The sequence below is a fragment of the Pseudomonas sp. SF2 genome, from assembly GCF_036858055.1.
Taxonomy (GTDB): domain Bacteria; phylum Pseudomonadota; class Gammaproteobacteria; order Pseudomonadales; family Pseudomonadaceae; genus Aquipseudomonas.
Genome location: NZ_JAMBDI010000008.1, coordinates 11,388 through 67,283, shown reverse-complemented (window position 1 = coordinate 67,283; position 55,896 = coordinate 11,388). Strand labels below are relative to the sequence as shown.

At 63.2% G+C, this 55,896-nt stretch carries 50 protein-coding genes and 2 pseudogenes (1 of these 52 cut by a window edge); 31 read left to right on the top strand and 21 right to left on the bottom strand.

Annotated elements, in window-relative coordinates; all coding sequences use genetic code 11:
- Positions 1–819, top strand: the 3' portion of a protein-coding gene (locus M2S36_RS05760) for a UvrD-helicase domain-containing protein (RefSeq protein WP_333956833.1). The gene continues 1,698 nt to the left of window position 1, outside the view; only the last 819 of its 2,517 coding nucleotides appear in the window; its start codon lies beyond the left edge, outside the window; its stop codon occupies positions 817–819.
- 7 nt (positions 820–826) lie between these two features.
- On the opposite strand, the gene M2S36_RS05755 is transcribed toward M2S36_RS05760, so the two are convergent.
- Positions 827–5,704, bottom strand: coding sequence for an NEL-type E3 ubiquitin ligase domain-containing protein (locus M2S36_RS05755; RefSeq protein ID WP_333956832.1), 4,878 nt, complete (start codon positions 5,702–5,704; stop codon positions 827–829).
- Positions 5,705–5,955: 251 nt separating this feature from the next.
- On the opposite strand from M2S36_RS05755, the gene M2S36_RS05750 reads away from it, so the two are divergent.
- The 4 genes from M2S36_RS05750 to M2S36_RS05735 all read left to right on the top strand — a co-directional run bounded on the left by M2S36_RS05750 (position 5,956) and on the right by M2S36_RS05735 (position 9,237).
- Positions 5,956–6,882, top strand: a complete 927-nt coding sequence (locus M2S36_RS05750) for an alpha/beta fold hydrolase (RefSeq protein WP_207836139.1) — start codon at positions 5,956–5,958, stop codon at positions 6,880–6,882.
- Between the two features lie 148 nt (positions 6,883–7,030).
- Entirely contained in the window at positions 7,031–7,456 is a 426-nt protein-coding gene (locus M2S36_RS05745) for a VOC family protein (protein WP_207836130.1), read from the top strand.
- A complete protein-coding gene (locus M2S36_RS05740) occupies positions 7,453–8,232 on the top strand; it encodes an alpha/beta fold hydrolase (protein WP_233693537.1) in 780 nt (259 codons plus the stop codon). Before M2S36_RS05745 ends, M2S36_RS05740 begins: the two co-directional genes overlap by 4 nt.
- A gap of 123 nt (positions 8,233–8,355) precedes the next feature.
- Positions 8,356–9,237 carry a sterol desaturase family protein gene (locus M2S36_RS05735; protein ID WP_233693536.1) on the top strand — a complete coding sequence of 294 codons (882 nt, stop codon included), beginning with the start codon at positions 8,356–8,358 and terminating at the stop codon, positions 9,235–9,237.
- Here M2S36_RS05735 and M2S36_RS05730 read toward each other — a convergent pair.
- Entirely contained in the window at positions 9,220–9,906 is a 687-nt protein-coding gene (locus M2S36_RS05730; RefSeq protein WP_207836122.1) for an AraC family transcriptional regulator, read from the bottom strand. The genes M2S36_RS05735 and M2S36_RS05730 overlap by 18 nt on opposite strands.
- A 198-nt stretch (positions 9,907–10,104) precedes the next feature.
- Between M2S36_RS05730 and M2S36_RS05725 the strand changes: the two genes are divergently transcribed.
- Positions 10,105–11,781, top strand: coding sequence for an MFS transporter (locus tag M2S36_RS05725; protein WP_233693534.1), 1,677 nt, complete (start codon positions 10,105–10,107; stop codon positions 11,779–11,781).
- A 129-nt stretch (positions 11,782–11,910) separates the two neighbouring features.
- Here M2S36_RS05725 and M2S36_RS05720 read toward each other — a convergent pair whose 3' ends face one another.
- On the bottom strand, positions 11,911–12,480 hold the full coding sequence (locus M2S36_RS05720) for a hypothetical protein (RefSeq protein WP_233687981.1): 570 nt from the start codon (positions 12,478–12,480) through the stop codon (positions 11,911–11,913).
- 111 nt (positions 12,481–12,591) lie between these two features.
- Here M2S36_RS05720 and M2S36_RS05715 point away from each other — a divergent pair, with 111 nt between their 5' ends.
- From M2S36_RS05715 to M2S36_RS05685, 7 genes are read left to right on the top strand one after another with little or no spacing between them, the layout of a single operon-like run.
- A complete protein-coding gene (locus tag M2S36_RS05715; protein WP_207836113.1) occupies positions 12,592–13,269 on the top strand; it encodes a thermostable hemolysin in 678 nt (225 codons plus the stop codon).
- Positions 13,259–14,719: an AMP-binding protein gene (locus tag M2S36_RS05710; RefSeq protein ID WP_233687980.1), complete on the top strand. Its 1,461-nt coding sequence runs from the start codon at positions 13,259–13,261 to the stop codon at positions 14,717–14,719. Before M2S36_RS05715 ends, M2S36_RS05710 begins: the two co-directional genes overlap by 11 nt.
- A gap of 14 nt (positions 14,720–14,733) precedes the next feature.
- Positions 14,734–15,414, top strand: a complete 681-nt coding sequence (locus M2S36_RS05705; RefSeq protein WP_333956831.1) for a TenA family transcriptional regulator — start codon at positions 14,734–14,736, stop codon at positions 15,412–15,414.
- Complete coding sequence (locus M2S36_RS05700) at positions 15,401–16,207, top strand: SDR family oxidoreductase (protein WP_207836103.1); 807 nt, start codon at positions 15,401–15,403, stop codon at positions 16,205–16,207. The genes M2S36_RS05705 and M2S36_RS05700 overlap by 14 nt, the downstream gene beginning before the upstream one ends.
- Positions 16,204–16,845 carry a hypothetical protein gene (locus M2S36_RS05695; protein ID WP_333956830.1) on the top strand — a complete coding sequence of 214 codons (642 nt, stop codon included), beginning with the start codon at positions 16,204–16,206 and terminating at the stop codon, positions 16,843–16,845. The genes M2S36_RS05700 and M2S36_RS05695 overlap by 4 nt, the downstream gene beginning before the upstream one ends.
- A gap of 2 nt (positions 16,846–16,847) precedes the next feature.
- On the top strand, positions 16,848–17,510 hold the full coding sequence (locus tag M2S36_RS05690) for a response regulator (RefSeq protein ID WP_207836097.1): 663 nt from the start codon (positions 16,848–16,850) through the stop codon (positions 17,508–17,510).
- Positions 17,507–18,874, top strand: coding sequence for a sensor histidine kinase (locus M2S36_RS05685; RefSeq protein ID WP_207836095.1), 1,368 nt, complete (start codon positions 17,507–17,509; stop codon positions 18,872–18,874). The genes M2S36_RS05690 and M2S36_RS05685 overlap by 4 nt, the downstream gene beginning before the upstream one ends.
- A gap of 8 nt (positions 18,875–18,882) precedes the next feature.
- On the opposite strand, the gene M2S36_RS05680 is transcribed toward M2S36_RS05685, so the two are convergent.
- Positions 18,883–19,269 carry a VOC family protein gene (locus tag M2S36_RS05680; RefSeq protein ID WP_207836092.1) on the bottom strand — a complete coding sequence of 129 codons (387 nt, stop codon included), beginning with the start codon at positions 19,267–19,269 and terminating at the stop codon, positions 18,883–18,885.
- Between the two features lie 223 nt (positions 19,270–19,492).
- Here M2S36_RS05680 and M2S36_RS05675 point away from each other — a divergent pair, with 223 nt between their 5' ends.
- The gene (locus M2S36_RS05675) at positions 19,493–19,678 is read left to right on the top strand and encodes a hypothetical protein (protein ID WP_207836089.1); all 186 of its coding nucleotides are present in this window, start codon (positions 19,493–19,495) and stop codon (positions 19,676–19,678) included.
- Between the two features lie 151 nt (positions 19,679–19,829).
- Positions 19,830–20,735 (top strand): LysR family transcriptional regulator, encoded by a 906-nt coding sequence (locus tag M2S36_RS05670; RefSeq protein ID WP_207837896.1) that lies wholly within the window; start codon positions 19,830–19,832, stop codon positions 20,733–20,735.
- A 48-nt stretch (positions 20,736–20,783) separates the two neighbouring features.
- Here M2S36_RS05670 and M2S36_RS05665 read toward each other — a convergent pair whose 3' ends face one another.
- Complete coding sequence (locus M2S36_RS05665) at positions 20,784–21,257, bottom strand: YMGG-like glycine zipper-containing protein (RefSeq protein ID WP_233687978.1); 474 nt, start codon at positions 21,255–21,257, stop codon at positions 20,784–20,786.
- A gap of 151 nt (positions 21,258–21,408) precedes the next feature.
- On the opposite strand from M2S36_RS05665, the gene M2S36_RS05660 reads away from it, so the two are divergent.
- Genes M2S36_RS05660 through M2S36_RS05645 form a run of 4 tightly spaced genes read left to right on the top strand, consistent with a single transcriptional unit; the run spans position 21,409 to position 24,818 of the window.
- Positions 21,409–22,005 carry a paraquat-inducible protein A gene (locus M2S36_RS05660; protein WP_207837901.1) on the top strand — a complete coding sequence of 199 codons (597 nt, stop codon included), beginning with the start codon at positions 21,409–21,411 and terminating at the stop codon, positions 22,003–22,005.
- Positions 22,002–22,646, top strand: a complete 645-nt coding sequence (locus tag M2S36_RS05655; protein ID WP_207837904.1) for a paraquat-inducible protein A — start codon at positions 22,002–22,004, stop codon at positions 22,644–22,646. Before M2S36_RS05660 ends, M2S36_RS05655 begins: the two co-directional genes overlap by 4 nt.
- Complete coding sequence (locus M2S36_RS05650; RefSeq protein WP_207837907.1) at positions 22,630–24,270, top strand: PqiB family protein; 1,641 nt, start codon at positions 22,630–22,632, stop codon at positions 24,268–24,270. The genes M2S36_RS05655 and M2S36_RS05650 overlap by 17 nt, the downstream gene beginning before the upstream one ends.
- Positions 24,271–24,281: 11 nt before the next feature.
- A complete protein-coding gene (locus tag M2S36_RS05645; RefSeq protein WP_207837910.1) occupies positions 24,282–24,818 on the top strand; it encodes a PqiC family protein in 537 nt (178 codons plus the stop codon).
- Between the two features lie 88 nt (positions 24,819–24,906).
- On the opposite strand, the gene M2S36_RS05640 is transcribed toward M2S36_RS05645, so the two are convergent.
- The gene (locus M2S36_RS05640) at positions 24,907–26,670 is read right to left on the bottom strand and encodes a phosphoethanolamine transferase CptA (protein WP_207837914.1); all 1,764 of its coding nucleotides are present in this window, start codon (positions 26,668–26,670) and stop codon (positions 24,907–24,909) included.
- A gap of 154 nt (positions 26,671–26,824) precedes the next feature.
- Between M2S36_RS05640 and M2S36_RS05635 the strand changes: the two genes are divergently transcribed.
- On the top strand, positions 26,825–26,983 hold the full coding sequence (locus M2S36_RS05635; protein ID WP_333956829.1) for a DUF2986 domain-containing protein: 159 nt from the start codon (positions 26,825–26,827) through the stop codon (positions 26,981–26,983).
- A gap of 78 nt (positions 26,984–27,061) precedes the next feature.
- On the opposite strand, the gene M2S36_RS05630 is transcribed toward M2S36_RS05635, so the two are convergent.
- From M2S36_RS05630 to M2S36_RS05620, 3 genes are all read right to left on the bottom strand, one after another.
- Positions 27,062–27,412 carry a hypothetical protein gene (locus M2S36_RS05630; protein WP_233693785.1) on the bottom strand — a complete coding sequence of 117 codons (351 nt, stop codon included), beginning with the start codon at positions 27,410–27,412 and terminating at the stop codon, positions 27,062–27,064.
- 206 nt (positions 27,413–27,618) lie between these two features.
- The gene (locus tag M2S36_RS05625; RefSeq protein WP_233687976.1) at positions 27,619–27,810 is read right to left on the bottom strand and encodes a hypothetical protein; all 192 of its coding nucleotides are present in this window, start codon (positions 27,808–27,810) and stop codon (positions 27,619–27,621) included.
- Between the two features lies 1 nt (position 27,811).
- Complete coding sequence (locus tag M2S36_RS05620; protein ID WP_233687975.1) at positions 27,812–28,672, bottom strand: hypothetical protein; 861 nt, start codon at positions 28,670–28,672, stop codon at positions 27,812–27,814.
- 96 nt (positions 28,673–28,768) lie between these two features.
- On the opposite strand from M2S36_RS05620, the gene M2S36_RS05615 reads away from it, so the two are divergent.
- From M2S36_RS05615 to M2S36_RS05600, 4 genes are all read left to right on the top strand, one after another.
- Positions 28,769–29,872: a helix-turn-helix transcriptional regulator gene (locus tag M2S36_RS05615; protein ID WP_333956828.1), complete on the top strand. Its 1,104-nt coding sequence runs from the start codon at positions 28,769–28,771 to the stop codon at positions 29,870–29,872.
- Between the two features lie 118 nt (positions 29,873–29,990).
- Complete coding sequence (gene pssA / locus M2S36_RS05610; protein WP_207837918.1) at positions 29,991–31,319, top strand: CDP-diacylglycerol--serine O-phosphatidyltransferase; 1,329 nt, start codon at positions 29,991–29,993, stop codon at positions 31,317–31,319.
- A 165-nt stretch (positions 31,320–31,484) separates the two neighbouring features.
- Complete coding sequence (locus M2S36_RS05605; RefSeq protein WP_333956827.1) at positions 31,485–34,034, top strand: bifunctional diguanylate cyclase/phosphodiesterase; 2,550 nt, start codon at positions 31,485–31,487, stop codon at positions 34,032–34,034.
- A 123-nt stretch (positions 34,035–34,157) separates the two neighbouring features.
- On the top strand, positions 34,158–35,300 hold the full coding sequence (locus M2S36_RS05600; protein WP_207837922.1) for a GGDEF domain-containing protein: 1,143 nt from the start codon (positions 34,158–34,160) through the stop codon (positions 35,298–35,300).
- A gap of 88 nt (positions 35,301–35,388) precedes the next feature.
- Here M2S36_RS05600 and ppnN read toward each other — a convergent pair whose 3' ends face one another.
- The gene (gene ppnN / locus M2S36_RS05595; protein ID WP_207837924.1) at positions 35,389–36,762 is read right to left on the bottom strand and encodes a nucleotide 5'-monophosphate nucleosidase PpnN; all 1,374 of its coding nucleotides are present in this window, start codon (positions 36,760–36,762) and stop codon (positions 35,389–35,391) included.
- A 210-nt stretch (positions 36,763–36,972) separates the two neighbouring features.
- The gene (locus M2S36_RS05590) at positions 36,973–38,034 is read right to left on the bottom strand and encodes a YeiH family protein (RefSeq protein ID WP_207837926.1); all 1,062 of its coding nucleotides are present in this window, start codon (positions 38,032–38,034) and stop codon (positions 36,973–36,975) included.
- A gap of 111 nt (positions 38,035–38,145) precedes the next feature.
- Here M2S36_RS05590 and M2S36_RS05585 point away from each other — a divergent pair, with 111 nt between their 5' ends.
- Positions 38,146–39,033: a LysR family transcriptional regulator gene (locus tag M2S36_RS05585; protein ID WP_333956826.1), complete on the top strand. Its 888-nt coding sequence runs from the start codon at positions 38,146–38,148 to the stop codon at positions 39,031–39,033.
- 58 nt (positions 39,034–39,091) lie between these two features.
- Here the strand turns inward: M2S36_RS05585 and M2S36_RS25060 are convergent.
- The 9 genes and pseudogenes from M2S36_RS25060 to oxdA form a co-directional block, all read right to left on the bottom strand.
- Positions 39,092–39,346: pseudogene (locus M2S36_RS25060) on the bottom strand (methyl-accepting chemotaxis protein); the annotation flags it as partial.
- A 30-nt stretch (positions 39,347–39,376) separates the two neighbouring features.
- A pseudogene (locus M2S36_RS25055) lies at positions 39,377–40,039 on the bottom strand (PAS domain-containing protein); the annotation flags it as partial.
- 337 nt (positions 40,040–40,376) lie between these two features.
- Positions 40,377–41,651 carry a GTP-binding protein gene (locus M2S36_RS05575; RefSeq protein ID WP_333956825.1) on the bottom strand — a complete coding sequence of 425 codons (1,275 nt, stop codon included), beginning with the start codon at positions 41,649–41,651 and terminating at the stop codon, positions 40,377–40,379.
- An 11-nt stretch (positions 41,652–41,662) separates the two neighbouring features.
- Positions 41,663–42,310, bottom strand: a complete 648-nt coding sequence (gene nthB, locus M2S36_RS05570) for a nitrile hydratase subunit beta (protein WP_207837936.1) — start codon at positions 42,308–42,310, stop codon at positions 41,663–41,665.
- Positions 42,311–42,346: 36 nt separating this feature from the next.
- Positions 42,347–42,928 carry a nitrile hydratase subunit alpha gene (gene nthA, locus M2S36_RS05565; protein ID WP_207837938.1) on the bottom strand — a complete coding sequence of 194 codons (582 nt, stop codon included), beginning with the start codon at positions 42,926–42,928 and terminating at the stop codon, positions 42,347–42,349.
- Positions 42,929–43,016: 88 nt separating this feature from the next.
- A complete protein-coding gene (locus M2S36_RS05560; RefSeq protein ID WP_207837940.1) occupies positions 43,017–44,531 on the bottom strand; it encodes an amidase in 1,515 nt (504 codons plus the stop codon).
- Positions 44,532–44,718: 187 nt separating this feature from the next.
- Positions 44,719–45,243 (bottom strand): group I truncated hemoglobin, encoded by a 525-nt coding sequence (locus tag M2S36_RS05555; protein ID WP_207837942.1) that lies wholly within the window; start codon positions 45,241–45,243, stop codon positions 44,719–44,721.
- A gap of 38 nt (positions 45,244–45,281) precedes the next feature.
- A complete protein-coding gene (locus M2S36_RS05550; RefSeq protein ID WP_207837944.1) occupies positions 45,282–46,148 on the bottom strand; it encodes a transporter in 867 nt (288 codons plus the stop codon).
- Positions 46,149–46,239: 91 nt separating this feature from the next.
- Positions 46,240–47,298: an aliphatic aldoxime dehydratase gene (gene oxdA, locus M2S36_RS05545; protein WP_333956824.1), complete on the bottom strand. Its 1,059-nt coding sequence runs from the start codon at positions 47,296–47,298 to the stop codon at positions 46,240–46,242.
- Between the two features lie 525 nt (positions 47,299–47,823).
- Here oxdA and M2S36_RS05540 point away from each other — a divergent pair.
- Positions 47,824–48,765: a helix-turn-helix domain-containing protein gene (locus M2S36_RS05540; protein ID WP_207837948.1), complete on the top strand. Its 942-nt coding sequence runs from the start codon at positions 47,824–47,826 to the stop codon at positions 48,763–48,765.
- A 336-nt stretch (positions 48,766–49,101) separates the two neighbouring features.
- Here the strand turns inward: M2S36_RS05540 and M2S36_RS05535 are convergent, their stop codons facing one another.
- A complete protein-coding gene (locus tag M2S36_RS05535) occupies positions 49,102–49,695 on the bottom strand; it encodes a helix-turn-helix domain-containing protein (protein WP_025338781.1) in 594 nt (197 codons plus the stop codon).
- Positions 49,696–50,041: 346 nt separating this feature from the next.
- On the opposite strand from M2S36_RS05535, the gene glnT reads away from it, so the two are divergent.
- From glnT to M2S36_RS05510, 5 genes are all read left to right on the top strand, one after another.
- Positions 50,042–51,376, top strand: coding sequence for a type III glutamate--ammonia ligase (gene glnT / locus M2S36_RS05530; RefSeq protein WP_207837950.1), 1,335 nt, complete (start codon positions 50,042–50,044; stop codon positions 51,374–51,376).
- 67 nt (positions 51,377–51,443) lie between these two features.
- Positions 51,444–52,349, top strand: coding sequence for a class II glutamine amidotransferase (locus tag M2S36_RS05525; protein ID WP_233693526.1), 906 nt, complete (start codon positions 51,444–51,446; stop codon positions 52,347–52,349).
- 27 nt (positions 52,350–52,376) lie between these two features.
- Positions 52,377–53,051 carry a protein glxC gene (locus M2S36_RS05520; protein WP_102689157.1) on the top strand — a complete coding sequence of 225 codons (675 nt, stop codon included), beginning with the start codon at positions 52,377–52,379 and terminating at the stop codon, positions 53,049–53,051.
- Positions 53,052–53,066: 15 nt separating this feature from the next.
- Positions 53,067–54,392, top strand: a complete 1,326-nt coding sequence (locus M2S36_RS05515; protein WP_207837953.1) for an FMN-binding glutamate synthase family protein — start codon at positions 53,067–53,069, stop codon at positions 54,390–54,392.
- A gap of 151 nt (positions 54,393–54,543) precedes the next feature.
- Positions 54,544–55,848: an ammonium transporter gene (locus M2S36_RS05510; RefSeq protein ID WP_333956823.1), complete on the top strand. Its 1,305-nt coding sequence runs from the start codon at positions 54,544–54,546 to the stop codon at positions 55,846–55,848.
- Positions 55,849–55,896 lie beyond the last annotated feature (48 nt).

The following is a 55,896-nucleotide window of genomic DNA, read 5'->3' as shown; positions in this document are numbered from 1 at the left end:
TGGCTGCGCGCCAGCCTTGCCGAGATCCGCCGGCGCGGCCCGGCGATGCACACCGGGCGCAATGCCCGGCATTCGTCACTGCTGTGCGTGGGCGACGACTGGCAGTCGATCTACGGCTGGCGCGGCAGTTCGCCCAAGTACTTCATGGAGTTCACCAAGGCCTTCCCGTCGCCGGCCAACACGCGGGTGATGCTGGTCGACAACTACCGTTGCCAGCAGCAAGTGATCGACGCGGCCGAACACTTGGTCAAGGGCACCCCGGCGATTGCCGGCAAGAAAGCCCGCGCCAGTGGCCCGGCGGCCGAGGTGCCAGGCTCGCCGGTCAAGGTGTTCGACCGAGACGAGGCCGCCTTGGGTGAAACGCTGATCGAGCACTACCAGCGTGGCGAGACGGTGATGATGCTGTACCGCAAGGGCAGCGACAGGGCGCTGATGAACGACCACCTGCAAAGCGTGCTGCAAGCCGAGGCCGCGTTGCCCGCCGAGCAACGCCGGCTGCGCCAGTTGACCTACCACAGTGCCAAGGGCTTGCAGGCCGATGCAGTGTTCATGCTGGGCGACTGCCAGTACCTGACCAGCTCGCCCTACAAGAACCAGGTGTATCGCCAGGCCGGGCTGGGCAAGGCCGGTGATGCTCAACCCTTCGATACTGCGCAGAAAGAAGAGGTGCAGCGCCTGGCCTACGTGGCGGTAACCCGCGCGGTCAGGCACTGCTATTGGCATGTGGAGGCGGCCAACGCAGAGGCGGCGGCCGCGCCTCGTGCGTCTAGCCAGGTGGATGGGCGGCAGGCCTTCTTCGAAGACCTGCGGGGTCATTGATCAGCGTTCAGGTACCGAGGACTTCCACTTGCCGGGTAAGGCTCAACAACAGCCCGGCTTCCACCTGTTGCTGTTCGTGGGTCAAGGCGTTCGTGGCCTTGACATAGGCGGCCTCATTGAGAGGAACCCGACGTAGCGTGCCGTTTTCGTCCAGCGCAGGGGTAGGCATTTCCGGGGCCAATGCACGCAATATCGCGTTGTCCAGGTGAGTGATCGGCTCCTGGCTTTCATCCAGGCAATAAAAGAGGTAATCGAGGCCCGGGCGCCAGAAGTCGGTAATGGCTTCGAACTGGCTGGCATATTGGCGCTTGAGGTAGTCAACCCAGACCGGCTGTTCGGTCATCCACTGCTGGCGGGCGGTGGTGTCGGCATCGAGTTCGAGCACGGCATCGCGCACGTTGTCGATGATCTGCTGGTTGATCCTTGCGGTATTCCGATAGAGCATGCCGCTGCTTGGTTCGGGAAAATCAAGCTCAGCGGTCAAGGACTGGCGCAGTGCCAGGCGGACTTCGATATCGTCGACCAGGCCCGTGGCAAGGTCCGTATCGGGGAACGCCGCCGGGACATCCAGCACGTCATGAGCCGGTAACTGTTCGTCCGTGGCATTTCTCTGCAGCGCCTGCTTGCGCAAGGCGCGTTGCAGGCTGATGCGATCGGCCAGTTCGTTGACTTTCTCGCGACGATACAGCTTGCGGTAAAGGTCGAACAGCGGCTTGGCCGTGTTTCGTGCCTGCCTTGACGCCTGATTGGCCAGCAGTTCCACTTCCAGGGCGCTGAATGCATCGGCGCCGGCATCACCGCAGGTAGGGGGGAAGGCTTGCGCCACCTCGTTCAGCCGCTCGCGCAGCACTGTATCCTGGTGGGCCTGCTCCAACAGTGCCCATACACGCACCTGCAAGCCTTCCGGATCTCTTCGCGCTTCCACCGAACTGGCCAGGCGTTCCAGCACCGCTTGCAGGTCGCCATGGTCGTTCTGATCGAACAGGTCGGACCACAGCTGGTTCTGATGGTCGGTCGCAGAATCGCGCCAGAGCCCTTGCCACCCTGGCCGTTCGAATGTGTGCTCGTAGATATTGACGCCGCTGGCTCGTAGACGCCTGGCCGACTCGGCTTCGAGATTGTTGTAGTTGAACAGCCAGCGGCGTTGGGGCAAGCGGGCGGCGACGTCCCGGGCATAGGGGCTGCGCAGGATGCTTGCCAGGTCCGGAACATGGTGAATGCGGTTGGATGAGAGCTCCAGGTAGCGCAACTGGTACTGTGACTGGCTCATCAGGGTGGTCAGGCCAGTGGGCAATGCCTGCAGATCGCAGTTGTACAGGTCCAGGTGTTGCAGCCGCGCCATGTAGCTCACATCAGGCGCGATCTGTAGCGGGTTGAAGCCCAGGTCCAGTCGCTGCAGATGGATCATGTCCTGAAAGCGCGTGGCGAGGTTTTCATCGAGCGTGATGCGATTGCTCCGCAGCGTCAGGACCTCCAGCGGCCGGCGGCACAGGAACGCCAATGTCGCCTGATCCAGTGTCAGCTGGTTGCGGTTCAGATTCAGCTGGCGCAGGTCTGGCATCGCAGCCAGCACTCGCCGTGCGGTCGGTGAGAGAGTAGCAAGGGTGTTGCCGACCAGTTCCAGCGTGCGCAGCCTGGGCACCGATTCAAGTGCCTGGAACAGCGCTTCTGCCTCGATTTCCGGGTTGCCGGTCACTTCCAGTACTTGCAGGTTGGGGAAGCAGGACAGGAATGTGGTGTCCAGTCGCTGCAGCCCCAGCCCCCTCAGCCTGAGTTCACGGATATGGGGCAAGCGGGCCGTGATCGCTGGCAACTCGGACAAATGTATTCGCTCCAGGACGAGCGTGCCCTGGTTGCCGGGCCCCTCCCGCCGCCAGGCATTCTTGAGGTATTCGGCGCATTGCTGTCGCTCCATCAGATCAATGAGGCTGTCCGTGTTCCTGTACCATTCATACAGGTAGCGTTCCAGACCGTGCCAATCTGACTGCAGTTGCCGGATAGCCGAGCCCAGGTCACCGGTCTGGCTCAGTTCGAGCTGCAGCGCGCTGATCTGGCTGCGGCTCAGTGAGGGGAAAAGCAATCTGAGTCGACGTGTCGCGGCACTCGCGCTGAGCGGGCCTGCCCCTCGACCACTGAGCGGGTAACCGATTTGCCCATGTGCCAGGCGCATGGGCGAGCGAAAGCCTGGCTTGATGGGTTGCTGCCCAAGCAGCGTGGCGCAGCCCGGGCGGTCGGCGAGGGCGCTGGCCAGCAGTTCGGCGTCACTGGCTTGCGGCTGCCTGGCTGCCAATGCGTCACGCAGCAGTTGGCTGTCGGCGCTGCTCAGGCCTGGTCGATAGAGGCCAAGCAAGGCCCGATCAAGGCGGGCTCGGGCTTGCAGGTAGCGGGCTTCTTCAGCCACGCGCAAGGGCACACGCCCACTCTTCATGCGTTCGCGCTCGGTGCTGCCGGCAAGCTTGACGAGTTCCTCCAGGGCATTGTCAGGCAAACCGGGAAACTGGCGGCCCAGGGTCTGCGCTTCGTCGCCAAGCGACGGTCGATGGCTTTCCAGCATGCTCGCCAATACTTCGCTACGACGCGCTGTCAGGCGGTTGGCCAATCGCTCGTTCAGGGCGCTCGGGCGCTGCTCTGCTGGCGTATCTGGCAGCAACTGTTGTATGGCGTCTTCGGCCAACCCTGCCAGGACAACCTCGCTCAGTTTGCCTTCGTCGAGTTCCGAGCGGCTGATCTCGATCTGCAACGTGTCGGTTTTTGGCTGTGTGCCGAAGTAGACTGCGTCCCCCCATTTTTCGGCACCGGTGAACACCTTCAGTCTGTAGCGCGCTGGCCAGCCTGGCAGGCTTACCAGTTCTGGCAGCGCGAAGTTCATGTGTGCAGCCAAGGGCATGCCATGACGCACCCGGGTGATGATGCTCTGGACGTCGTTATCCAGTTTCAGCCGCAGCATGGCATCGGCCAGCAAAACCGGCGGCCGGGAGCTGGTGACCTGGCTACGGCGCAAGATGGATGCATCGACTTCGGTAATACGCAAGGCGGTAAGACGCTCCGAGGCATCCAGCCCTTGGCTGAACCGGCCCAGCGCCTCAAGCAACTGCGTATCGTCCCATTCCAGCGGGTTGTCGTGGGCCAGTTGCCAGCGCTGGTCACCCAGGTAGTGCAAGACAGGGGAGTAGGCATCGGGGTCGTTCGGGTGGCGCACACGCCACTGTCCGTCGGTTTCGAACGCTTCATACAGTTTGCCTTGAAGCCGGACATGGGGTTTGTCATCGATGATGTAATGCCCTTGGGAATCAGGCAGTGCATCCTCTGGCAACGCCTTCAAGGTGCTGTAAGGGCTCATGTCGGGATGCCAAAGCCGTTCGCGGCCATCTTTCCAGACACTGTTCAAGGCATCGACGAACCCCGATGCCTTGACGGCCTGACTGCCGACGGCGAAACCGGCAACCACGGCGGCATTGATGGCCAGCGACTCCAGTTGCTGCAGCGCTTCCTGGGTATCGCCGTCTTCCCAGGCCTCGAACCCGGTGAACACCGAATCCATGAGATCGTAGGCAAATACCCCAAGCATCGCGGCATCCAGCCCAGGCACAAAGAAGGCGGCCACGTTCAGCAGGTTCATGCCTGCGTCCAGCCATTGCTGCAGCCGTTCCTTGCGTGCCTTGGCATTGGCATCGGCGGTCGGCACCGCGATCGCTCTGGCATCTGCCTTGAGACGGCGCTTGTGGTCCTTGTAAAGCACTTGCCAGACGGGATGGGGCAGGCTCGTTCGATTGAAGTGCAGTTCAGGTTTTTTCTTGGGTTTGCGCGTTGAAGCGCTTTGCTCGAACAGGGCATTTTCGAGCTTGCGGCCAAGGTCGACCTGGCTGTCCTTGTAAGCGAAGCTGATCAAGTGGTGGCGATAGGTGGTTTGCAGCAGGCGTTGACGTACGTGGGTGCCGGCTTCCCGCAAGGAAGTGAATTCCCTTACCGGGTGTTGGGTATCCTGGGGAATGTAGAGCATGCAGGGATTGCTCTGGTCGGCTTCATCGGGGCCAATCAGCAGTACCTCATGAATCGGGATGCCGAACAGGCTGAAGCGCCAGCAGTGAAGCTTTTGATCGCCGTACCGCGGTGTATTTTCGTTGTTGCACAGCTGTACCAAAGCATCGCGACCTTTGAGCGTCAACAGGCCTTTGAGATAAGCGATCATTGCCTCGGTTTTCAGTGCCTGCCGGCTTGCATCGATCCATAGCTGCTCGATCGTGGCCTGTCCGGGGCCTTCATAAATGCTCTGCAGGTGGTCCTGGTACTGCCGACCCAGGTCCAGGCTTCGGCAAAGGCTGACGAACGCTTCGGGTTCGAGGCCGGGACGTGATGCGTTGTCGTTCGGGCCAAGGGTCAGGGCATCGAACGGCCCCACTTCGTCTGGCCCTTCGAAGTTGTGCAGTGCGGCCTCCAGCAGCGAGCGCTTCTGTGGCGGCCCTTCGGGGCGCTCAATGTACGCGTCGTCGCCGCCGAGTGAAATATCGAGGCCGGGGGGATTCACCAGCGTGGTGTACACCTTGAACGGTTGGTGCAGATATTGGGCTTTGTCCACGTTGATATTCGGGCCCAACCGGCTCTCTAGCAAAGGCTTGCAGAATTCGCTGATCTGCCTGAAGTCCTTGAGCGCGACTCGCAGTGCCTTGAAGCCGGCATCGCGAGTGTCAATCAGCTGTCGTACATGTGCTTGATCTTCAGCGCTGGCCGCAGCGTACCAGGCGTAAGGCGAGCCGTTTTCGTCGAGGTAGTCCTTGCGCACGCTCTGCACGACGCGGCGGGTATGGTCGGGGTGCATTGTTCGGGCCCAGGCAGGCAGGCTACGAACGATCTGGGCCTGATGGAAAGGCACGGGAGGGGTGGACATGTTGAATGCTCCAAGGTCAGTGGAGGCATCAGTCGAAAGGATTCGGCTCGGCATGCGGTGGTATTTAGTTGAATGCACAGGTCGGTCCTGTGCACGAGAGCGTCGGTAGGGGAGCAGCGCGGGCAGGGCTGGTGGGAGATGGTGGACTACGGCATGGCGTAGGCATGCTGTGTGGGGACGCCGGCGCATTGCAGTGGAGCCGGCGCCATGATGCCTGGCCTTAGGTCGGCACTCTGTCAGGGAGAACTACGATGCATTCGCTATGCAGTCCCAAGGATTACCTGCTGGACCTCGACGGTATTGAGATTGCGGTACGGACTTGGGGGCCGGAAGACGGCATTCCTGTGCTGGCCGTGCATGGCTGGCTGGATAATGCGGCCTCGTTCGAACGCCTGGGGCCATTGCTGGAGGGCTGCTTCGTCGTGGCCCCCGACCTGGTCGGCCACGGCCGTTCGGACCATCGTCGCCACGACAGTGGCTACTACCTGTGGGAACATGCCGAGGACATGCTGGCGGTGACCGACAGCCTGGGGCTGGCGCAATTCCATGTGTTGGCGCATGGCATGGGTACCGGGGTGGCGTCGCTGCTGGCGGCCATGACCAGCGGTATCGCCAGCATGACCTTCCTCGACGGCATGGGTGCACCGTTCACGGTGGCCGAGGATGATCGCGTGCAACACCTGGCCCGGGCCTACCGGCTCAAGCGCATGGTGCAGCGCAGTCAGTTGCAGGGCTTTGCCGAGCCGGCCGTCGACCGTTTCGAGGACCTTGAAACGGCCCTGGAGCAACGCCGCGAGCGCCTGGACACCGAGCTGTCGGAAGGAGCTGCACGGCTGCTGGCGCTGCGTGACCTGCTGCAGTTGGGCGAGGGTTATTGCTGGCGCCACGACCCGCGCCTGGTACTGCCTGAGCCCATGCCGCTGACCGAGCGCGAAGCCTGCGACCTGCTCAGCCAGATCCGTTGCCCGTTGTACCTGCTGTTCGGCCGCCAGGGGGCATTCACCGGTGAGGCCTTTACCCGGCGCCAGGCGGCCTTGCCCAGCCAGGCGAAGATCTCCTGGCATCCGGGCGGGCACCACTTCCATCTGGATGCGCCGGACCGGGCGCTGGTCGACCAATTGTTGCGCATCCTGGCCCGTCATGAAGGGGACGTGCTGCAACGGTTGGTGAACGAGTAGGTGAGTCTGGTCATGCCGTGCGGACCTGGGCTATGGTGGCTGTGGGAGCGGCTTTAGCCGCGAACACCGGCGCAGCCGGTGCCATACACCGCGCTGATTCTTCGCAGCGATCCTCTACAGGAATCCAGCAGCCACAAGGAGCCCCGGCATGCGACCATTCGCCATCAAGCACATCGACCACCTCGTTCTGCGGGTCAGCGACCTGGAGCGCAGCGTTGCCTTCTACACCGAGCTGCTCGGCTGCACGGTCAGCCGCGTGCGCGAAGACCTGGGTATGGTCCACCTGGCCACCGGCACGGCGATGATCGACCTGGTGACCCTGGACGGTCCCCTGGGGCAGCCTGGCGGGGCGGCGCCGGGGGCCGAGGGGCGCAACCTGCACCATTTCTGCCTGCGCATCGAGCCGTTCGATGAGCCGGCACTGAAGGCCTACCTGCAAGCCGCGGGGGTTGAGGTTGAACCTGCCGAAAAGCGCTATGGCGCTGAAGGCGAGGGGCTGTCGCTGTACTGCTACGACCCGGACGGCAACCAGGTCGAGCTGAAAGGGCCGGTACTGGCAACGAGGGCTCCATGACTGACCTGCACACCCGCGAGCACTGGATCGACACCGCGCAAGGCAAGCTGTTCGCCCAGGAATGGGCGCCTTTGCAGGCGCAGGGTGCACCGATCGTCCTGCTGCATGATTCGCTGGGTTGCGTCGCCTTGTGGCGCGAGTTTCCGGCGCAGCTTGCGCAAACCACCGGGCACCGGGTAATCGCCTACGACCGCCTGGGCTTTGGCCGCTCCGACGCCCACCCGGGCAGGTTGCGCCTGGGCTTTGTCGAGGGCGAGGCGCAGCAGGGGTTCACGGCGTTGCGCGCGTATTTTGGCATTGGCGATTTCATTGTCTTCGGCCACAGCGTGGGCGGCGGCATGGCTGTGGCCTGTGCGGCGGCCTTCGCCAGCCACTGTACGGGGCTGATTACCGAATCGGCGCAGGCGTTTGTCGAGGCCCGTACCCTTGAAGGCATTCGCGTGGCCGACCGGCAGTTTGCCGAACCCGGGCAGTTGCAACGGCTGGAGCGCTACCATGGCGACAAGGCCGAGTGGGTATTGCGCGCCTGGGTGGACAACTGGCTGGCCGAGGACTTTGCCGGCTGGAGCCTGGATGAGGTGCTGCCGCAGGTACGCTGCCCGCTGTTGAGCCTGCATGGCGATAACGACGAGTTCGGCTCGCCTGCACATCCCGAACGGCTGATGGCGCTGGCTGGCGGGCCGGGGGTGATGCGGTTGCTGCAGGGCTGTGGGCATGTACCGCACCGAGAGCAGGCTGAGCGGGTATTGGCAGAGGTCGTACAGTTCTTGCGCTAAACGTTCGCTTGAAACTGGCTACGGTCCCTGTAGGCGCGCGTGGGGCTTACATGCGCCGTTCGTTCAAGCGCCCACCTTGCCCCTGGGCCAACACTGGCGGCTCCAACTTGCCTGGAGCCACCCATGCGTATCCTCTACGCCCCATTGTTCTTCTTCGGTTTCATCGCCGCTGCACTGGCGCTGGCAACCCGCCCGCTGTGGCTGTTGCCACTGCTGGCCAGCGCTGTGTTGCTGTCATTCACCTGCGAATGGCTCATCCCTTACAAGACCGCCTGGAACCAGACGCAAGGCGAGGGCCGACGTGACCTTTGCCATGCCCTGGTCAACGAGTGCCTGACCCTCTCCAGCGTGGCATCCATCCCACTGCTGGCCAGCTGCTTCCCGGCAACCGACCTGTGGCCCGTCCATTGGCCGCTGGCCTTGCAGTTGCTGTTGGCAATCGTGGTAGCGGACCTGGGCATCACCCTGGTGCATTACGCCAGCCACCGCAGCCCGCTGCTGTGGCGGCTGCATGCGGTACACCACAGCGTCACCCGGCTGTACGGCTTCAACGGCTTGCTGAAACACCCCGTGCACCAACTGCTCGAAACCCTGGGCGGGACTCTGCCGTTGCTGGTGCTCGGCCTACCTGTCGAGGTGGCTACACTGCTGGCGTTCAGCGTGTCGATCCAGTTGTTGCTGCAGCACGGCAACGTGGACATGCGCATCGGCGGCTTGCGCCATGTGTTCGCCTGGGCGCCGGTGCACCGCCTGCACCACCTGAAGTACGGCACCACCGGTGACGTCAACTTCGCACTGTTCTTCCCGCTATGGGACCGTCTGCTTGGCACGGTGCTGTACTTGCCAGGCTACGCGCTGGCAGATGACGACATGGGGATCGGTGACCGGCCGGATTATCCGCAGGCCTACCTGGCGCAACTGCGTGAGCCTTGGGTGAGCGGCGATGCGCAACCACCGGCCCTGCTGCCGGCAGCACTGCGCCAGGCGTTAGCCGAACGTGCGTAGGCGCAGTCGACGCAAGGCGGTGCCGGGGGGCATGCCGAACTGACGGCGCACGCTGCGGGTAAAATGCGCCGAGTCGGCAAACCCTGCCAGCAGTGCTGCTTCGGTCAGGCTGGCGCCGCCCAACGCCAATTGCAGGGCCACGCGCAGGCGCTGCCACAGCACCAGGCGCCGTACCGACAGCTCCAGCGTGCCGCTGAACAGGCGCTCCAACTGACTGATCGACAGCGCGGCGGTACTGGCCAGTTCGTAGGCCGGCAGGGCCCGTTCGTCCAGCGCACGGATGCGCTTGAGTGCTTTGCTCAGGCGCGGGTCGAGCGGGCGGCGGGGCCACTGCCGCAGGCACTCGGCCAGTTGCTCAGGGCTGTTGCCGGCTTGCTCGCAGACCTGTGCCAGGTCTGCCACGTCGAACGCCAGGGGCTCGGCGAACAAGGTAAGGCAGGGTATGCCATGGCTGAGGATGGCGTGTGGTTGCTGCGACGGGATGACCACCTGCTGGCCGCTATAGCGCTGCTCGCCCAGGCATACCTCGACATCCGCACCGAGGCCGATCAATACCTGGTGCGCGTAATGCGCGTGGCTGTCGGTTTTACCTAGCGTGGCCAGCAGCAGGCAGTGATCGCCCGCCAACCAGATATCGCCTTGCCAGCCCTGTGTCGCCTTATCGTTCATGCAGCCCTCTTGTGCGCCTGGTCATGCCAGTGGATATCCCGGCAAAGCCTATTATGCTTCAGTGACCTTGCTGCGATCCGAGGCGGCCCGCCTCGTCGTGCTTCGCATATCCAAAGCAAGTCCCCCAGGGCCTGGGTGCGATGGTGAAAAAGATTTGAGGTGCTCCCGGCCTGCATAACGACAAGACGGAGGCACCCCATGGCGGTTCTCGACAGCACATCCACGGGCAGCGCGCCCCAACGCGGTATCACCCGGGAGGAGCGCAAGGTCATCTTCGCCTCGTCCCTTGGGACGGTCTTCGAATGGTACGACTTCTACCTGTACGGCTCACTGGCGGCGATCATCGCCAAGCACTTCTTTGCCGGGGTCAATGAAACCACCTCGTTCATCTTCGCCTTGCTGGCCTTTGCCGCCGGCTTTGCCGTGCGGCCGTTCGGCGCCATCGTGTTCGGGCGCCTGGGCGACATGATCGGGCGCAAGTACACCTTCCTCATCACTATTGTCATCATGGGCCTGTCCACCGCCGTGGTGGGCCTGCTGCCCAGCTACACCACGATCGGCGTGGCCGCGCCGATCATCCTGGTTACCCTGCGCCTGCTGCAGGGCCTGGCATTGGGGGGCGAGTACGGCGGCGCGGCCACCTACGTGGCCGAACATGCACCCAAAGGCCGGCGCGGCTTTTTCACCGCCTGGATCCAGACCACGGCCACCCTGGGGCTGTTCCTCTCGCTGCTGGTGATCATGGCCTGCCGCACGGCCATGGGTAACGAGGTGTTCGAGGCCTGGGGCTGGCGGGTGCCGTTCCTGCTGTCGATCCTGCTGCTGGCGATTTCGGTATACATCCGCATGCAACTCAACGAGTCGCCGGTGTTCATGAAGATGAAGGCCGAGGGCAAGGCGTCCAAGGCGCCGCTGACCGAAGCGTTCGCCCGCTGGGACAACCTCAAGGTGGTGATCATGTCGCTGCTCGGCGGTACCGCCGGCCAGGCCGTGGTGTGGTACACCGGTCAGTTCTATGCGCTGTTCTTCCTGTTGCAGATGCTCAAGATCGAGCCGCAGACCGCCAACCTGCTGATCGCCGGTTCGCTGCTGATCGGCACGCCGTTCTTCATCTTCTTCGGCAGCCTGTCCGACCGCATCGGCCGCAAGAAAATCATCATGGCCGGCTGCATCATCGCCGCACTGACCTACTTCCCGATCTTCAAGGCACTGACCCAGTACGGCAACCCGGATGTGTTCGTTGCCCAGGAGCAGAACCCGGTGGTGGTGATGGCCGACCCTGGCCAGTGCGCGTTCCAGTTCGACCCGGTGGGCAAGGCCAAATTCACCAGTTCGTGCGATATCGCCAAGAGCCTGCTGGCCAAGCGGGCCATCCCCTATACCAACGAAGCGGCCGAACCAGGTAGCGTGGCGCAGGTCCGCATTGGTGAGCGGGTGCTGCCGAGCTTTGATGGCAGCAGCCTGGCGGCAGCGGACTTCAAGGCGCAGAGCGACGCCTTTACCGCGAACTTGATCGGGGCGTTGAAAGAGGCGGGCTACCCGGAGAAGGCCGACCCGGCGAAGATCCATTATCCGATGGTGCTGTTGCTGCTGACCCTGCTGGTGGTCTACGTGACCATGGTCTACGGGCCGATCGCCGCCTGGCTGGTGGAGCTGTTCCCGGCGCGTATCCGTTACACCTCGATGTCGCTGCCTTACCACATCGGCAACGGCTGGTTCGGCGGTTTCCTGCCGACGGTGGCGTTTGCCATGGTGGCGGCGACCGGGGATATCTATTACGGCTTGTGGTACCCGATCGTGATTGCGGTGATGACGGCGGTGTTGGGGATTTTCTTCCTGCCGGAGACCAAGGACCGGGATATCACCCACACCTGAAGGTTTAGGCTGCCAGTACCGGCCTCTTCGCGGGTGAACCCGCTCCCACAGGTACAACACAGGCTTCGAGAACTGTGCTGTACCTGTGGGAGCGGGTTCACCCGCGAAGAGGCCGGTATTGGCAACCCATCAGTCGAAATAGCCACGCAGCCCAAAGGCATACCCGGTATCCACCCCCTCAGCCTCACCCCGCCCCCAGCGCTTCTTCAACACGAACTCGAATGCCGGTTCGTACAACCCGTCCCGCACCAGCGCACCCGCCAGCACCTCCACGTCATACCAGCCATTGTCCAGCTCGATGATTGGCCGCCCCGGCACCTGGTAGCGCGCCATCAGGTCACCCAGTGTCTTGGGCGTGAAGTGCTGCAGGATGCGCCAGGTGTACAGCATCAGCGCACCGTGCTCGACCTGCAGCACATAGCCATTGCGGCGGTGCTTGAGGCGGCTGCCGGGTTCGAGCAGGGCCGGGGTGTGTCTGTCCAGGGTGAACAGGATGCGGTAGGGCAGGTTGTCGACCCCGGCCAGCGGCAGCACGATACCTTCGCGCACGGCCTGGTCGCCGCTGTCGCCATGGGTGAACGCATGGGCCAGGTCGTCGGGCAGTTCATGTTGTTGCTTGAAGCGCTCGAGCAGCTGGATATCGCCAAGCAGAAAGTAGTCGACCAGGTCATTGAGCACTTCGCTGAATTCGTGGCGCATCTGTTTTCCTTGTTGGTGCGCATGAGGGCAATGGCAAATGTAGCACTTCAGATTGGCTTCAGATTGCCCCCGGATACTGCCCCCAACACCTGACCTGAAAGGGGGACAGCCATGACCCAGGCAGACAGCTCCAACCTGTTTCCACTGGCTATTGGTAGCCACGGCGATCGCCTTGCCCATTTGACGCTGAAACTCCCGGGGGAACCTGGGCGCGACGAGCTGGAGCAGTTCATTCATGCCCGCTTTGCCTGCGCCCACCACGCCGACGTGCAGCACTACCTGCCCGAGCTGCTCGGCCTGCACGACAGCCATGGACGCTTGATGGCCGCCGCCGGCATACGCCTGGCCAGCAGTGGCCCGACCTTCATCGAGCGTTACCTGGATGAACCGCTGGAGGTGGCCGTGACCCGGCTGTCGACCAGCCCGGTGAGCCGTGCGCAGTTGGTTGAAGTGGGTAACCTGGCCGCACTCAGCGCCGGCAGTGCGCGGATCATGATCATTGCCGTGACCTGGTTGCTGGCCGCCCGCGGCTTGCAGTGGGTGGCCTTCACCGGGGCTGCGACCCTGGTCAACAGCTTTCATCGCCTGGGCCTGGTGCCCACGGCGCTGGCCGTGGCCGACCCTGGTCGGCTGAACGGCGACGCCGGCAGTTGGGGCAGTTACTACGCGCAGCACCCGCAGGTGTTCGTCGGCAGCATCGGCTACGGCCATGAAGCCCTGGCCCGCGGGGGAGTGTTCGAGCGGTTGGGTTTGCCCGCGAGCGTACAGGAGGCCGGCCATGCTGCATGAATGCCAGCTGTTCAGGGACGTGTTGCAACTGCATGCCCGCCACCGAGGGGCGCAACCGGCGTTGCTGGGCCTTGCCGGGTCATTCACCTATCAACAGTTGCTGGACGAGGTCGAGCACCGCCAGGCCTGGTTGAGCGCGCAGCCACCGGGCACTTTCGTCCTGGCCCTGGAGAACGGCCCCGAGGCGCTGTTCTGGGACCTGGCGGCGCTGTTCGCGGCGCGTCCCATCGTCATCCTGCCGGCGTTCTTCAGCAGTGCCCAGCGGCGCCACTGCCTGGCGCAGAGCGGGGCGGTGCTGGCGCTGGCCGATGAGGCCTTCGCTGACGACTTGCACGCCAGCGGCTTCAGTGCCGGTGAGCGTTTCTGGAGCCGGCAGCCGCCAGCGAGCGCGCCCTTGCCACCGGGTACTGCGAAGATTACCTACACCTCCGGCAGCACCGGTGCACCCAAGGGCGTATGCCTGAGCGCCGATGCCATGCTGCGGGTAGCGCGTGAACTGGAGGCCGCCAGCCGGTCTGCGGCGCCGGGCAAGTACCTGGCGGTCTTGCCCCTGGCAGTGCTGCTGGAAAACCTGGGGCTTTACGCGGCCCTGCTGGCCGGGGCGAGCATTGCCCTGTACCCGCAGGCGCAGCTGGGTTTTCGCGGTGCCAGCCAGGTCGACTTCAAGCAGTTGCTGGGCGCCATTGCCTTGAGTGGTGCCGAAAGCCTGATCCTGGTGCCGCAACTGCTGCTTGGGTTGGTCACCGCCATCGAACGCGGGCTGATGCGAGTTGGCCCGTTGCGCTTCGTGGCGGTGGGCGGCGCGCGGGTGGCGCCGAGCCTGCTGGCCCGTGCCGAGGCCATCGGGCTACCGGTGTTCGAGGGCTACGGCCTGTCCGAATGCGCCTCGGTGGTATGCCTCAACCGCCCCGGCGGCCAGCGCCCGGGCAGTGTCGGGCGGCCGCTGCCGCATGTGCAGGTGCGCATTGCCGAAGATGGCGAGGTGCAGGTGGCCGGCTCGGCGTTGCTCGGCTACCTGGGCGAGCCACCTTTCAGCGAGCCGTGGTTGTCGACCGGTGACCTGGGGCACTTCGACAGCGACGGCTTCCTGTACCTGGCCGGGCGCAAGAAGCACCAGTACAGCACCAGCTTCGGGCGCAACGTCAACCCCGAGTGGGTCGAGGCCGAACTGACCCAGGGCGGGGTGATCGCCCAGGCGTTCGTACACGGCGAGGGCCTGGCGCACAACCTGGCGCTGGTCTGGCCGCTGGACCCGCAGGCCGATGATCACACCCTGGAACAGGCCGTCCGCCAGGCCAATGCCGGGCTGCCGGACTATGCCCGGGTACATGCCTGGCGGCGCTTGCCCGAGCCCTTGAGTGCCGCCGGGCAAACCCTGACCGCCAATGGCCGGCCACGCCGCGAACAGATCCTGCGGTGTTACCAGTCCTTGCTATCCGACCTTCAATGAGCGACGAGGTTGCCATGCTTTTCTTCGATATGCTGCAACAGGAAACCGCCGACGAGCGTACGGCATTGTTCAACGTCCCGGTCATCCGCGACGCGCTGGCCGGCAAGGCCAGCCTCGAGGCCTATGTGGCCTTCCTCACCCAGGCCTACCACCACGTGCGGCACACCGTGCCATTGATGATGGCCTGCGGCGCCCGCTTGCCGGCGCGGCTGGAGTGGCTGCGCGGTGCAGTGTGCGAGTACATCGAGGAGGAGTACGGCCACGAGCGCTGGATTCTCGATGACATCGCCGCCTGCGGGGGCGATCCGCAGCAAGTGACGGGCGGCCGCCCGGCGTTGCCCATCGAGCTGATGGTGGCATTTCTCTACGACCAGATTGCCCGTGGTAACCCGGTCGGGCTGTTCGGCATGGTCAATGTGCTCGAAGGCACCAGTATTGCCCTGGCCACCCAGGCTGCCGGGACCCTGCAGAGCAGCCTTGGCCTGCCGGACCAGGCATTCAGCTACCTGAGTTCCCACGGCGCCCTGGACCAGGACCACATGGCCACCTACCGCGGGCTGATGAACCGACTGGACCAGCCCGAGGACCAGCAGGCGGTAATCCATGCCGCCAAGGTTGTGTATCGCCTCTACACCGCCATGTTCGAAGGGCTGCCGCGTGCCGCGCAGCAGGAGGCACAGCATGCGCTTGCCTGATTGCGTGGCGGTGCTCACTGGCGCCAGTGGTGGCATCGGCCTGGAGTTGGCGGACCAGCTGTGCAGCGCCGGTGCCCGGGTGCTGGCGGTAAGCCGGCAACAGGGCAAGCTGGCCGAGCTGATGGTGCGCTACCCTGGGCAACTGCTTTGGCAGCAGGCCGACCTGCGCAGCGCCGAAGGCCGCCGCGACGTGCTGGAAGCGGCGCGGGCGATGGGCTGTTGCAACCTGTTGATCAACGCTGCCGGGGTCAACCGCTTCGCCATGCTCGAACAGATGGACGAGGCGGCCCTGGACGAGTTGTTCGATCTCAACATCAAGGCCGCCGTGCAGCTTACCCGCCTGTGCCTGCCGCTGCTGCGCGAGCAACCCAGTGCGCTGGTGGTGAACGTGGGTTCGATCTACGGCTCGATCGGCTACCCCGGCTATGCCACCTACTGCGCCAGCAAGTTTGCCTTGCGCGGGTTTTCCGAGGCGCTGCGCCGCGAGCTGGCCGACACTTCGGTGAACGTGCTATATGCCGCACCGCGCACCACCCACACGACGATGAACAGTAGCGCTGCGCAGGCCCTGAACCAGGCGCTTAAGGTAGGCGTCGATGACCCGCAGGATGTCGCCCGGGCAGTACTCGATGCCGTGCAGGCCGAGCGCAGCGAACTGTACCTGGGCTGGCCGGAAAAACTTTTCGTGCGCCTTAACGGCATGCTGCCGGGCGTGGTCGACCGCGCCCTGCGCAAACAACTGCCGCTGATCCGTCGCTACAGCACCTGGCACAGCAAGGAGTCGAGCAAATGAAGCGTCTGATACTGGCCAGCCTGCTGGCAATCGCCCCGTTCACCTGGGCCCTCGACCAGAACGGAACCCAGCAACTCAATGCCATCCAGCAGCGCTGGGCGGTAATACGCTACAACCTGCCCGAAGCCCAGCGTGCCGGGGCGTTCGAGGCCCTGGCGGTGCAGTCGGCGGCGTTGGTGCGCCAGCACCCGGGCTCGGCCGAACCGCTGATCTGGGACGGCATCGTCAACAGCAGTTGGGCCGGTGCCACCGGCGGGCTGGGCGCGCTGGGCAAGGTCAAGGCTGCCCGTACCAGCCTGGAAAAGGCCCTGGCCATGGACCCCAAGGCGCTGCAGGGCTCGGCCTACACCAGCCTGGGTGCGCTGTACGATCAGGTACCCGGCTGGCCGCTGAGCTTCGGCGACCAGACCAAGGCCGAGGCCATGCTGCGCCAGGCATTGGTGATCAACCCCGAGGGTATCGACAGCAACTACTTCTGGGCCGACCACCTGTACCGGCAGAACCGCTACGCCGAAGCCCGTGCTGCCCTGCAAAAGGCCTTGCAGGCACCGCCCCGCCCCGGGCGGGAGCTGGCTGACCAGGGCCGCCGTGGTGAAATAGATGCTTTACTCAAAGCGATCAAGGACAAACAGGATTGAGTATGCGCCTACTGCTGGTTGAAGACGACGCCGCGCTGGGGGAGGGCATCTGTGACGGCCTGCGCCGCGAGGGGTATACCCTCGACTGGCTGCAGGATGGCGCCAGCGCCTTGCATGCCCTGTGCCACGAGGAGTTCGACCTGGCCATCCTCGACCTGGGCTTGCCACGCCTGGACGGCATCGAGCTGCTGCGGCGCCTGCGCGTGGCCGGTAAGAGCCTGCCGGTGCTGGTGCTGACCGCCCGTGACGCCACCGACGACCGCATCGCCGGGCTGGATGCCGGCGCCGATGACTACCTGGTGAAACCCTTTGACCTCAACGAACTCAAGGCCCGCTTGCGGGCCTTGCTGCGTCGTAGCAGTGGCCGCGCGCGGGTATTGATCGAACACGCCGGGGTGTGCCTGGACCCGGTCAGCCAACAGGTGCACTACCAGGGCCAGCCGGTGGTGCTCACGCCCAAGGAGTACCTGCTGCTTCACGAATTGCTGGCCCAGCCGGGCAAGGTGTTCACCCGTGAACGGTTGACCCAGTTGTTGTATGGCTGGGATGAAGAGCCGGAGAGCAATACCCTGGAAGTGAACATCTACCAACTGCGCAAAAAGCTGTTCAACGGCCTGATTCGTACCGTACGCGGGATCGGCTATCTGGTGGAAGTCAAGGCATGAGCTCGCTGCGTCAACGCACCTTATGGCGGGTGATGCTGCTGTTGCTTGGCGGCAGCGGATTGCTGGCGCTGTATAACTACCATGACAGCCGCCACGAAATTAACGAGGTGTACGATGCCCACCTGGCGCAGAACGCGCGGCTGCTGCAGGGCATCATGAGCCTGCCGGTGCAGGGACAGAGCCGTGACGAGTTATACCGCGCCTTCGACGAGGCCTTGAGCAAGGCCGGGCAGGACAAGGTAGGGCACCGCTATGAGAGCAAGCTGGCCTTCCAGGTATGGGCCGACGACAACGGCTTGCTGGTGCACACGCCCAGCGCCCCGCAGCTGGGGCAGCCGCCCCGGGCGCCGGGGTTTGCCGACATGGTGATGGATGGGCACCGTTGGCGCAGTTTCGTCTTGCCGGTGCCGGAAAAACACTGGGTAATCTGGGTGGGTGAGCGCAACGACGTGCGTGACGACCTGATCGAGCGCATCGTGCGGCACACGCTGTTGCCATTCCTGTTCGGCAGCCTGGCCCTGGCCTTGCTGGTGTGGGCGGCCATTGGCTGGGGACTGCGGCCGTTGCAGAACATGGCCAAGGTGATCCGCGCCCGCCACGCCGAGTCACTCGAGCCGTTGCAGCTGGTACCGCTGCCGAAGGAACTGGAGCCGATGCAGGCGGCGATCAACCGCCTGCTCGGGCAGATCGACGACCTGCTGCGCCGCGAGCACCGTTTCATCGCCGATGCCGCCCACGAGATGCGCACGCCCTTGGCCGTCCTGCGCCTGCATGCGCAGAACGCCCTCAATGCAGCCAGTGAGGCCGAGCGGGACAAGGCTCTGCAGTTCCTGATGGGCGGTGTCGACCGCCTTGCCCGGGTGGTCAATCAGCTGTTGACCCTGGCCCGCCTGGAGCCACGGCCCGGCCAGCGTGCCTGGCCGCAGGTTGACCTGGAGGGAGTGGTGGCCGAGACCCTGGCCGAGCTGACTCCATGGATACTGGAATGCGGGCTGGAGCCTTCGCTGGACATCGCAGCAGGCGACTACCACGTGCACACCGACGCTGGCGCGCTGGGCATTGCCTTGCAGAACCTGGTGACCAATGCCGTGGACCATTCGCCAGCGGGGGGGAGGGTCACCGTGACGCTACAGCGTGAAGGGCAAGCCCTGCTGATCAGTGTCGACGACGAAGGGCCGGGCATCGCCGTGGCAGACCAGCAGCGGGTATTCGAGCGTTTCTACAGCAAGGGTTCGACCAATGGCGCCGGGCTGGGGTTGTCGATCGTCAGCACCATCATGAAGCGCCTGGGTGGCAATGTTCAGCTGCGCAATCAGCTACCACACGGGTTGCGCGCGACCCTGCGCCTGCCCGTGGGGCCATAAACGTACACCTAGTGTTTCTGGGTGATCTGGATCAGGTTGCCGCAGGTGTCATCGAACACCGCCACGGTGACGGGCCCCATGGGGGTGGGCGGCTGGGTGAACTGCACGCCCGCCGCGCACAGCCGGGTATATTCGGCCTGGATGTCACGCACGCCGAACGAGGTGGCAGGGATGCCGTCCTGCCTGAGCGCGGCCTTGTATACCTTGGCAGCCGGGTGTGCGTCGGGCTCCAGCAGCAACTCGACGCCGTTGGGGTCGTTGGGGGAGGTGAGGGTCAGCCAGCGGTGCCGGCCCATGGGGACGTCGTGCTTGGGCTCGAAACCGAGTACGTAGTGGTAGAAAGCCAGGGCTTTGGCCTGGTCGTCGACGAGGATGCTGGTGACTATGATCTTCATGAACGCACACCGTATGCATGGGGTCGATAAGTATCAGTAAAGCCGTTCGGGGGCATTTGACCAGTGGCAACGCTCGAGCAGGGGGTACCTGCAAGGAACATGCGCTGCTGCAGCTGATTGCCTTTACGGGGCTGGTGGGGCGGGCTGTGTTTCCAGATGGGCTGCGAGCTGAACGGTCATTAACGTTGGTCGGGCGTAATCAACCAAGCCAGGAGTCATGACCATGCAAGAAGAATCGATGAATGAACTGCCAGCTCGCGATGACCACGATCTAATGGATCACCCGGAACCTCAGGAGACACTGTCCAGGCGCAAGCGTGGGGTAGGCCCTGTGGTCGGCATGGCATGCGCGCCAGAGTACAAACTGATCGGCGACGACTGTGTGCCGACGAATGTCGACTTCGAGTAGTACGCAGGGGGGGCGCAAGGCGTCCCCCCTACAAAAAACCTGCCCAAGCCATAGGTAAATCCTTCATCACCCAGCCCCCACCCACCCGCTGCCAAGGGTAAAGTGTCAGGCATGATCCCAGCGCGCCCAGACCGGCGTCAGAGAGGTGCCCGTGGCGGCCTATACATTGCGACAACTCAAGTACTTCGTCACCACGGTGGAGGCCGGCAGCGTTGCCGAGGCTTCACGCCAGCTGTACATCGCCCAGCCGTCCATCTCCACGGCCATCAAGAGCCTGGAGGAAAGTTTCGGCGTGCAGCTGTTCATTCGCCACCACGCCCAGGGTGTGTCGCTGACGCCCAGCGGCAAGCGCTTCTATGCCAAGACCAAGTCGCTGCTGCAGATGGCCCACGAATTCGAGCAGAATGCCCTGGCCGACAACGACACCGTGGCCGGGCAAATCGACATCGGTTGCTTCGAAACCGTGGCACCGCTGTACCTGCCGCGCCTGATCGCCGGCTTTCGCCAGCGTTACCCGGGGGTGGATATCCGCCTGCGCGACGGCGAGCAGCAGGACCTGATCCAGGGCCTGACTGCCGGTACCTTCGACCTGGCGTTTCTCTACGACCATGACCTGGACGGCACCATCGAGGCCGAGCCGCTGATGCCGCCGCAGAAGCCCTATGTGCTGCTGCCCGAGAACCACCGCTTCGCCGGCCAGGCCCAGGTATCGCTGCGCGACCTGTGTCCGGAGCCGATGATCCTGCTGGATGTGGCCCCCAGCCGCACCTACTTCGTCAGCCTGTTCAACGAAATGGGCCTGACGCCCAACATCGTCTTCAGCTCGCCGTCAATCGAAATGGTGCGTGGCATGGTCGGGCAGGGCTTCGGCTTTTCGCTGCTGGTGACGCGACCGCATTCGGAGTACACCTACGACGGGCAACGCCTGGCCATGCTGGATATCGCCGAGCCGGTGGCACTGTCGGGGTTGGCGGCAGCGTGGTTGAAGCGGGTGCAACTGACCAAGCCGGCGCAGCTGTTCGTCGAGTTCTGCCGGGAAGAACTGGCCAGGTTCTGAAACAGGCACACCATGCTTCCTTCTTCCAAGGCATGGCGCGCCTGCTGATCAGGGACTGACCTGGTAGCCGCGCCCCTGAAGGCATCCGGCGTAGGCACTGGCATGGGCCTGGGCTTTCGCTTCGTCCTGGCCGCGACGGTCCTGGCGGCGGTCCTGACGCTGGCGCATGCCACCGACCGCAGCACCGGCGGCGGCAACTTCACCGGCGCGGTTCTGCCGGTATTGCTCCTTGGCATCGTCACCGACCCGGTCATACAGCTCGTCGTGCTGGTTGCCGCGCACCTGCGCGCCTGCCGCACCGGCAACCGCGCCGGCAGCGGCACCGCGTACGCGGCCACCGACATGGGGGGCGCTGGAGGTCGCGGCACTGTTCGCGGCATTGGTCGCGACGGTATTGCAATCATTGATATCCAGTTGCATCTGCTGGCTGCTTTGGCCCTTGAGCGGCACCACCGACTGCGCCTGGGCTGCCGATGCCGCGCACAGCAGCACCAGCAGGTAACTCCACGTGAACGTACGCATGGCAAACCTCCAGCAGGTGGGGATCCCGTTTCACAGGATAGTTCGGCTTTGCTGTTAATGATGGCAGTTTTGCCGGGATGGTCTAAACCGGATATCAGATGTGGTCCGCCGGCATATCACGGCCTGAATCCGGGCTACCTGTGGAAACTCCATGAGCCAGACCCAGCACCTGATCATCTGTGAGTACTGCGACACGGTGTACCACCGTGCGCCGCTGCTCAAGCACCAGCGCGCCGTTTGCCCGCGCTGTGGAGGGGTGCTGTACCGGCACACCTCGCTGACCGTGCAGCAGCGGCTGGCCCTGAGTGTGACGGGGGGCATCCTGCTGGTGTTCGCCAACTTCTACCCGGTGATGACCATCGGCATGCAAGGGCTGACCCACTCGGCGACGTTATGGGACTCGGTGCAGATCCTCAGCCACGGCAGTATCACCTTCATCGCCCTGGTCATGGCCTTGTCGATCATCTTTGCGCCGGTGCTGCAGATTGCCGTGTTGTGCTGGCTATTGAGTTACGCCCTGGCCGGCCAGCGCGCCCCCGGCTTTGCCCTGTGCATGCGCAGCCTGGAGAGCCTGCGGCCTTGGAGCATGCTGGAGGTGTGCCTGCTGGGGGCGATGGTGGCAGTGATCAAGCTGGCCGGGTTGCTCGATGTGATCCCCGGCATCGGCCTGCTGGCCCTGGCCGCGTTGAGCATGCTGATTATCCATATCGCCGGCAAGGACATCCGTGACTTGTGGGAGCAGGTATGAATACCCCGGCCAACGCCGCCGACCTGGGCCTGTGCCTGTGCCATGGCTGCGGGCAGGCCTGCGAACTGGGTAGCGGTGCGCACACCTGCGACCGCTGTGGTGCCGCCATTCACCGGCGCAAGGCCAATGCCATCAGCCGCGGCTGGGCGTTTCTGCTGGCGGCGCTGATTTTCTACATTCCCGCCAACCTGCTACCGGTGATGCACACCGAAATGCTTGGCAGCGGCAGCGAAAGCACTATCGGCGGTGGTGTGCTGGAGTTCTGGGAGGCCGGTGCCTGGGACATCGCGTTGATCATCTTCATCGCCAGTGTGGGCGTGCCTGCCATCAAGTTCTTCTCGCTTGGCCTGTTGCTGTTCACCGCCCAGCGCGGTTCCACCTGGGCCTGCCGGCAGCGCTCGCAGCTGTACCGCTTCGTCGAGTTGATCGGTTACTGGTCGATGCTCGATGTGATGGTGGTGGCACTGGTGGCGGCGCTGGTGCAACTGCGCGGGCTGGGCACCATCGAGCCGCGGCTGGGCATTCTGTTTTTCGGCATGGTGGTGGTACTGACCATGTTTTCTGCGATGAGCTTCGATCCACGCCTGATCTGGGATTGCCGTGCCAATGAGGGAGGCCGTATTGATGGTGCAACAGACTGACAAGCGCGAGGGCGCGGGGCAGGTTGAAGTGCGCACCCGGCGCTGGAGTGTGTCGCTGGTATGGATCGTGCCGATATTGGCGATCCTGATCGGCGCTTCGCTGGTGGTGCGCAACTGGATGCAGCAGGGACCGGTCATCGCCATTTCCTTCCACACCGGGGAAGGGCTGGTGGCGCACAAGACCCAGGTCAAGTACCGCAGCGTGGTGATTGGCGAAGTTACTACGGTGGACCTGGCCGACGACAAGAAGAGTGTGGTCGCAAAGGTCCAGCTGTCCAACGACGCCCGCGCGTTCGCCACCCAGGGTGCGCGCTTCTGGGTGGTGCGGCCACGCATTGGCGTGGGCGGCGTGTCCGGTGTGGACACACTGCTGTCGGGCAGTTTCATCGGGGCGGATTCCGGTGAATCGAAAGTGCCGGAGAAGTCCTTCGTCGGCCTGGAGCTGCCACCGCCGATCACCTACGACGAAAAGGGCAAGCGCTTTGTCCTTACCGCCAGCGACCTGGGGTCGCTGGATATTGGCTCATCGATCTACTACCGCAAGATCCCGGTGGGTGAGGTGGTTTCCTTTGCCCTGCAGGGCGATGGCAAGGGCGTGGAGATTGGCATATTCGTGCAGGCCCCCTACGACAGCTTCGTCAGTGCCGATACCCGCTTCTGGAACGCCAGTGGCGTCGACATGCAGATCGGTGCCAACGGCCTGAAGATCGATACTGAATCGTTGTCGTCGATTCTGGTGGGTGGGCTGGCCTTTGGCTCGCCCGACTTCGCCCCGCAAGCCGAGCCCGCTGCCGATCAGGCACGCTTCCAGCTGTTTGCCGACCGCGACACCGCCCTGGCACCGCCCAGTGGCCAGGCGCAGTACCTGCAATTGCGCTTCGACCAGGCCATGCGCGGGCTGTCGGTGGGAGCCCCGGTGGAGTTCAAGGGAGTGGAGTTTGGCCGGGTCACCTCGGTCAAGCTCGACTACGATGCCACCCGGCAGACCTTCCCGGTGGTGGTCGATGCGGTTATCTACCCACAGCGGCTGGGGCCGGTGCACCGCAAGATGCTTGCCGTGTTCAAGCATGCCGAAGGCGACATGGATGGCGCACGGCGGCTGATCGGCACCTTTGTCGAGCACGGGCTGCGGGCGCAGGCGCGCAGCGGCAACCTGATTACCGGGCAAATGTTCATCTCCCTGGACTTCTACCCGGATGCCCCCAAGGTGGCCTTCGACAAGACCGCCGACCCTATCACCATTCCCACATTGCCAGGCAGCCTGGAGCAATTGCAGGAACAGCTGCAGCGGGTGGTGGAGCGCATCAGCAAACTGCCGCTGGAGAGTATCGCCAACAACCTGGACGGCAGCCTGCGTGAGCTGCGCGCCAGCCTCAAGCAGTTCAATGGCCAGACCCTGCCGGATGTGAAGGTGGCGCTGGACGAAGTGCACAAGACCCTGCGCACGGCCAATTCGGCGATCGCCGAAGACTCGCCGCAGCGCGAGCGGATGGGTGAAACCCTGGATGAACTGGAGCGCATGTCGCGTTCGCTGCGTGACCTTGCCGATTACCTGGGCCGGCACCCCGAATCGCTGATACGTGGCCGGCCGAAAGCAGCCAGTGCAGCAGACCTTGAACCCTGAGGAGACAGCCGATGCATCGACTGCGCAATATGTGTGGCGCCGGCCTGCTGGCCGTGCTGTGGGGTTGCAGCAGTACCCCGAACAACTATCACACGCTGGTACCGAGCGAGCCGGTGCGCGACAGCGGCCAGCGCATCCAGGTGGCGAGGGTGGCCGTGCCACCGCAGGTGGACCGCCCGCAGTTGGTGGTGCGGCAAGGGCAGAGCGGCCTGGCCATCCTCGAAACGGAGTGGTGGGGGGCCAACCTGGTGGATGAATTCCGCAGCGCCTTGCAGGACCAGCTGGGCGGGGCTGTGGGGGGCGGCAATGCGTTGCTGCGGGTGGATGTGCAGCGTTTCGATAGCGTGCCGGGGCGCTATGCCTCGCTGGAAGCGGTCTGGCGTCTGACGCGCCCGGGTGAGGCCGGGCTGACCTGCCGAACCTCGTTGCAGACGGCGGCGGACAACAGCATCGCCAGCCTGGTCAATGCCCACCAGGCCAACCTGCGCAAACTGGCCGAGGCGGTGCGGGGCAGTGCCCGGCAGGGCAGCTGTGCCCAGCCTGCCTGATGGCTGACCGCTACACGGTACTTGTGGGAGCGGCCTTGTGTCGCGAAAGGGGCGCAAAGCGCCCCCGGCAATCCCGACCGCACAACACTCAGTTCAGGTTCTTCCCGCTACTGACCGTCTCCCGCACCCGCTCGGCCTTGTCCAGCGGCAACTGGTCGAATTCGCGCAAGCCGTCCTTGCGGTACGGGTCGCCAATCCAGCGCGGTGCCACCACGAACTGCGGGTTTACCAGGCTCTTGGCCGGTTCGTAACGGTCATAGCTCAGCCCGGCCAGGTCGGACAGGGTATGGATCAGGTGCGAGCTGCTGTAGGGGCGGTCGGCCATCGCCTGTAAGTCGCGCGGGTGCTCGGCCTGCCAGCTGGGCGAAGTCCACAGCAGGAACGGGATGGTGTACATCGGCCGGGTTGGCGCGCCTTCGTTGCGCCCCAGGCGGTCGTGGTTGCCAGAGCTGTACACATCTTCGCCATGGTCTGACAGGTACAGCAGGAAACCATTGGGGGTACTGGCCGAGTAACGCTTGATCAGGCTCGATACCACGTAGTCGTTGTAGCGCACCGCGTTGTCGTAGAAGTTGTAGGTTTCCACCTGGTCGGCCGTCAGCTTGCCAGGCGCCCCCTGGCGGTCGTTGAAGTGCGCGTAGTCGTTCGGGTAGCGATAGCGATAGTCCATGTGCGTACCCAGCAGGTGCACGATGATGAACTTGTTCGGCGCCGGGTCCTGCAGGGCCTTCTCGAACGGTGCCAGTACCACGTCGTCGTACTGACTGGCATTCTGGTTGCGCTGGTTGTTGAGGTACACCGGCGCGTCCGTCTGCTGCGAGAAGGTGGTCAGCATGGTGTTGCGCTTGGTCATGGTCTGCTGGTTGGTGATCCAGAAGGTCTTGTAGCCGGCCTGTTTCATCAGGTTGATCAGCGACGGGTCGGTGAGGAAGCGGTCCGGGTTCTGCTCGTCGCCAAAGGTGAGGATCTGCTGCATCACTTCGATGGTGTACGGGCGTGGCGATACCACGTTGCGGAATACCGTCAGGCTCTTGTCGCTGGCGGCCAGTGCGTCGAGGTTGGGCGTGGTGTCGCGGTTATAGCCGTACAGGTGCATGTGCTCGCGGGTGGTGGATTCGCCCAGCACCAGCACCAGCGTGCGTGGCGCTGCACCGCTACTGTCATGCAGGTTTTGCAGGGGGGGCAGCGCGGCGTTCTGGGCCAGCAGCTCCTGCATGTTGTCCAGTTGCTGGCGGTACTGGCGGTAGCCGACCAGCAGTTGCCAAGGCACGGCGGGTTCCATGCGCTGCTGCACCTTTTCGGCCGCATCGGCGAAGCTGCGCTGCTGGGTCACCATCTGTTTGTAGAACGGGTACACCAGGTTGGCCAGCAGCAACAGGGCGACCACCGGCAGGCGGCTGCGCAGTGGCAGGCTGACCGGGCGTACGCGCTTCCACAGCAACACCGCCACCAGGGTGTACAGCAGCAATGCCAGACCCAGCCAGACGCTGAAGTACTGGCTGAAGTACTCGCCGGCCTCGGCGGTGTTGGACTCGAACATCACGAAGATGACGCTTTGCGAGAACTCCTGGCGATAGATGCCGAAGTAGCTCAGGCCCACCAGCGAAGCGGCCCACAGCACCAGGCCGATGACCGCGGCAGTGGTACGGGTGAAGCGTGGCAGCAGCAGCACCGGGGCCAGCCACAGGCTGCTGAGGAAAAATGCATCGCGAAAGCCGGCGAACCCGGTGGTACCACTGAACAGCAGCAGCGCCTGGGTCACGCCCGAGAAGTACCAGAAGAACAGCAAAAGCCAGCCCAGGCCGGCCCAGTCCACGCGCTTGGGCGAGGAGGGGGATGGAGTGTGTGACACGTATGCCTCGTCGTAGCTTGGCGGCCAGCGGATGTGCCCGTGACCGGAAAGGGCGTGACGCTAATCTGCCGGGTGTGAAAATAACGTCAACGAGACGCTGGCCCAGGCGAGGTATGATGTGTTCAGCCAAACCAGACTGACAGGTCGAGTGAGAATGAACCGTCGCAAGAAGATCAAGCAGCTATTGCAGGCGCATGCCAAGAAGGCCAGCGCCAAACTGGCGCCGCGCAAGCCCAAGTACATTTGCAAGGCCGACCGGTTGAAGATGGAGACCGAAGCGGCAGCGGATACCCCAGGCGTTACGGGGAGCTGATGCCTGTCACGTGCCTCTGTGGGAGCGACCTTACACAAGGCCGCTCCCACATCGAGCGCGCCAATTGCGGATCAACGATCAGCGGCGATAGTAACGATAATCGTCATGGTAGCGGTGGTGCATGGCCCGATCATGGCGGCGCTCCCAGTCGCGGCGGCGTTCCCAGTCTCGCCGGCGTTCCCAATCACGGCGGGCTTGCTCGCGGCGCCACTGTTCGCGGCGCCAGTCGCTGCGGTGGTCATGCCAGCGGTCGTCATCGTGGGCCAGCAGCGTGGCCGGCTGTGCATCGGCCACACTGGCCACCCTGGACCAAGGGTTGCCGGCAGGCTGCAACGGTGATTGAACTGCCGGGGCCGCCGCTACGGGCGCCTTCATTTGTGTTGCCGACGCCGTGCCCATCGCCGCGAACGAGAACAGGCCGAGCAGCATCAACCTTGCGACATGTATTTTCATGAGCGAAGCCAACCTCTGATAACAATTGAGCCATCTGGCCAGCAGGTGGTCGGCGAACCTTGTCTCGCGTCCCGCTACCTTTCTGTGCCTCCCACATAGACCGGTAAACGGGAAAAAGTTCGCAGCGGCAACAAGTTGTACAACTTTTGCACCTCGGCCCCCGCCCCTTGCCAAGGGGCCGCTCACTTGGCGCGCGCTTTCTGCAGCATGTCCTCAAGCAAGGCAATCAGCGCGTCCGGGTCCATCTCGGTAAAGGTTTCATTGGAGGTTTCAATGATCATACGGGCGAAGGCGGGGCTGTATTCGAGCGCTTCCTCCTGATCGGCTGGCGGGGCTATCGGCTTGTCGTCGCCTGCTTGTTCCTGGTCGTCCATGTCACGCCCCAAGGTCATAGCCGATCATGAACAGGCTGGCTTCCAGTGCACGCAGAGGTGCGTGCTCGCCGGTTCGATGATTGAAAGGGCTGGCAGCGGCCTGTGGGTGGGCCAGTACTGCGCTCAGCAGCCAGCTGGCCTGGAGGTTCCACTTCAAATGGTGGCTACCCGGGCGCAGCCGTTTGAACTTGAACGCAGCGACGCCAGGATCGCGGCGCTTCGGGGCGTTGGCATTCTCACCCTCCTTTGCAGCAGCCCACGGGAAGCACAGGGCGTCAGGCACCCTGGCAATGCCATGAACCTCGCAATACTTGACCACCAGCCAGCCGAGCGCGGCAGCGACGCGCGAGTCGTAGATCAGGAAGTCCTCACAGATCAGTGCGTATACTTTGGTCATGCCGGCATTGAACCGCAGGTGTTTCGAGCGCAACACGGGATGCCCCAGGTCACCGGTATCGATCGCCAGCCGTACGGCCTGAATCAGGTTGCTCAAGCCAGTACGATTGGTGTCGAGCCATTTACCGTTGCCTGCAGTGACGCCGCCCCATGCCATCACATCGCGGGTAGCCTGCAGCATCAACACATCGTTGCCGACTGCAGCGATCAGGTCTTTGCGCAGCGCCGAAAGTGCAAGGCCGTTGCTGTTCGGGCAATCACCCGCGACAAAGCCCAGGCGGTCATTGCCAGGATGATTCCACTTGTAGGCTTGAAAGGCGTTGTACAGCGACTGGCACTGCCATTTCATACCCGAGCGACGCTCGACATACTGGTGGCGGAACAGCACTTGCGAGTCGAGTTCGCTGGCCAGCCAGTTGATGAAGGCAGCAACGTGGGGACGATTGAGGTAGTCTTGGCGCTTCATGTAATACTCCTGTGGGTTGGCCTTTTTTGCATGTTTGCCCTGCCAACCAGGAGATCATCCCAGCCGATAGACCCATTTCTTGTCCTCATCTCATCCATGACCAATTTTTTTTATCGCCGTGATTATCTGCGGCAGATTCTCAAGCAGGCGAACACCGCCCTGTCGACGGCAAAACTGCACAAGGCACTTCGGTCATGGCTTGAGAAGAACAGTGATGATACCCGACATGACCTGAAAGTTACGCGACGGGATCTGCAGGCACTTGAACAGGCAGGATACGTGGCCTGCGAAGAGGACCCGGACGACAAACGGGGCCTGATTTGGCGTGCGGTAGGACGCAGCCATGCAATGACGCTGCCACCAGCGGATGCGATGACCCTGACTGCCATTTTTCAGCACGCCGAGCGATTCGGCCTGCAGTCGGGCACCGAAGCGCTCGTGAACCTGCGCAATTATGCTGAGCAGGTGATGCAGGACCGTGCCCGATGCAACATCGATTTCGCCAAGCGAATTACCACGGGCACGCGGTTTACCGTATTGTTGCCGGGCAAGGTCGACGAGGATCATCTGCAAAAGCTTCAGCTCGCAATCCTTGATAATGCACCCATGGAGGTCGGTTACCTGCCGCGTGATGCTGGAGGGGTCGAGTGTACCTACCAGCTCAAACCCTTGGCCCTTTCGCATCAGGACTCGAACATCTATCTCTCGGCCTATGTCCTCGAGGAAGCGTGGCCACCGGGCGCTGAGCCCACACCAGGCAGCAAGCGTGGGAAGTACAGCAGCAACGGCCCCGGCACGATGTGCGCGCTCATGCTGCATCGGGTGACCCGCGTCGAGCCCGGCAAGCGGGTCATCGACGGGCCGGACGATTACGATGTCCACTCGTATGCGGCGCAAAAGGACCTGATGACCATTCATACCGCGCAGCCAGAGACCATCAAACTGCGCCTGAGCCCTAACCTCCACAACAGGCTCAGTGAAAACCCGCTCGCGCATGATCAGCAGATGGTCGCTGACGGTGAGGGTTGGCTGTTGACCTGCAGGCTCCATGATACGCAAGGGCTTCGGCTGTTTCTGATGGCCAATGCGGCGGATATCGAGGTGCTTGAGCCGTCGGTGCTACGAGACCACATTCGCGAGACACTGCATGCGGCGGTCGGGTTGTATGCAAAAAATGAGGCGGTGAAAACCGCACGCTGAGTCTTTACCGTGCATTTGGGGAGGTAGACCAGCCCCATGCTCTCCGGGGGCTGGACCATTTCGATCTTCCTGTGCAAGCTGATGCACAACAGTGATTGCACACAGAAGGTGATCGTTTGTGAACCCCGAATCCATGCTGGCGGCATTGCCAGGCTTCGCCATGGCGGCCGAGTCCATCCAGGTGCTGCCCGATGCCAAGGCCTACCGCGTCTGCCTGCTCGAGCGCATCCGCGCCGCAACCCGGCGCATCGTCATCGTCGCGCTGTACCTGCAGGAAGACGAGGCCGGCCAGGAAGTGCTGGATGCCCTGTACCAGGCCAAGGCCGCGCGGCCGGAGCTGGAAATCACCATCGTGGTCGACTGGTTCCGTGCCCGGCGCGGCCTGCTGGGCGCCGGGCGCCAGCCGGGTAATGCCGCCTGGTACCAGGCCCAGCGCCAGCACCATGGGCTGGACATCGTCATCCACGGCGTACCGGTGCAGACCCGCGAGCTGTTCGGCGTGTTGCACCTTAAGGGCAGTATCATCGACGACTGCGTGATCTACACCGGTGCCAGCCTGAACAACGTGTACCTGCACCGTTTCGACCGCTACCGCCTGGACCGTTACCACCTGTTCCAGTCGCCGGCGCTGGCCGACGCCATGGTCGACCTGGTGCGACGCCTGCTGCACCACACCGCCACACCGCGCCTCGACCTGCCGGCGCCACCCTCTACCCGCAGCCTGCGCGGCGACATCCGGCGCTTGCGCGCGCGGCTGCGGCGCATGGCCTATGAGGCACCCGCCAGCGTGGCGGGGCAGGGCCTGCGGGTGATCCCGCTGTTGGGTGTGGGCCGTGGCAACCCGCTGAACCGGGCGTTGTGCACCCTGCTGGCGGCGGCGCGTACGCAGGTCATCATCAGCACGCCGTATTTCAACCCGCCCCGGGTGCTGATGCGCGAGCTCGACCATGCGCTGGCGCGTGGCGTGCGGGTGGAGCTGATCGTTGGTGACCGGACGGCCAACGACTTCTATATCGCCCCCGGCGAGCCGTTCAGTGCCAGCGGTGCGCTACCCTACCTGTACGAAGACAATCTGCGTGCCTTCACCCGACGTCGCCACGCCGCGATTGCCAGTGGCCAGCTGCAGGTGCGGATCTGGAACGATCCCGGGCATACCTTCCATGCCAAGGGCGTGTGGATCGACCAGCGTTATTCGCTGCTGACCGGTAACAACCTGAACCCGCGCGGCTTCAACCTGGACCTGGAGAACGGCTTGCTGATCGATGACCCACAGGGGCAATGGCTGGCGCCACGGGAAGCAGAGTTGGCCGAACTGCGCCGGCATGCGCCGAAGATTGGTTCGGCAGAGGCGCTGGGGGTCAGGACCGAGCACCCCAAGGAGGTGCGCAAGTTCCTGCGGCGGCTGCGCTATAGCCGGCTGGAGCCGCTGATCAAGCGGGTACTCTGAGGAGTACTGCGCAAGCACAACCTTGATGATGGCTGGTTGTTCGTGATGCGGAAACCGACGGCCCGCCTTTGGCCACCAGGCTCACCACGGCCAGTCGTCGGTTGGACCGATCACCCCCAATCACCACCAGTCATTCCTGTAGACATGGCAAAAGGCGCCCATTGAATGGATGCAAGCTTCGATAGTAATTCGTCGCGCAGTCAGGTGGTTCGGCAGTTGACGCTGGTCTTTTCCAGCCTGCTGTTGGTGATATTACTTCTGGGCCTTGTTTCCTTGTACCGCATCGCCGGGGCGCTGGACGAGCGCGAGCGGTCTCAGAGTCGCTTTCACGCCGAGTCGGCGCTGACCCAGCTGCAGAAGACCGACCGCAACTATCTGGTGGCCTATGCCGTCTGGCAAGCCGCTTATGACCACCTGGCAGGGCTGGTGGACCGACATTGGGCCTATGACGAGGATAACCTCGGCGCTACGCTGTATAGCGCCGATGGCTATGAAGGGGTCTTCGTGCTCGATGACGACGGCACCCACTACTCCATGCTGCAAGGTCGCCTCAGCGAACAAGGCTTTGACCGTCACAGCACCAGCAGCGCCCAGGTACTGCAGCGGGCGCGGCGGGCGGTGCAGCAGGAACAGGCTGCGTCCGGTTACCTGCTGTTCGACGGCCAGCCGGCGCTTTACACCTCGGCCATCATCCGCCCGCCTTCAACCGGGCAACCGCCGCCGACATCCGGTGCGGTACTTGTGTTCGTGCGGGTGCTCAGCCCGGCGGTGCTCGGGCAGTTGCAGCGCACTGCCGGGCTGTCGGGCTTTACTGTCGCGGCGGCTTCCCAGGTGCATGCAGACCAGGGGCGTCTGCCTCTGGAGGAGAGTGGCTACGCGCTGACCTGGCATATCGAGCAGCCAGGAACCGAGCTGCTTCACACGGTCTTGTTTCCCCTGGCCCTGGCGTTGCTGATCATCGCCCTGGTGATGGCCTTGTTTGCCCGCTATGCCATGCGTGCCAGTGCCGGTATCGACCGCAGTCACCGCGAGCTGGCCGTTTCCAAGGTGGCGCTGGAGGCCAGTGAAGCACGCTTCAAGGCTGTCGCCGAGGCAGCGTCGGACTGGATCTGGGAAACTGACGCGCAGCAGCACCTGACCTACCTGTCACCGCGTTTTGCCGAGCTTACCGGGCATGCACCGGAGCGCTGGTTGCAACGCCCTGTCAGCGAACTGTTCGCCTGTGATACCAGTCAGGTCGATACCTGGTTGCATGGCCTTGCCAGCAGCGAGGCGACCGGTACCTTGCGCTGCCAATACCATGATCGACATGAACAACGGCGAGAGTGCCGGGTCGCCGCCAAGGCCATCATCGAACACAAGACCTGCCAGGGGTTCCGGGGTACCTGTACCGATATCACCGACGAAGTGGCCGCCCACGCGCAGATCCAGCACCTGTCGCTGCATGATGCGCTCACCGGCCTGCCCAACCGCAACAAGCTGTTCCGCTTCCTTGAAGACGCCAGGCAAGCGGAACTGGCTTTGCTGATGCTCGACCTGGACAATTTCAAGTCTATCAATGACAGCCTCGGCCACCCGGCCGGGGACGCCGTGCTGATCGAAGTCGCCCATCGGCTTGGGCAAGTGACCCGGGACACCGACCTGGTGGCGAGGTTGGGCGGAGACGAGTTCGTCATCGTGCTGACGCGGCCAGGCAAGCATGACGAGGTGGACCGCTTTTGCGCGCGGGTCATCGAAACCCTGAAGCGCCCGATCACCTTCGAGCAACACAAGGTGCAGGTCGGGGCCAGTCTCGGGGTGGTGTTGTCCGCCGAGTATTCCGGGCTACCCGGTGACCTGATCCGTTATGCCGATGTCGCCTTGTACAGTGCGAAACAGGCCGGCAAGCATACCTGGCGGTACTTCTCGGCACAGCTGAACTCGGCATTGCTGGAAAAGCGCGAACTGGAGCGTGAGCTGCGCGAAGGCATCGCGCGCGGCGAATTGCGCCTGCACTTCCAGCCGCGCTACAAGGTCGATGGCGTGACGGTGGCCTCCGCCGAGGCGCTGGTGCGCTGGCAACATCCACGGCTCGGCCTGCTACGGCCAGACCGCTTCATCGCTCTGGCCGAGGAGTCCGACCTGATAGTGCTGCTGGGCAACTGGGTGCTTCAGGAGGCCTGCCAACTGGCCCGTGGCTGGCCGCTCGAGATCATGGTCTCGGTCAACATGTCCCCGGCGCAGTTCAGCCGCAGCGATGTGGTCTGTGATGTGGCCGACGCACTTCGACAAACCGGTCTGCCTGCCCATCGCCTGGAGCTGGAAATTACCGAGAACGTCATGCTCAACGACGTCGAAGGCGCCCTGCAGACCATGAATGCGCTGAAGGAACTGGGGGTGCGGCTTAACATGGATGACTTCGGTACCGGCTATTCTTCGCTGGGCTACCTGCGCACATACCCGTTCGACAGCATCAAGATCGACAAGCGTTTCGTCCAGTCGCTGGGCATGAGCAGCAGTGATCGCAGCGTGGTGCAGGCTATCATCAACCTGGGCAATGCGATGGGCATGACGGTCACTGCTGAAGGGGTAGAGACCTCGGAGCAGCTGGCCTTGCTCAGCGACGACCAGTGCCATGAGGTGCAGGGCTACCTGCTGAGCAGGCCAGTGGAAAACCAGGTATTGATGCGTCTGATGACCACGGTTGAGGCCGAAGATCGGGGTATGTCCCGGTAAAGCGGGGGATTTTCGGACAAACGTGCATCGTCCCTCTGAAAAGTCATCACAAGCACATACAATCGGGCCGTTTCCTCGTTAACCAGATAGGCCAATCCATATATGGCGCTTGACCCACCCACGATGCTGACTATCTCGATCGCCCTGGCTGCCGCAGCTGCATTGTATCTGGCGATCGAGTGGCGCAGCGTTCGCGAGCCATCGCTGCTGTTCTGGAGCGCAGGCTTTGCCACCATCACGATGGGTTCCACCCTGGCCTTGCTGCGCGGCATCGGCTTGTTGCTGATTGGTATCTGGTTCGCCAACGGCTTGCTGGTGGTGGCGCACTGGTTCTTCCTGGCAGGGGTGTTGCGCTTTACCCAAATGCGGCTGTCGCGTATCTGGTTGTCGGTCGTGCTGGTGTGGTTCGCCTTGCTGCTGTTGCCTGTGGGGCCGCAGTGGTCGAAGGTGATGCTGATGGTCAACTCGTTGCTGGTGGCGCTGTTGACGCTCAAGGCCAGTTGGCTGTTGCGGCCGCATGGCAAGTCGCTGAGTGTTGGCGCTGTGCAGTTGCGCTATGTATTGCTGGTTCACGGCTTGTTCTATGTGGCCAAGGCGATCATTGCGATCACACCAGGTACGCTGATTGACCTGGCCACCTTCGGCGGGCTGATCATTCAGGTGTCCTTGGTCGAAGGCGCGATGGCGATCATGCTGATTGCCTTGTCGATGACCGGCACTGTGCGCTACCGGCGCGAGGTGCGTATTGCCCGGCTGGCAGCCCGTGATCCGTTGACTGCGCTGTACAACCGGCGCGCGCTGGAGGTGCGGGCGGGGCCTTTCTTCAAGGAAGTGAGCCCGGCTCAGCCCGGGGCCTTGCTGCTGATCGACATCGACAATTTCAAGCTGGTCAACGACCTGCACGGGCATGTTGCAGGGGACCGCTTGCTGATTGCCTTGAGCGAGATGATACGCACGGTGCTGCCCGAGCGCTCGCTGGCGGCGCGGCTGGGCGGTGATGAGTTCGTCATTCTGCTGTGTGGTGCGAGCAGCGAGCGGATCATGGAGCTGGGTGGGTTGTTGCGCGAACAGTTCCAGCAGTTTGCCAGCAAGACGGTGCCTACGCCGCAGCCGGTCACCTTGAGTATCGGCGCCAACCTGTTCGACCAGCCGCCGGCGAGCCTGGCGGCGTTGATCGAGCAGGGGGATGTGGCGTTGTACCAGTCCAAGCGCGGAGGGCGCGACAGTATCCGCTTCGTCGAACGGCCGATGGCCGACCTGAGCTAGTAGCAGTTTTGCCTTTGCCTTTGCTTCCGAGCGCTTGAACTGTCGCGCGCTTAGAAGCAAAAGCCGAAGCAACAGCAACAATGGCGAATCAGGTCACCACCTGGTAGCACGGTACATACGCCGCGCCACCAGGCAACTTCATCCGATGCTGGTCAACGAACGCCTGCAACAGCCGACCCAGTGGGTCCAGCACGGCGCTGTCGCCGCGGATCTGATACGGCCCGTGTTCCTCGATCAGGCGGATGCCCTTGTCCTTCACGTTGCCGGCGACGATGCCGGAAAACGCCCGGCGCAGGTTGGCGGCCAGTTCGTGGGCCGGCAATTCGCGGCGCAGGTCCAGGTCGGCCATGGCCTGGTGGGTCGGGTCGAACGGGCGCTGGAAGCTCTCCTCGATCTTCAGTAGCCAGTTGAAGTGGAAGGCATCGTTGCGCTCGCGGCGGAACTGCTTCACCGCCTTGAGCCCTTCGACCATGTGCCGGGCGACTTCCGCCGGGTCGTCGATAATGATCTCGTACAGGCGGTGCGCCGCTTCACCCAGGGTGGCGCCCACGAAGGCGTGCAACTGTTGCAGGTACGGCTCGGCGCTGCGCGGGCCGGTGAGTATCACCGGGAACGGCAGGTTCTGGTTGTCCGGGTGCATGAGGATACCCAGCAGGTAGAGGAACTCCTCGGCCGTGCCGGCCCCCCCCGGGAAGATGATGATGCCGTGGCCGACACGGACGAAGGCCTCCAGGCGCTTCTCGATGTCCGGCAGGATCACCAGTTCGTTGACGATCGGGTTGGGCGCTTCGGCGGCGATGATGCCCGGCTCGGTCAGGCCCAGGTAGCGGCTGCCGTGCATGCGCTGCTTGGCATGGGCAATGGTGGCGCCCTTCATCGGGCCCTTCATCACGCCCGGGCCGCAGCCGGTGCATACGTCCAGCTTGCGCAGGCCCAGCTCGTGGCCGACCTTCTTGGTGTACTGGTATTCCTCGCTGCTGATCGAATGGCCACCCCAGCACACCACCATCTTCGGCTCCACGCCCGGGCGCAGGGTGCGGGCGTTGCGCAGCAGGTGGAAGACATAGTCGGTGATGCCCTGGGAGCTTTCCAGGTCGATGCGCTGGCTGGCCAGCTCGCTTTCGGTGTAGACGATGTCGCGCAGGGCGCTGAACAGCATTTCACGGGTACTGGCGATCATTTCGCCATCGACGAAGGCGTCGGCCGGGGCATTCAGCAGCTCCAGGCGCACGCCGCGGTCCTGTTGATGAATACGCACCTCGAAGTCCTGATAGGCCTCGAGGATGGTCTTGGCATTATCGACATGGGCGCCGGTGTTGAGGATGGCCAGGGCGCACTGGCGGAACAGGGTGTAAAGGCTACCGGTACCGACTTCACTCAGTTGCTGCACTTCACGTTGTGACAGCGTCTCCAGGCTGCCTTTGGGGCTGACGGATGCATTGATGACATGGCGTTGAGGCATCTAAGTCTTTCCTGTGCGGGTAAAACATCCTTCTTTGACAACACCATACCGAGAAATGCGGGCGGCAACGAGGGGGGAGTGGAAAAAGCTTGAGACCCGGTTGGCTTCTTCGCGGGCTTGCCCGCTCCCACAGGGACCGCGCAGCGCTCAAGGTTTGCGCTGTACCTGTGGGAGCGGGCAAGCCCGCGAAGAAGCCAGCACGGTCTCAAGTCAGCCCAACAGCCTCTGCACGCCAAGGGTAATTGCCACGCCGCCAAACACCAGCCAAAGGTTGAGAATCGCTCCGGTCGCCAGCGCCCGTGGCCCGGCCTGGCGAATCTGGCTGAAGCGCGTCTCCATTCCCAGCGCGGTCATGGCCATGGTCAGGGCAAAGGTATCCAGGCTGTTGACCGCCTGCGTCACGCTACCCGGCAGCACTTGCAGCGAGTTCACCAGCACCAGCGCGAGGAAGCCGAAGGCGAACCAGGGCATGGCGATGCGCCCGTTGCCCTGTGCCTGGCCCGGCTGGCGTGCGCGGCTGATCCAGAGGCCCACCACCAGGAGTACCGGTACCAGCAACATCACCCGGGTCATCTTGACGATGGTGGCGATATGCGTGGCCTCGGGGCTGACGTTGCTGGCCGCACCGACCACCTGGGCCACCTCGTGAATGGTGCCGCCGAGGAACAGCCCGGCGCCCATGGTGTCCAGGTGCAGCCAGCCGGCATTGATCGCCAATGGGTAGAGGAACATCGACAGGGTGCCGAACAGCACCACGCTACCAACCGCCATGGCGCTTTTGTGCGGGGCACTGCGCAGGGCCGATTCGAAGGCCAGTACCGCGGCGGCGCCGCAGATGGCGCTGCCGGCCGCGGTCAGAAGGGCGGTATCGCGGTCCAGCTTGAACAGCCTCATGCCGCACCACAGGCCGATCAGCAGGGTGCTGGACACCACCAGTAGCGACACGATGAGCCCGGACCAGCCGACTTCGGCAATTTCCTGCAGGCTTACCCGTAGGCCGAAGAAGGCCACGGCAATGCGCAGCAGGCCGCGGGCGGAAAAGTTGATGCCCGCTGCCCAGCTCGCCGGTACGCCGTCACGCAGCGCATTGCCGTACAGCGCACCGGCGACGATACCGACGATCAGCGGGCTGATGCCCAGGTTGGCGATGGCGGGCAGGGCGGCCAGCTGGGTGACCGCAAGCGCGAAAAGCGCGACGAACAGAATGCCATTGAGCCGCCCTCGGGTGGAGAGGGTAGGTGCAAAGGCGGGGTTGGACGGAACCGTGGCCATGTGAGTCCTCCGGAAAGGTATTTCGACATGACCTACGTTAATCTGGTTATAAGCTTATAAAAAATCGTAATTTAGGATGGCAAATATCCGTATAGCTGATACTTTTCAATCATGACCCCAGAACAACTGATAACGTTCGCCACCGTCGCCGAGCACGGCAACATCAGCCATGCGGCCCAGGCCCTGCACCTGTCGCAGCCGGCGGTGTCTGGCCAGCTCAAGCTGCTGCAGGAGGCCTTTGGTGAGCCCCTCTATCAGCGCGCCGGCCGTGGTGTGCGGCTGACAGCAGCCGGCGAGCAGTTGCTGGCCCATGCCGAGCGCCTGCGCGAAACCTTCCGCCAGGCCCAGGCATTGCGTGAGGCCATGCGCGGGCTGGAGCGCGGTACCTTGCGCATCGGCGCCAGCACCACGCCGGCCAGCTACCTGCTGCCGTACCTGATTGCCGATTTCCATGCCCGCTACCCGGAGGTGCTGGTGAGCACTTCCAATGGCAATACGGCAGAAATCGTCGCCGCGCTGGACAGCGTTGACATCGCCCTGATCGAAGGGCCGCCTGGGCAGGAATTGCCATTGGGCACGGCGGTGACGGCGTGGCGGCAAGACGAGATCGTGGCCATCGTGCCGCGTGGTCATCCGCTGGCGAGCAGTGACCAGCAGACGCTGGCATCGCTGGGGGCCTACCCGTTGGTGCTGCGCGAGAGCGGCTCGGGTGTGCGGCAGATCGTCGAGCGGGCATTTGCCCGCAGTGGTGTGGCGATGCGCGTGGCGCTGGAGATTGCCGGGGTGGAAGGGGTGAAGGAGGCGGTGCGGGCCGGGATGGGGATCGGATTTGTGTCGGCGATGTCGATCCGGCATGAAGATGGGGCGTTGCAACGCTTGCAGGTTGTGCCGCAGGCGTTGGTGCGGCGGTTTTCCATTCTGGTGCCGCATGCCGCTACCCCGTCGCGGGCGGCGGCGCGGTTTCTCGAGTTGTGTGTTGGCCCGCAAGAGGTGGGGTAACGTACCTGATTGGAATTGTTTTGAATCGTCAACCCTGCGCTGGCACGGGTTAGCTGTCGATCATCTGCGCCGCTTGCTGGGTTGCCTGGCTTGTACGGGTTGCAAGCTTGCGCACCTCGTCCGCCACCACCGCAAAACCGCGCCCGGCTTCGCCCGCACGCGCCGCTTCGATGGCGGCGTTCAAGGCCAAGAGATTGGTCTGGCTGGCGATGCCCTGGATGGTGGCGACGATGTGTGTCAGTTTGCCAAGGGTCTCCTGCATCACCTGGTGTTGTTGCGCCTGCGCCTCGCGGATGGTGCTTTCTTCATGCCGGGCATGGATATCGGTTATAGCCCCGACGACCCGCAACGGCGCGCCATCCTGGCCACGGCGGGTTTGCCCGCGGCCGCGGAACCAGCGGTAGGCGCCGCTTTGGTGCCGGAGTCGGTACTCGACATCGAAGGGGGTGTTGCCGCTGCGATCGTCGACATGGGCGACAAACGCCGAGATTGCGCGGGCGCTGTCGTCGGGGTGCAGGCGTGAGGTCCAGCTTTCCAGGGTGTTGGGGAATTCTTCGACGGTGGTGCAACCGAGCAGCCTGCGCATCTGCGATGACCACCAGATGGTGTTGCTCGGGTTGGCCGGGTCGCCAGCCACGACCTCGATATCCCACAGGCCGTCATGGAGCATCTCGCGGGAAATGTCGAAACGTTCGGCGGCCAGTTCCAGCTCCTGAATATGCAGCTGTTGTTCATGGATGTCCCGCAGGGTGCCCGCTGTGGCGATTGCAACGCCGTTTGCATCGCGTAGCGAACTGCCGCTGACCCTGCACCAGCGGTAGTCACCGTCGGCTGTGAGTTTCATGCGTACGTCCAGTGCAAACGGCGTGCGTCCGCTGCGGTCGGCGAGATGCCGGGCCAGGGCTTGCATATGGGCGTTGCGATCAGCCGGATGCAACCGTTCGTTCCACTGGCCCAGCCGGGGCAGGTGCGGCGCGTGGATCGAAGCCGAGCCTGTCCACTCCATCACGCACTCCGGCGCGGGTGTGGCAGCGGCGGATGGCTGCAGTTGCCAGAACAGCTCATCGGCACCTTGGGTGGCCAGTACCCAGCGTACATCCAGTTGCCGCACCCACTCGTCGCGGTCAGCCAGGCGCTGTTCTAGCTGGCTCACCTGAGAGGCAAGTTCGCGCGCCTGCTCCTTGAGCGTGCGCCGCTCTTGGAGCAGTTGCTCGACGCCTGTGAGGATGCGCCGCAGTAACGGGTTGCGCGACGACAACGGCGCGCTCGGCTGATCGGGCTGGTCGAGGCGGTCGGCGAGTGGGGCCAATACCCAGCGGCTGGTGCGATTAAAAAAAAGCATGCTACATCTCCAACGGGATAGCGGCGGCAGCCGGGAGGGGCTGCATCTGGCTGGCCGACAAGGCGAGTCTGTCAAAGACATTTGCCCATGGGAGCGTTGGCCAAGCCGACGGACCCATGGAGATTTCGTCTGCGCTCAGCAGGCAATGGTCGAGTTCGCGTTGTAACGTTGCGGTGTCCAAGTCCTGTCCAATGAACACCAGCTCTTGCCGGCAATCGCCGACGATGCTGTCCCACTTGGCCATGATGCCCTGCAAGCGGTACTTGTCCTGTGGCCACTGCGCCGGGTCTATGAAATTCCACCAGTGGCCAACGTAGTCCCACTGAAACTGCTTGCCGCTGTGCACCAGCAGGCCGATTTCACGGTGGCGACTGGCGAGCCAGAAGTAACCTTTGCTGCGCAGCAGACGGCCATTGCCCCAGGGGCGGGAAAGAAATTCGAGCAGGCGTTGCGGGTGAAAAGGGGCACGCTCGCGGTAAGCCCACGAGGTCACGCCGTAGGTGTCCGACTCGGCAGTCGGAGCGTTGCCGGCGTCCATTTGCTTCATCCAGCCGGGCGCGGCGGCTAGGCAGGGCAAATCGAACAGCTGCGTGCCGAGGATTCTCGACAGTTCAACATTACCAGCGACCATCGGCAGGATCTGCGCGCCTGGATTGAGCCCGGCCAGCACCGCCCGCAGTGTCTGGTATTGCGTTTCGTCGATCAGGTCGCGCTTGTTGACCAGAATCACGTTGGCATACTCGACTTGCTCGACCAGCAGATCAGCTAGCGGGCGCCGCGGCATATCCGCAGCGCTGTCGGCACGCTCGACGGTTTCGGGTGAGTCGAGCAGAGCTTGGAACTGGCTGGCATCGACCACCGTGACCAAGGTATCCAGCCGCGCCAGTTCGCTGAGGCTGAAGCCCTCGGTGTCGAGAAAGGCAAAGGTCTCGGCGACCGGCATCGGTTCGGAGATGCCGGTGGATTCGATCAGTAGATAATCGAAGCGCTGCTGACGCGCGAGCGCGCTGATCTGCTCGAGCAGGTCGGCGCGCAGGGTGCAGCAGATGCAGCCGTTGCTCATCTCGATCAACTCGTCCTGGCCGCGGTGCAGCGTTACATCACGCTGAACCTCGGCGACATCGATATTGACCTCGCTCATGTCGTTCACGATCACCGCCACTTTCAAACCCTGGCGATTGCGCAGGATATGGTTGAGCAGGGTGGTCTTGCCTGCGCCGAGGAAGCCGGAAAGGACCGTTACCGGAAGTCGGCCTGCCGCGGCGCCGGCAGCCATGCGCTCACCGCTCACGGGCTGTCGACCTTATCAAGGTAGCTTTCGAACAGGTCAACCACCACCAGGCCGTCGTCGGCGGCATCGCCCCACAGGTCTTGCACGCGGAACTCGACGTGGTAGGTCGGTTGATGCGCAGCGCTGCGGTCGCCGTGGCCGATTGCATCCGGGAACGGCCACTGCGCCGTAGTGCGGTGCAGCACCACGCCTTGCTTGCCACGTACATAGGCGGGCATGCGCACATGTCCGGCGACGTATTCATCTCGCACGATGACCCGATCGCCGACTTCAAACGGCGCGCGCCCGGTGATCGCCTTACGGCCTTGGGCATGGGCAGGGTTGGCCAGCTTGAAGTGCGAGCCGAGTGCTTCATCCAGTTCGGCTTGGGTGATGACGCCGGTCTCGACTAGCAGTGTGGCGGTCGCGATGACGTAGCGTTCGTAGTACTCAGTGCCGACATGCTGGCGCACATCGATGCGCTCCACTGCGTGACGGATTTCGTCGACGCTGAACTTGTTCATGTGGTCGGCGCCAATGAACATCAGGCTGTAGGCCAGGTGCTCCCAGTCCTGCTTGAACACTTGTTTGTAGCTCAGGCTGTTGATGCGGTGGGGCACTTTGCCAAAGCCCTGGAAACCGCCAAGATCGTGAAAGCCATCCATATTGAACACTCCGGAAGGTTAAGGGGGGCGGTCTACTCAGCCAACACGCGGCAGGGCGACACCGATCAGCACGTCTTTGGTGACCAGTTGGCGTAGCTGCTCTTCGCTCATGTGCTCCGAGCCTGCCGGCCGCTGCGGCAGCACCAGGTAACGACTTTCAGCGGTGGTGTCCCAGACCTTGATCACCACGTCTTCCGGCAACTCGGTGCCCAACTCCCGCAATACCGTGCGACCCTCCCGAACCAGTCGAGCGCGGAACTCGAAGCCCTTGTACCACTCGGGCGGCAGGCCCAGCACCGGCCAGTTGGTGCAGGAGCACAGGCTGCAGACGATCACGTTCTTCAGCTGCGGTGTATCTTCCAGGGCGACGATGTATTCACCCTGCGGCCCGGTGAAACCAAACTGGGCGCAGGCGGCGGTGCCGTCTTTGAGCAGCAGCTCGCGGAAGGCCGGATCGACCCAGGCCTTAGCGACGATGCGCGCGCCGTTATCTGGGCTCCAGCCGTGCTCCATCAGCTGGGTGAGTTGCTCAATGTAGCCTTCAGGGATGAGGTCTTTGCTCTTGAGCACTGCATACAGTGCCCGCGCCCTCTCGCCAGGGGTTGAAGTTACCGTCATGGGATTACTCCTCTCGTTCAACACGGTTGTCGAAGGTTGTTGCTGTTCTAGTTGTTTGGTTGTCGAGGCGCAGCGCCGGTTGTCTGCGCTATAGCGTGCGCCAGTCCACCGCGCCTTCGAATGCCGCTGCTGCCTGGTAGATTGTTCCCTCTGCGTAATGCTTGCCGACCAGCATCAGCCCAACGGGCAAACCGTCGACCAGGCCGCAGGGGACAGTCATGGCCGGGTGGCCGGTGATGTCCTGGGCGGCGGTGTTGCCGAGCATTTCCAATGCCCGCGAGACGTTTTCGGTGATAGAGCAATCCGCCGCCGGCAGCGGCTGGGCGGTGATCGGCACGGTCGGCATCACCAACAGGTCGAAGCGCTCCAGTGCCCTGTCGTAGCCGGCGCGGGCAAAGCGCGCGATGTTCTGCGCTTTGGCGTAATAACGGCCGTGGTAGTGGTCTAGGCCAAACTGGCCGACCAGCATGCACAGCTTGAGCGAAGGCGAGAGGGCGTCGGCCTGGGTGCGCCAGCCGACCTGTTTGTCGAGCAAGCCGACATCGTATAGGCCTTTCCAGTTAAAGCCTGCGCCGTTGCCATGCATCATCTGCATGGTTAGACCTTCGCAGCCAATCGGGCCCCACAGCATGCCGGCCAGGGTGTGTTCGGGAACCGAGACTTCCTCGACCACCGCGCCCAACGCTTCGAACCGAGCGATCGCGCTGCGCACCGATGTGGCAACCCGTGGGTCCAGGTTGGCTAGCTGGAACCCTTGCTGGAGAATGCCGATCCGCAGGCCGCGCACACCGCGATCAAGGTAGTGGCTGTAGGCATCAACTTCGGGCGCCCCCTGACGTGGATCGAGGCCGTCGGTGCCGGCCATCACTTCAAGCATCAGCGCGTTGTCGCGCACGTTGTTGGTCATCGGGCCGACATGATCAAACGTCGCCTCGACCGCCATCACCCCGGTATACGGCACCAGCCCGAAGGTCGGCTTCAGGCCGTAGATGCCGCACCATGCTGCAGGAATACGCGCCGAGCCGCCTTGGTCGCCGCCCACCGCCAGGTCAACTTCGCCGGCCGCCACCAGCGCCGCGCTGCCCGACGACGAACCACCACTACTGAAGCCTGGACGCAGTGGGTTGTGCACGGGCGCCGGGTCCGAGGTGTGGCTGGCGCCGGATAGGCAGTAGTGCTCGCAGGTGGCCTTGCCGAGAATGGTCACCCCAGCGTCGAGCAAGCGGGTGACCACCGTGGCATCGAACGCCGGTATGAAACCTTCCAGAGGCGCGGCGCCGTTCATCATCGGTACGCCGGCCAGCGAGATGTTGTCTTTCAATGCGAGCGTTTTGCCGAACAGCTTGCCTGAGCTGGCACCCGTCACTTCGGTGCGGTAATACCAGGCGTTCAGTGGGTTTTCTCGGCTGGACGGGCGATAACCGGCAGTGCGCTCGTAGCGCACCAGCGGGGTGAAGTCTGGTAGCTCGTCGACCAGGTCGTAGGCGTCGAGGCTGGGCTGCATAAGCGCCAAGTATTCGCTGGCTTGCTCGGTTGTCAGTTGCAGATGCAAGCGGTCGGCGAGTACCTGCAGTTGTTCGAGCGTCGGGCGGGTGATGGCCATGGTGTGTCCTGTTTCCGATGCTAGGGCGCAGGGCCCGGCAAATTGGCTGTTCGAGAGGCTCGCTGCGGCTGGGCCTGCTACTAAGCTAGCGCCAGCGCGCGGGCGGCACTTGGTTGAGCAGGACAGTCGCTTGGTTGAGAAGGACTGCCTTACGCCAGGTGCTGAGCGTCAGCTGGGGGGCGAGGGGTTACGGTTCCAGCTTGGGCACGGCGGCCTGTGCTGCCGCTTCGCTGCGGGCAGGCCAGACCACGCCCACGCTCTTCATGCCCTTGGCCGGGTCCATCTCAGGGTTGGCCAGCACCACGTCGCGGTAGGACGGGCTGCCGATCACCGCTGGCTTGAACTTGATTAGAAAATCGTTGACCTCCTGACGCAGCTCCGGCGCCAAGTTGTAGTCGTTGTAACACTCCTCCAGGCAATCAAGCGTGGCTTGCCAGTGCACCTCGGTCAGGCCCATGCCTCGGTGGGCAGTGACCATGTCGCGGCCACGGTACTTGGCGCTGCCACCCCAGTGCTGGGAGAGGAAGTCGACAAAGTTGATGTGCTCTTTCTGGAAGGTCGACTCGGACATATGTGCCCAGATATGACCAATTGCCGGATGGGCCATGGTCTTGCGCAATACCGCGCCGGCGAACTGGTAGATAGCGTCGTAGCCGCCCAGGCGGGTGTACAGCGAAGGTTGTTGTTCGGTGGATGCGTGTTGGTCAGCCATTTGTGCGTGCTCCATTTCAGCTGAGGGTGGGCAGACGGTTAAAAGACCCGGACGTACCTGAGGTTCAGGCGGAAGTTTTCTTTCGGGCCGTTTTCTACCGCGAGGTCACGCCCCAGTTGCATCTGCAACTGGTCCTGAGCGGTAAAGAACTTGGTGGCGGTAACGCGGAAGTTGGTGGTTTTGCTACGGTCGTCCTGGGAGGTGCCGTCCACTTGAGTTTCTCCACCCCAGGTGTGGCCTAAACCAACGGCTAGGGACGTGCCCGAGTCGATGATGTAGCGCCCCATTAGCTGCGCGGCGTATGACACATCCTGCTCACGGCGTACCGAGTTGACGGTGAAGTCGTCGTTGTCGCCGTACCAGATTGCATCACCGACTACATCGATCGCCCATTTATCGTCGAAGTGCTTGATGTAAGCGGCCTGCAGGTCGACCTTCCAGCGGTTTTCGCCCAGATTGAGCGCGTCTTTGCGGTCGTAGTTACCCGTTGGCGCGATGAGGTAAGCCGTAGCGCTGATCGTGTCGTTCGCCTCATTGAGGCGGTACTTGAGCGGCGCGGTCAGGATGAGGTCACCGATGCCGCTGGTGCTGCCCAGAACCGAGGCGTCACCGCCGCTGGAAACATGGCCGAACGGCAGCAGAAACTGCGGCTCGATGGTGAGACGGTCGGTCAATTCATAGACGTGCAGCAAACGCAAGATGCCGACGTTAGAGGTCAGGTTGAAGTCCGAGCTGGCCTTGTGGCCTTGGGCGTAGGCGCTGTCGGTGGTGGAATGCTGGTAATAGACCACACCGATGGTTTTACCCGCCGGCAGCACTTCATAATCCCCTGGCGAAACTTCAACTGCTTGCGCAGACAGGCACGGCGCGGCCGCTGCAAGCATCAGGTAACGGAGCTGTTTCATGGACTAAGTCCTTATCTTGAGTCAAAACGCGGGCAAAAAGAGCCCGCTGTCGTAATAACGACAGGTGCAGGGCTAAACGTGGAGTTCGTTGTTAGTTAGCGCTTACTTGCGCGTCACGCAACATGCCGGTGTGCGGGTGGCAGTTGATGTATTCGAACACCTGGGTGCTCGCATCCGACACCGACACCTCGTGGTAGAGCCGCAACTTCTCAAGCCCCGCAGCCACTCGAAAGAAGGTGACGAAGATGCGTAAATGGGTCGGATGGGATTCGGCCCAGCGCTCGAGTTTTTCCAGCGAACGCCAGTGGCCGATGTTGTAACTCATGTCCAGGAAGTTACCGTCCGCATCGATATTGCGTACAAAGCGATTGCTGTAACAGCCCAACGGTTGGCCGTTGTCGCGCAAGAAGTCCATGCCGTCCTGCAAAGTCGGCAAGATCTCATCCAGGTACAACGAGCGCTCCGCCGCCTCCGCCGCTGCCCAGTCCTGCCCCGAGCGAATCAAGGCGATGTTGTCATGGCCGATCACTACTACTCGACCACCCTTGGCTGGGTCGCCAGACACTACTCTCAGCTCGCCATTGGGGTTCATCCAGTCGGTTTGCGACATCGGGAAACGGTCGCGCATCGAGCCCCAGTAACCGTGCTCCTCGATTTCGCCACTGGTGTTGTCCATGACCGCGCCAACGCCGGGCAAGTCGTTTTGAAACGCATACAACGTCTCGAACTGCTCCGCCCGCGGAGCGGAGATCTCGCGGTAATAACCCAGGCCATCATTCAAGCGCTGCGGTGAATTCCACCAGCCATCCACCTCGGCCGAGCGCAACCAGCGGCAATAGGCGCCAGCGTCCTTCCAATAGCCGACGATCATCAGGTTATCGTAGCCACTGCTGTCGGTGTGGTGAGTCAGGTCGTAGGTCAGCGGGCCGTTGGCCAGACTGAAGCTGGCAGCGATGTCGCGCATCGCCTGTAAGGCCTGTTCGCGCTGGCTATCACCTTTGTATTGCACGCCCAGGTAAGCCATCACCACCTGAGTCAACTGCTCATCAGCGCGGCCAACCCACATAGGGAAGGGCGGCTGGTAATCGTCAGGCACTCGGCGCGATAACGTCCGCGGGCACTTGAGGTGTTTGTCGATTGCAGATTCCATCACAGGCTCCTTGTTATTTTTGGTTCAGGCACACGCTCAGTATCAAGGGCAGCACTCGCCAGCCGGGCTCGCATGGCGCAGGCCCCCCACTCAAGCAGCCACGACAGGAATTCTTCGGGCGCCAGGTCACGCATATGCAGCCACCTGAACTCATCGGCCACTTGCTGTTGTTGTGTGAATTGCATGGGTCACCTCGCCGGCATGGGTCGCTGAATTGCCGCAAGTGTCAAGTTAGGCAGGACCGACTAGCCCCGCTTTGTTCGCAAGGACAACTGTTTGGTTGGAAAAGACAGGGCCAAAACACTCACCCGAGTACGAACCGCAATGGTGCGGCGCACCACGGAAATCAGGTCTTTTGCCCTGAAATGGGGAGGGGTAGTTGATGCTGTTAACAGGTACGCGCTGACACAATCACGCAGTGGATTCCTTTGCGCCAACCCAGACCAATGGCGTGTTTTTTGCCTATATCACCCGCGGTAACAGTGCCCCGTTTTCTCCCTTTGTTGAATCAAGGTGAGCGCCATCATGGCTGAGACCAACCAATATTCCACTCTTGTCGTTCCGCCCGCTCGCCGCTTTGATTACTGGCGGGAAGTGGTCTGCCATCATTGCCTATCGGCAGACAGCAAACCCTCGTCGCAGGGCGATTTCGAAGGTGCGCTGCAGGTCAACGGAATTGGCCCCCTTGACATCACCACCCTGTCCTCGCCGCTGCATCACTGGGTGCGCTCCGAGCACCATTTGCGCCGCGACCCCGCCGAAGATATCTGGCTTGGATTCACCCTCGACGGCCATGGAGAAATCGAACAACACACCCGCAAAGCCAGCCTCACAGCGGGTAATTTGTTTCTTTACGACGCAACCAAACCGTTCCGCTTCAGCCTCGGTGGTACCGAAAACCACCTGATCCGCATCCCTCGCCCGCTGCTTGCTCAGCGCCTGCCCCGCATCGGCGACTTCACCGCGCTGGTGCTGGATGAAGCACGCCCCGGTGTGATCCCGCTGCGGCAGATGATTGGCCAGGCGGCCAGTTCAGTCGCGCTCTTGCAGGACGAAGGGATTTCCCGACGCTACTCCAACACCATCATTGATTTGCTGGTGCTCAGCCTGGAGCTGCAGGACCTTAATACCACTCATAAAGAGCTGGATTTGTATGAGCGGATCATGAACTACATTCAGCGGCATTTAACCGAGCCGGAGCTGTCGATCGAAACGATTGCGCTGGCGCACCATGTGTCAACGCGCACGGTGACCCGGGCGTTTGCGCGGCATCAGAAGTCGCCGGTTGCGGAGATTTGGAAGGAGCGGCTGAATGCTAGCCGCGTGGCGATTGAGTGTGGGCATGTTAGGAGTGTTTCGCAGGCGGCGTTGGAGTTCGGGTTTTCGGATTTTTCGCATTTTAGTCACGCGTTTAGGAAGGCGTTTGGGGTGGCGCCGCGTACTTTGTTGCGAGGAAGTGGAGGGTGACCATGGCCACCATCTGTTTTATAGGCTTTGCAAGAAACCTCAAATGAACATCGAGTCGCCTACTGCAGCGACCTCGATGTCGGACAGCGCGTCCAAGTCGAAATAGCCAACCGCACGCTTCCGAATGAGCCCGGACGAACTGCCCGGTGCAAAAAAGACGCTACAGCGTAGGAATTGTGAAACGAGGCTGTTTTACTCGCCAATACCACACCGATCAGCCCACGGAGCGGGGCTGGTCGATGTGTGTATTACCTTTGTAGGCACAGCTCGGAAGCCGATCGCGGGCGACGTGTGCTTGTCTGATCGCGACACCGGTTGTTGCCTTGCTGCGCCGCGTCACTCGTCGCCGTAGTTCATGATCGACAACAGGCGGATGGGTACCTGCACCAGTTGCTCGGGGCCGTGCGGGGTCTCGCCGTCGAAGGTCAGGCTGTCGCCGGCCTGCATGTGATAAAGCTGGTTGCCGTGGCGGTACACCAGTTCGCCCTCCAGCAAGTGGAGGAACTCGGTGCCGGGGTGGGCGAAGGTCGGGAACTCTTCACTGGCGTCGTCCATGGTCACCATGTAGGCCTCGAAGTTTTTCTTCGGCCCCCTAGCGTGATTGAGCAGATGGTAGGTGTGGCCTTTCTCGGTACCGCGGCGCACTACCTCCAGCCCTTCACCGGCTTTCACCAGCAAGGCATTGCCGTCGGGCTGGTCATATTGGCTGAACAGCTTGGCCATCGGCATGCCCAGCACGTCGCACAGGCGGCTGAGAGTGTCGAGGCTGGTGGACACCTGGGCGTTCTCGATCTTGCTCAGCATGCCTTGGCTGATGCCGGCGATGCGTGCGACATCAGCGAGCTTGAGGGACTGGGCCTGGCGTTGACGCTTGATCTGCAGACCCAGGTACTGCTCCAGGCGAAGGCGCGGTTCGGTTTCGGTTGGCATCGAATGTCCTGCACGGTTTCAGTTCAAGAATAAATTTTTCGCACCGAGAAAGTGCGAAAGGCAACTGCATTGGCAGCTTCTTTCCTCGGGTGAAAACAAGTTTCCCATAAATGGAGCATGAAAATCTGCCTGGGTTTTGTGCTGCCTGTATCGGCCTCTTCACGGGCAAGCCCGCTTCCACAGGGCTTTGCGGCGAACCCTGTGGGAGCGGGCATGCCCGCGAAGAGGCCCGCTCAGACACCGCAAGGTTGCACCCTGAACAAAGTTGGCAAGCGCATTGCATTCCTGTGAGGAAAGTAAGTTTCTCATGCGGAATCATTGCCCCTTGCCCAGGAGTGTTCAACCCATGTTGCCAGCAGAAACCCAGCGCACCCTCGATCAGCACGGCATCAAGTACGTGCTGGCACAGTTCGTCGATATCCATGGCTCGGCGAAGACCAAATCGGTGCCGGTATCGGGCCTGAAGATGGTGGCCGAGGAGGGCGCCGGCTTTGCCGGGTTCGCCATCTGCGGCATGGGCATGGAACCGCACGGCCCGGACTTCATGGCCCGCGGCGACCTTTCCACCTTGATCCCGGTCCCGTGGCAGCCGGGCTACGGCCGTGTGGTGTGTGTAGGCCACGTAAACGGCCAACCCTGGCCCTACGACAGCCGCTACGTGTTGCAGCAGCAGGTGCAGCGCCTGGCCGACAAGGGCTGGACCCTGAACACCGGGCTGGAGCCCGAGTTCAGCCTGTTCCGCCGCGACGAGGATGGCAAGCTGCAACTGGTGGACGCCTCCGACAACCTCGACAAGCCGTGCTACGACTACAAGGGCCTGTCGCGCTCGCGGCTGTTCCTCGAGCGCCTGACCGAGGCGCTGCAGCCGGTGGGCTTCGACATCTACCAGATCGACCATGAGGACGCCAACGGCCAGTTCGAGATCAACTACACCTACAGCGACGCCTTGGAGTCGGCCGACCGCTTCACCTTCTTCCGCATGGCCGCCGGCGAGATTGCCAACGACCTGGGCATGATCTGCTCGTTCATGCCCAAGCCCGACCCCAAGCGCGCCGGCAATGGCATGCACTTCCACCTGTCGCTGGCCAGCAGCACCAACAAGAACCTGTTCCATGACCCGTCCGACAGCAGCGGCATGGGCCTGTCGAAGCTGGCCTACCACTTTGCCGCAGGCCTGCTGGCCCATGGCCCGGCGTTGTGCGCCTTCGCCGCGCCCACGGTCAACTCGTACAAGCGCCTGGTGGTCGGCCGTTCGCTGTCCGGCGCCACCTGGGCCCCGGCGTTTGTCGCCTACGGCGCCAACAATCGCTCGGCGATGGTGCGCATCCCCTATGGCCGCCTGGAATTCCGCCTGCCGGATGCCGGCTGCAACCCGTACCTGGTCACCGCCGCGATCATCGCTGCCGGCCTCGATGGCATTGACCGACAGCTGGAGCCGGGCGAGATGTGCAACGAAAACCTTTACAACCTCAGCCTGGAAGAGATCGCCGCACGCGGCATCAAGACCTTGCCACAGTCGCTAAAGGAAGCGGCCGACGCCCTGGAGGCCGACCCGCTGTTCCGCGAGGTGCTGGGCGCCGAAATCGTCGACGAGTTCATCAAGCTAAAGCGCATGGAGTGGGTGGAGTACTGCCGCCACGTCTCCGACTGGGAAATCCAGCGTTACACCGAATTCTTCTGACCGCCCCCCAATCCCTTGGGCGGCCAGCACGAAAGCGGTCGCCCACTGCCTAGTAAGGAGCATCACCATGTGTGGAATCGTAGGTCTGTACCTGAAAAATCCCGAGCTGGAAGCCCAGCTCGGCAAACTCTTCGACCCCATGCTCAAGGCCATGACCGATCGTGGTCCGGACAGCGCCGGTTTTGCCATCTACGGCGATGAAGTGGCTGACGGCTGGGTCAAGCTGACCCTGCAGGCCACCGACATCAACTATCCCTGGACCACCTTGATGGGCCGGCTGGAGGGCAGCCTGGGCTGTTCGCTGGACTGGTTCCAGAACGCCAGCGCCGCCGTGCTCAAGGTGCACTCCGATGAGGCCGCTGTCCGCGCCGCATTGGCCGAGCAGGCGCCCGATGTACGCATCATGAGCGCCGGGCAGAGCATCGAAATTCTCAAGGGCATGGGCCTGCCGGCAGACATTTCCAGCCGCTTCGGCCTGGGCAGCATGAAGGGCAGTCACATCATCGGCCATACCCGCATGGCCACCGAAAGCGCCGTGACCATGGAAGGGAGCCACCCGTTCTCCACCGGTGCCGACCTGTGCCTGGTGCACAACGGCTCACTGTCCAACCACTTCCGCCTGCGCCAGCAACTCAAGCGCGAAGGCATCAGCTTCGAAACCGACAACGACACCGAAGTGGCTGCCGGCTACCTGACCTGGCGCCTGCAGCAGGGCGACAGCCTGGCCCAGGCCCTGGACGGCGCCCTGGAGGACCTCGATGGCTTCTTCACCTTCGCCATCGGCACCCGCAACGGCTTTGCCGTGATCCGCGACCCGATCGCCTGCAAGCCCGCCGTGCTGGCCGAGACCGACGACTACGTGGCCATGGCCTCGGAGTACCAGGCGCTGGCCAGCCTGCCGGGCATCGAAAACGCCAAGGTCTGGGAACCGGCCCCGGCCACCCTGTACGTCTGGGAACGCAAAAGCGCCTGACCTGCCACCGAACCACTGGAGAACCCCATGAAGACGATCGACCTTTCCAGCACCTCGGTGCGTGTCCTCAACCAGTCCTTGCACGGTGAGGTGCAGGACCACGAATGGCGGGTGACCCACCCCGACGGCAAGCACAACCTGGCCGTGGGCATCAACGCCGCCGTGGCCGTGGATATCGAAGGCCACGCCGGCTATTACTGCGCCGGCATGAACCAGCAGGCCAGCGTCACCGTGCATGGCAACGTCGGTGTCGGCGTGGCCGAGAACATGATGTCCGGCTCGGTGCGGGTCAAGGGCAGCGCCTCCCAGGCCGCCGGCGCCACCGCCCATGGCGGGCTGCTGGTGATCGAGGGCGACGCCGGCGCGCGTTGCGGTATTTCCATGAAGGGCGTGGATATCGTCGTCGGCGGCAGCATCGGCCACATGAGCTGCTTCATGGGCCAGGCCGGGCGTTTGGTGGTGTGTGGCGATGCCGGCGATGCGCTGGGCGATTCGCTGTACGAGGTGCGCATCTACGTCAAGGGTTCGGTGCAGTCCCTGGGTTCGGACTGCATCGAGAAAGAGATGCGCGCCGAGCACCTGCAAGAGCTGCAGGAACTGCTGAACAAGGCCGGCCTGGACCACAAGGCCGCCGATTTCAAACGCTACGGCTCGGCTCGCCAGCTGTACAACTTCAAAGTCGACAACGCCAGCGCGTACTGATCCAGGAGCATTCCCATGAGCGAGCAATTCCCCCCGGTACTGCGTGAGTCGGCCACCTTCGATCGCCTGACCATCCAGGAAATCCAGCGTGCCGCTGAAACCGGCATCTACGACATTCGCGGTGGTGGCACCAAGCGCCGCGTGCCGCACTTCGACGACCTGCTGCTGCTCGGTGCCAGCGTGTCGCGCTACCCGCTGGAAGGCTACCGCGAGAAATGCGGCACCGATGTGCTGCTAGGCACCCGCTTCGCCAAGAAGCCGATCCACCTGAAAATCCCGGTGACCATCGCCGGCATGAGCTTCGGCGCGTTGTCGGCCAATGCCAAGGAAGCCCTGGGCCGTGGTGCGACCATCGCCGGCACCAGCACCACCACTGGCGACGGTGGCATGACCCCGGAAGAGCGCGGCCAGTCACAGCACCTGGTGTACCAGTACCTGCCGTCGCGCTACGGCATGAACCCCGACGACCTGCGCAAGGCCGATGCCATCGAGATCGTCCTCGGCCAAGGTGCCAAACCGGGCGGTGGCGGCATGTTGCTGGGCATGAAGGTGACCGAGCGCGTGGCTGGCATGCGTACTTTGCCGATTGGCGTCGACCAGCGCAGCGCCTGCCGCCACCCGGACTGGACCGGCCCGGACGACCTGGCGATCAAGATTGCCGAAATCCGCGAGATTACCGACTGGGAAAAGCCCATCTACGTGAAGATCGGCGCCAGTCGCCCGTATTACGACGTCAAGCTGGCGGTGAAGGCCGGTGCCGATGTGATCGTGCTCGATGGCATGCAGGGTGGTACCGCCGCGACTCAGGAAGTGTTTATCGAGCACGTCGGCATCCCGATCCTGTCGGCCATCCCGCAGGCAGTGCAGGCGCTGCAGGAAATGGGCATGCACCGCAAGGTGCAGTTGATCGTCTCCGGCGGCATTCGCAATGGTGCCGATGTGGCCAAGGCCATGGCCCTGGGGGCTGATGCGGTGGCCATTGGCACTGCGGCGTTGATCGCGCTGGGTGACAACCACCCGCGGCTGGATGCCGAACTGAAGAAGATCGGCTCGGCGGCAGGCTTCTATGACGACTGGCAGAACGGCCGCGACCCGGCCGGCATCACCACCCAGGATCCGGAACTGGCCAAGCGCCTGAACCCGGAGGAGGCGGGGCGCCGGTTGGCCAACTACCTGCGGGTGCTGGTGCTGGAGGCGCAGACCATGGCACGGGCGTGTGGCAAGTCGCACTTGCACAACCTGGACCCGGAAGACCTGGTGGCGTTGACCGTGGAGGCGGCGGCGATGGCGCGGGTGCCATTGGCGGGGACCGCATGGGTGCCGGGCCAGGCGCAATATTGAGTTGACCGTCGGGGGCCGCTTTGCGGCCCTTTCGCGACACAAGGCCGCTCCCACATATAGCCACCGCAACCCCTTGTGGGAGCGGCCTTGTGTCGCGATGGGCTGCAAAGCAGCCCCAGGGCACCCCCACCATTCACACAGGAGTGACTCCATGAAGCAACTCACCCTCGCTGTAATGTTGTTAGCCCTGACTTCCCGGGCCCACGCCGCCGAGCCCACCCTGGACACCGGCAACACCGCCTGGATGATCTGCGCCGCGATGTTCGTGCTGATGATGTGCATCCCGGGCCTGGCGCTGTTCTACGGCGGCATGGTGCGGGCCAAGAACCTCCTTTCGGTGTTCACCCAGCTGTTCGCCGTGGCCGGGGTGATCGGCATCCTCTGGGTGCTGTTCGGCTACAGCCTGGTGGTCGACACCACCGGCATGGTCGAGGGCCAGCTGACCTTCAACAGTTTCATCGGCGGGCTGGGCAAGGCGCTGATGCTGGACATCGGTCATGACAGCCTGGTCGGTACCATCCCGGAAGGGGTGTTCGCGGTGTTCCAGCTGACCTTCGCCATCATCACCCCGGCGCTGATTGCCGGTGGTTTCGCCGAACGGATGAAGTTCAGTGCTTCGTTGCTGTTCATGGCCGCCTGGTTCGTGCTGGTGTACGCGCCGATCGCACATATGGTCTGGGGCGGGCCGGGGGCGTTGATGGTCAACTGGGGGGTGCTGGACTTTGCCGGTGGTACCGCCGTGCATATCAACTCCGGCGTGGCAGCCCTGGCTGCGGCGTTGATGCTGGGCAAGCGCAAGGGCTACCCGCAGGTGGCCATGCCGCCGCACAACCTCGGCTTCACCCTGGTGGGCGCCGGGTTGCTGTGGGTGGGCTGGTTCGGCTTCAACGTCGGCTCGGGGCTGGCGGCCAACCAGGCGGCGGGGGTGGTGATGCTGGCGACCATGGTGGCGGCTTGTGCGGGGATTGTCGGCTGGTTGCTGACCGAGAAGGTGATGCATGGTCGGCCGACGGCCCTGGGTGCGGCTTCAGGGGCTTTGGCAGGTTTGGTCGGGATTACCCCGGCCTGTGCATTTGTCGGGCCGCTGGGCGCGCTGGTGATCGGGCTTTTGACCGGGGCCATCTGCTTCTTTGCCGTGACCCGGTTGAAGCAGGCACTGGGCTATGACGACAGCCTGGACGTGTTCGGCCTGCATGGCGTGGGCGGAATGGTCGGCGCGATACTGACCGGGGTATTTGCCGCGCCTGCGTTGGGCGGCTATGTGGAGGGCGCGGCGCCGATCGGGCAGGCACTGGTGCAGTTGAAGGGAGTGGCGTTCACCTTCGTGTATTGCTTCGTGGTGAGCTGGGCGATTCTCGGGGCGATCAAGCTGACCGTGGGGCTGCGGGCCAGCCGGGAAGAGGAAGAGCAGGGGCTGGATCTGGCGGAGCACAATGAGCGGGCCTATAACCTCTGATTGATGTGTTGCCTGTACCGGCCTCTTCGCGGGCTTGCCCGCTCCCAC

What these genes read in the sequence shown, in the direction of transcription:
- M2S36_RS05620 (WP_233687975.1), bottom strand. Translation starts at nt 28,672, where the DNA reads ATGAAGCGCCAAGACTACCTCAATCGTCCCCACGTTGCTGCCTTCATC.
- M2S36_RS05560 (WP_207837940.1), bottom strand. Translation starts at nt 44,531, where the DNA reads ATGGCCATCACCCGCCCGACGCTCGAACAACTGCAGGTACTCGCCGAC.
- M2S36_RS05740 (WP_233693537.1), top strand. Translation starts at nt 7,453, where the DNA reads ATGACTGACCTGCACACCCGCGAGCACTGGATCGACACCGCGCAAGGC.
- M2S36_RS05730 (WP_207836122.1), bottom strand. Translation starts at nt 9,906, where the DNA reads ATGAACGATAAGGCGACACAGGGCTGGCAAGGCGATATCTGGTTGGCG.
- M2S36_RS05625 (WP_233687976.1), bottom strand. Translation starts at nt 27,810, where the DNA reads ATGGACGACCAGGAACAAGCAGGCGACGACAAGCCGATAGCCCCGCCA.
- M2S36_RS05685 (WP_207836095.1), top strand. Translation starts at nt 17,507, where the DNA reads ATGAGCTCGCTGCGTCAACGCACCTTATGGCGGGTGATGCTGCTGTTG.
- M2S36_RS05630 (WP_233693785.1), bottom strand. Translation starts at nt 27,412, where the DNA reads ATGCTGCTCGGCCTGTTCTCGTTCGCGGCGATGGGCACGGCGTCGGCA.
- M2S36_RS05735 (WP_233693536.1), top strand. Translation starts at nt 8,356, where the DNA reads ATGCGTATCCTCTACGCCCCATTGTTCTTCTTCGGTTTCATCGCCGCT.
- M2S36_RS05575 (WP_333956825.1), bottom strand. Translation starts at nt 41,651, where the DNA reads ATGGCTGCCGGCGCCGCGGCAGGCCGACTTCCGGTAACGGTCCTTTCC.
- ppnN (WP_207837924.1), bottom strand. Translation starts at nt 36,762, where the DNA reads ATGCCTCAACGCCATGTCATCAATGCATCCGTCAGCCCCAAAGGCAGC.
- M2S36_RS05520 (WP_102689157.1), top strand. Translation starts at nt 52,377, where the DNA reads ATGAAGACGATCGACCTTTCCAGCACCTCGGTGCGTGTCCTCAACCAG.
- M2S36_RS05725 (WP_233693534.1), top strand. Translation starts at nt 10,105, where the DNA reads ATGGCGGTTCTCGACAGCACATCCACGGGCAGCGCGCCCCAACGCGGT.
- M2S36_RS05665 (WP_233687978.1), bottom strand. Translation starts at nt 21,257, where the DNA reads ATGCGTACGTTCACGTGGAGTTACCTGCTGGTGCTGCTGTGCGCGGCA.
- M2S36_RS05510 (WP_333956823.1), top strand. Translation starts at nt 54,544, where the DNA reads ATGAAGCAACTCACCCTCGCTGTAATGTTGTTAGCCCTGACTTCCCGG.
- M2S36_RS05615 (WP_333956828.1), top strand. Translation starts at nt 28,769, where the DNA reads ATGACCAATTTTTTTTATCGCCGTGATTATCTGCGGCAGATTCTCAAG.
- M2S36_RS05585 (WP_333956826.1), top strand. Translation starts at nt 38,146, where the DNA reads ATGACCCCAGAACAACTGATAACGTTCGCCACCGTCGCCGAGCACGGC.
- M2S36_RS05655 (WP_207837904.1), top strand. Translation starts at nt 22,002, where the DNA reads ATGAATACCCCGGCCAACGCCGCCGACCTGGGCCTGTGCCTGTGCCAT.
- M2S36_RS05550 (WP_207837944.1), bottom strand. Translation starts at nt 46,148, where the DNA reads ATGAAACAGCTCCGTTACCTGATGCTTGCAGCGGCCGCGCCGTGCCTG.
- M2S36_RS05680 (WP_207836092.1), bottom strand. Translation starts at nt 19,269, where the DNA reads ATGAAGATCATAGTCACCAGCATCCTCGTCGACGACCAGGCCAAAGCC.
- M2S36_RS05515 (WP_207837953.1), top strand. Translation starts at nt 53,067, where the DNA reads ATGAGCGAGCAATTCCCCCCGGTACTGCGTGAGTCGGCCACCTTCGAT.
- M2S36_RS05525 (WP_233693526.1), top strand. Translation starts at nt 51,444, where the DNA reads ATGTGTGGAATCGTAGGTCTGTACCTGAAAAATCCCGAGCTGGAAGCC.
- oxdA (WP_333956824.1), bottom strand. Translation starts at nt 47,298, where the DNA reads ATGGAATCTGCAATCGACAAACACCTCAAGTGCCCGCGGACGTTATCG.
- M2S36_RS05720 (WP_233687981.1), bottom strand. Translation starts at nt 12,480, where the DNA reads ATGCGCCACGAATTCAGCGAAGTGCTCAATGACCTGGTCGACTACTTT.
- nthA (WP_207837938.1), bottom strand. Translation starts at nt 42,928, where the DNA reads ATGACGGTAACTTCAACCCCTGGCGAGAGGGCGCGGGCACTGTATGCA.
- M2S36_RS05700 (WP_207836103.1), top strand. Translation starts at nt 15,401, where the DNA reads ATGCGCTTGCCTGATTGCGTGGCGGTGCTCACTGGCGCCAGTGGTGGC.
- nthB (WP_207837936.1), bottom strand. Translation starts at nt 42,310, where the DNA reads ATGGATGGCTTTCACGATCTTGGCGGTTTCCAGGGCTTTGGCAAAGTG.
- M2S36_RS05750 (WP_207836139.1), top strand. Translation starts at nt 5,956, where the DNA reads ATGCATTCGCTATGCAGTCCCAAGGATTACCTGCTGGACCTCGACGGT.
- M2S36_RS05645 (WP_207837910.1), top strand. Translation starts at nt 24,282, where the DNA reads ATGCATCGACTGCGCAATATGTGTGGCGCCGGCCTGCTGGCCGTGCTG.
- M2S36_RS05555 (WP_207837942.1), bottom strand. Translation starts at nt 45,243, where the DNA reads ATGGCTGACCAACACGCATCCACCGAACAACAACCTTCGCTGTACACC.
- M2S36_RS05675 (WP_207836089.1), top strand. Translation starts at nt 19,493, where the DNA reads ATGCAAGAAGAATCGATGAATGAACTGCCAGCTCGCGATGACCACGAT.
- M2S36_RS05635 (WP_333956829.1), top strand. Translation starts at nt 26,825, where the DNA reads ATGAACCGTCGCAAGAAGATCAAGCAGCTATTGCAGGCGCATGCCAAG.
- M2S36_RS05710 (WP_233687980.1), top strand. Translation starts at nt 13,259, where the DNA reads ATGCTGCATGAATGCCAGCTGTTCAGGGACGTGTTGCAACTGCATGCC.
- M2S36_RS05660 (WP_207837901.1), top strand. Translation starts at nt 21,409, where the DNA reads ATGAGCCAGACCCAGCACCTGATCATCTGTGAGTACTGCGACACGGTG.
- M2S36_RS05745 (WP_207836130.1), top strand. Translation starts at nt 7,031, where the DNA reads ATGCGACCATTCGCCATCAAGCACATCGACCACCTCGTTCTGCGGGTC.
- glnT (WP_207837950.1), top strand. Translation starts at nt 50,042, where the DNA reads ATGTTGCCAGCAGAAACCCAGCGCACCCTCGATCAGCACGGCATCAAG.
- M2S36_RS05540 (WP_207837948.1), top strand. Translation starts at nt 47,824, where the DNA reads ATGGCTGAGACCAACCAATATTCCACTCTTGTCGTTCCGCCCGCTCGC.
- M2S36_RS05590 (WP_207837926.1), bottom strand. Translation starts at nt 38,034, where the DNA reads ATGGCCACGGTTCCGTCCAACCCCGCCTTTGCACCTACCCTCTCCACC.
- M2S36_RS05690 (WP_207836097.1), top strand. Translation starts at nt 16,848, where the DNA reads ATGCGCCTACTGCTGGTTGAAGACGACGCCGCGCTGGGGGAGGGCATC.
- M2S36_RS05605 (WP_333956827.1), top strand. Translation starts at nt 31,485, where the DNA reads ATGGATGCAAGCTTCGATAGTAATTCGTCGCGCAGTCAGGTGGTTCGG.
- M2S36_RS05755 (WP_333956832.1), bottom strand. Translation starts at nt 5,704, where the DNA reads ATGTCCACCCCTCCCGTGCCTTTCCATCAGGCCCAGATCGTTCGTAGC.
- M2S36_RS05650 (WP_207837907.1), top strand. Translation starts at nt 22,630, where the DNA reads ATGGTGCAACAGACTGACAAGCGCGAGGGCGCGGGGCAGGTTGAAGTG.
- M2S36_RS05715 (WP_207836113.1), top strand. Translation starts at nt 12,592, where the DNA reads ATGACCCAGGCAGACAGCTCCAACCTGTTTCCACTGGCTATTGGTAGC.
- M2S36_RS05600 (WP_207837922.1), top strand. Translation starts at nt 34,158, where the DNA reads ATGCTGACTATCTCGATCGCCCTGGCTGCCGCAGCTGCATTGTATCTG.
- M2S36_RS05695 (WP_333956830.1), top strand. Translation starts at nt 16,204, where the DNA reads ATGAAGCGTCTGATACTGGCCAGCCTGCTGGCAATCGCCCCGTTCACC.
- M2S36_RS05705 (WP_333956831.1), top strand. Translation starts at nt 14,734, where the DNA reads ATGCTTTTCTTCGATATGCTGCAACAGGAAACCGCCGACGAGCGTACG.
- M2S36_RS05535 (WP_025338781.1), bottom strand. Translation starts at nt 49,695, where the DNA reads ATGCCAACCGAAACCGAACCGCGCCTTCGCCTGGAGCAGTACCTGGGT.